Annotated in this window: 53 protein-coding genes (1 of these 53 only partly in view); 10 read left to right on the top strand and 43 right to left on the bottom strand. The window is 26.3% G+C overall.

The window, feature by feature from the left end; translation table 11 throughout:
- The 8 genes from fliS to ABVS04_RS04150 all read right to left on the bottom strand — a co-directional run.
- Positions 1-330, bottom strand: partial view of a flagellar export chaperone FliS gene (gene fliS / locus ABVS04_RS04185; RefSeq protein ID WP_368029421.1) — the 5' portion only. Its footprint begins 27 nt before the window's first position; 330 of the gene's 357 nt are visible here — the first part of the coding sequence; its start codon is at positions 328-330; its stop codon lies beyond the left edge, outside the window.
- Positions 331-437: 107 nt separating this feature from the next.
- The gene (locus ABVS04_RS04180) at positions 438-1,136 is read right to left on the bottom strand and encodes a flagellar basal body L-ring protein FlgH (RefSeq protein WP_368029420.1); all 699 of its coding nucleotides are present in this window, start codon (positions 1,134-1,136) and stop codon (positions 438-440) included.
- Positions 1,126-1,554, bottom strand: coding sequence for a hypothetical protein (locus ABVS04_RS04175; protein WP_368029419.1), 429 nt, complete (start codon positions 1,552-1,554; stop codon positions 1,126-1,128). Before ABVS04_RS04175 ends, ABVS04_RS04180 begins: the two co-directional genes overlap by 11 nt.
- Before the next feature lie 4 nt (positions 1,555-1,558).
- Positions 1,559-2,095, bottom strand: coding sequence for a flagellar basal body-associated protein FliL (gene fliL / locus ABVS04_RS04170; RefSeq protein ID WP_368029418.1), 537 nt, complete (start codon positions 2,093-2,095; stop codon positions 1,559-1,561).
- A 2-nt stretch (positions 2,096-2,097) separates the two neighbouring features.
- Positions 2,098-2,589 carry a hypothetical protein gene (locus ABVS04_RS04165; protein WP_368029417.1) on the bottom strand — a complete coding sequence of 164 codons (492 nt, stop codon included), beginning with the start codon at positions 2,587-2,589 and terminating at the stop codon, positions 2,098-2,100.
- Entirely contained in the window at positions 2,586-3,002 is a 417-nt protein-coding gene (locus ABVS04_RS04160; RefSeq protein WP_368029416.1) for a hypothetical protein, read from the bottom strand. Before ABVS04_RS04160 ends, ABVS04_RS04165 begins: the two co-directional genes overlap by 4 nt.
- 2 nt (positions 3,003-3,004) lie before the next feature.
- Positions 3,005-3,265: a flagellar biosynthetic protein FliQ gene (locus ABVS04_RS04155; protein ID WP_368029415.1), complete on the bottom strand. Its 261-nt coding sequence runs from the start codon at positions 3,263-3,265 to the stop codon at positions 3,005-3,007.
- A gap of 3 nt (positions 3,266-3,268) precedes the next feature.
- A complete protein-coding gene (locus ABVS04_RS04150) occupies positions 3,269-4,366 on the bottom strand; it encodes a hypothetical protein (RefSeq protein WP_368029414.1) in 1,098 nt (365 codons plus the stop codon).
- Positions 4,367-4,462: 96 nt separating this feature from the next.
- Between ABVS04_RS04150 and ABVS04_RS04145 the strand changes: the two genes are divergently transcribed.
- Positions 4,463-5,512 (top strand): flagellar basal body P-ring protein FlgI, encoded by a 1,050-nt coding sequence (locus ABVS04_RS04145; RefSeq protein WP_368029413.1) that lies wholly within the window; start codon positions 4,463-4,465, stop codon positions 5,510-5,512.
- Position 5,513: 1 nt separating this feature from the next.
- Entirely contained in the window at positions 5,514-6,611 is a 1,098-nt protein-coding gene (gene fliM / locus ABVS04_RS04140) for a flagellar motor switch protein FliM (protein WP_368029412.1), read from the top strand.
- Positions 6,612-6,625: 14 nt separating this feature from the next.
- On the opposite strand, the gene pyrC is transcribed toward fliM, so the two are convergent.
- The 5 genes from pyrC to ABVS04_RS04115 all read right to left on the bottom strand — a co-directional run bounded on the left by pyrC (position 6,626) and on the right by ABVS04_RS04115 (position 10,956).
- The gene (gene pyrC / locus ABVS04_RS04135) at positions 6,626-7,657 is read right to left on the bottom strand and encodes a dihydroorotase (protein ID WP_368029411.1); all 1,032 of its coding nucleotides are present in this window, start codon (positions 7,655-7,657) and stop codon (positions 6,626-6,628) included.
- Positions 7,657-7,995 carry a P-II family nitrogen regulator gene (locus tag ABVS04_RS04130; protein WP_172124447.1) on the bottom strand — a complete coding sequence of 113 codons (339 nt, stop codon included), beginning with the start codon at positions 7,993-7,995 and terminating at the stop codon, positions 7,657-7,659. Before ABVS04_RS04130 ends, pyrC begins: the two co-directional genes overlap by 1 nt.
- 87 nt (positions 7,996-8,082) lie before the next feature.
- Positions 8,083-9,270: an ammonium transporter gene (locus tag ABVS04_RS04125; RefSeq protein ID WP_368029410.1), complete on the bottom strand. Its 1,188-nt coding sequence runs from the start codon at positions 9,268-9,270 to the stop codon at positions 8,083-8,085.
- Between the two features lie 119 nt (positions 9,271-9,389).
- Positions 9,390-9,728, bottom strand: coding sequence for a P-II family nitrogen regulator (locus ABVS04_RS04120; RefSeq protein WP_368029409.1), 339 nt, complete (start codon positions 9,726-9,728; stop codon positions 9,390-9,392).
- Positions 9,729-9,741: 13 nt separating this feature from the next.
- Positions 9,742-10,956 carry an ammonium transporter gene (locus ABVS04_RS04115; protein WP_368029408.1) on the bottom strand — a complete coding sequence of 405 codons (1,215 nt, stop codon included), beginning with the start codon at positions 10,954-10,956 and terminating at the stop codon, positions 9,742-9,744.
- A 184-nt stretch (positions 10,957-11,140) separates the two neighbouring features.
- Here ABVS04_RS04115 and ABVS04_RS04110 point away from each other — a divergent pair, with 184 nt between their 5' ends.
- Together ABVS04_RS04110 and ABVS04_RS04105 are read left to right on the top strand one after the other, a co-directional pair.
- Positions 11,141-13,066, top strand: a complete 1,926-nt coding sequence (locus tag ABVS04_RS04110) for an ankyrin repeat domain-containing protein (protein ID WP_368029407.1) — start codon at positions 11,141-11,143, stop codon at positions 13,064-13,066.
- Positions 13,067-13,155: 89 nt separating this feature from the next.
- The gene (locus tag ABVS04_RS04105) at positions 13,156-14,019 is read left to right on the top strand and encodes a hypothetical protein (RefSeq protein ID WP_368029406.1); all 864 of its coding nucleotides are present in this window, start codon (positions 13,156-13,158) and stop codon (positions 14,017-14,019) included.
- An 18-nt stretch (positions 14,020-14,037) separates the two neighbouring features.
- Here ABVS04_RS04105 and ABVS04_RS04100 read toward each other — a convergent pair whose 3' ends face one another.
- Positions 14,038-15,789, bottom strand: coding sequence for an ATP-binding protein (locus ABVS04_RS04100; RefSeq protein WP_368029405.1), 1,752 nt, complete (start codon positions 15,787-15,789; stop codon positions 14,038-14,040).
- 173 nt (positions 15,790-15,962) lie between these two features.
- On the opposite strand from ABVS04_RS04100, the gene ABVS04_RS04095 reads away from it, so the two are divergent.
- Together ABVS04_RS04095 and ABVS04_RS04090 are read left to right on the top strand one after the other, a co-directional pair.
- The gene (locus tag ABVS04_RS04095) at positions 15,963-16,715 is read left to right on the top strand and encodes a sigma 54-interacting transcriptional regulator (RefSeq protein ID WP_368029404.1); all 753 of its coding nucleotides are present in this window, start codon (positions 15,963-15,965) and stop codon (positions 16,713-16,715) included.
- Positions 16,712-19,252 (top strand): HD domain-containing protein, encoded by a 2,541-nt coding sequence (locus ABVS04_RS04090; RefSeq protein WP_368029403.1) that lies wholly within the window; start codon positions 16,712-16,714, stop codon positions 19,250-19,252. The genes ABVS04_RS04095 and ABVS04_RS04090 overlap by 4 nt, the downstream gene beginning before the upstream one ends.
- Before the next feature lie 12 nt (positions 19,253-19,264).
- On the opposite strand, the gene ABVS04_RS04085 is transcribed toward ABVS04_RS04090, so the two are convergent.
- Together ABVS04_RS04085 and ABVS04_RS04080 are read right to left on the bottom strand one after the other, a co-directional pair.
- On the bottom strand, positions 19,265-20,002 hold the full coding sequence (locus ABVS04_RS04085) for a CRISPR-associated endoribonuclease Cas6 (RefSeq protein WP_368029402.1): 738 nt from the start codon (positions 20,000-20,002) through the stop codon (positions 19,265-19,267).
- Positions 20,003-20,111: 109 nt separating this feature from the next.
- A complete protein-coding gene (locus ABVS04_RS04080) occupies positions 20,112-23,585 on the bottom strand; it encodes an acyl-[ACP]--phospholipid O-acyltransferase (RefSeq protein WP_368029401.1) in 3,474 nt (1,157 codons plus the stop codon).
- Between the two features lie 146 nt (positions 23,586-23,731).
- Here ABVS04_RS04080 and ABVS04_RS04075 point away from each other — a divergent pair, with 146 nt between their 5' ends.
- Together ABVS04_RS04075 and ABVS04_RS04070 are read left to right on the top strand one after the other, a co-directional pair.
- Positions 23,732-25,222, top strand: a complete 1,491-nt coding sequence (locus ABVS04_RS04075; protein WP_368029400.1) for a SulP family inorganic anion transporter — start codon at positions 23,732-23,734, stop codon at positions 25,220-25,222.
- Position 25,223: 1 nt separating this feature from the next.
- Positions 25,224-26,063: a universal stress protein gene (locus ABVS04_RS04070; protein WP_368029399.1), complete on the top strand. Its 840-nt coding sequence runs from the start codon at positions 25,224-25,226 to the stop codon at positions 26,061-26,063.
- 17 nt (positions 26,064-26,080) lie between these two features.
- Here ABVS04_RS04070 and ABVS04_RS04065 read toward each other — a convergent pair whose 3' ends face one another.
- On the bottom strand, positions 26,081-26,701 hold the full coding sequence (locus ABVS04_RS04065) for a class I SAM-dependent methyltransferase (protein ID WP_368029398.1): 621 nt from the start codon (positions 26,699-26,701) through the stop codon (positions 26,081-26,083).
- Between the two features lie 87 nt (positions 26,702-26,788).
- Here ABVS04_RS04065 and ABVS04_RS04060 point away from each other — a divergent pair, with 87 nt between their 5' ends.
- Positions 26,789-27,193, top strand: coding sequence for a DUF350 domain-containing protein (locus tag ABVS04_RS04060; RefSeq protein WP_368029397.1), 405 nt, complete (start codon positions 26,789-26,791; stop codon positions 27,191-27,193).
- A 14-nt stretch (positions 27,194-27,207) separates the two neighbouring features.
- Here the strand turns inward: ABVS04_RS04060 and ABVS04_RS04055 are convergent, their stop codons facing one another.
- From ABVS04_RS04055 to ABVS04_RS04000, 12 genes are all read right to left on the bottom strand, one after another.
- Positions 27,208-27,438 (bottom strand): thioredoxin family protein, encoded by a 231-nt coding sequence (locus tag ABVS04_RS04055; RefSeq protein ID WP_368029396.1) that lies wholly within the window; start codon positions 27,436-27,438, stop codon positions 27,208-27,210.
- An 8-nt stretch (positions 27,439-27,446) separates the two neighbouring features.
- Positions 27,447-27,773 (bottom strand): YnfA family protein, encoded by a 327-nt coding sequence (locus ABVS04_RS04050; RefSeq protein ID WP_368029395.1) that lies wholly within the window; start codon positions 27,771-27,773, stop codon positions 27,447-27,449.
- Between the two features lie 4 nt (positions 27,774-27,777).
- Positions 27,778-28,734 (bottom strand): permease, encoded by a 957-nt coding sequence (locus ABVS04_RS04045; protein ID WP_368029394.1) that lies wholly within the window; start codon positions 28,732-28,734, stop codon positions 27,778-27,780.
- Between the two features lie 135 nt (positions 28,735-28,869).
- On the bottom strand, positions 28,870-30,600 hold the full coding sequence (gene arsA / locus ABVS04_RS04040; RefSeq protein WP_368029393.1) for an arsenical pump-driving ATPase: 1,731 nt from the start codon (positions 30,598-30,600) through the stop codon (positions 28,870-28,872).
- A 1-nt stretch (position 30,601) separates the two neighbouring features.
- Entirely contained in the window at positions 30,602-30,925 is a 324-nt protein-coding gene (arsD, locus tag ABVS04_RS04035; protein ID WP_368029392.1) for an arsenite efflux transporter metallochaperone ArsD, read from the bottom strand.
- 84 nt (positions 30,926-31,009) lie between these two features.
- Positions 31,010-31,411, bottom strand: a complete 402-nt coding sequence (locus tag ABVS04_RS04030; protein WP_368029391.1) for an arsenate reductase ArsC — start codon at positions 31,409-31,411, stop codon at positions 31,010-31,012.
- A 21-nt stretch (positions 31,412-31,432) separates the two neighbouring features.
- Entirely contained in the window at positions 31,433-31,906 is a 474-nt protein-coding gene (locus tag ABVS04_RS04025; RefSeq protein WP_368029390.1) for an arsenate reductase ArsC, read from the bottom strand.
- 24 nt (positions 31,907-31,930) lie between these two features.
- On the bottom strand, positions 31,931-33,181 hold the full coding sequence (locus ABVS04_RS04020; protein ID WP_368029389.1) for an arsenic transporter: 1,251 nt from the start codon (positions 33,179-33,181) through the stop codon (positions 31,931-31,933).
- Positions 33,178-33,537: a gamma-glutamylcyclotransferase family protein gene (locus ABVS04_RS04015; RefSeq protein ID WP_368029388.1), complete on the bottom strand. Its 360-nt coding sequence runs from the start codon at positions 33,535-33,537 to the stop codon at positions 33,178-33,180. The genes ABVS04_RS04020 and ABVS04_RS04015 overlap by 4 nt, the downstream gene beginning before the upstream one ends.
- Positions 33,534-33,854 carry an ArsR/SmtB family transcription factor gene (locus tag ABVS04_RS04010; RefSeq protein ID WP_368029387.1) on the bottom strand — a complete coding sequence of 107 codons (321 nt, stop codon included), beginning with the start codon at positions 33,852-33,854 and terminating at the stop codon, positions 33,534-33,536. Before ABVS04_RS04010 ends, ABVS04_RS04015 begins: the two co-directional genes overlap by 4 nt.
- Before the next feature lie 100 nt (positions 33,855-33,954).
- Positions 33,955-34,668, bottom strand: coding sequence for an LrgB family protein (locus tag ABVS04_RS04005; RefSeq protein ID WP_368029386.1), 714 nt, complete (start codon positions 34,666-34,668; stop codon positions 33,955-33,957).
- On the bottom strand, positions 34,658-35,011 hold the full coding sequence (locus tag ABVS04_RS04000; protein WP_368029385.1) for a CidA/LrgA family protein: 354 nt from the start codon (positions 35,009-35,011) through the stop codon (positions 34,658-34,660). Before ABVS04_RS04000 ends, ABVS04_RS04005 begins: the two co-directional genes overlap by 11 nt.
- Before the next feature lie 107 nt (positions 35,012-35,118).
- Between ABVS04_RS04000 and ABVS04_RS03995 the strand changes: the two genes are divergently transcribed.
- The gene (locus tag ABVS04_RS03995; RefSeq protein ID WP_368029384.1) at positions 35,119-37,584 is read left to right on the top strand and encodes a transporter substrate-binding domain-containing protein; all 2,466 of its coding nucleotides are present in this window, start codon (positions 35,119-35,121) and stop codon (positions 37,582-37,584) included.
- Between the two features lie 159 nt (positions 37,585-37,743).
- On the opposite strand, the gene ABVS04_RS03990 is transcribed toward ABVS04_RS03995, so the two are convergent.
- From ABVS04_RS03990 to ABVS04_RS03925, 14 genes are all read right to left on the bottom strand, one after another.
- Positions 37,744-38,136, bottom strand: a complete 393-nt coding sequence (locus ABVS04_RS03990) for a tautomerase (RefSeq protein WP_368029383.1) — start codon at positions 38,134-38,136, stop codon at positions 37,744-37,746.
- Between the two features lie 11 nt (positions 38,137-38,147).
- Positions 38,148-39,002: an NAD(P)-dependent oxidoreductase gene (locus tag ABVS04_RS03985; RefSeq protein ID WP_368029382.1), complete on the bottom strand. Its 855-nt coding sequence runs from the start codon at positions 39,000-39,002 to the stop codon at positions 38,148-38,150.
- A gap of 133 nt (positions 39,003-39,135) precedes the next feature.
- On the bottom strand, positions 39,136-41,052 hold the full coding sequence (gene tkt / locus ABVS04_RS03980; protein WP_368029381.1) for a transketolase: 1,917 nt from the start codon (positions 41,050-41,052) through the stop codon (positions 39,136-39,138).
- Positions 41,053-41,198: 146 nt separating this feature from the next.
- Positions 41,199-42,131, bottom strand: a complete 933-nt coding sequence (locus ABVS04_RS03975) for an SEL1-like repeat protein (protein ID WP_368029380.1) — start codon at positions 42,129-42,131, stop codon at positions 41,199-41,201.
- A gap of 17 nt (positions 42,132-42,148) precedes the next feature.
- The gene (locus ABVS04_RS03970; RefSeq protein WP_368029379.1) at positions 42,149-43,141 is read right to left on the bottom strand and encodes a hypothetical protein; all 993 of its coding nucleotides are present in this window, start codon (positions 43,139-43,141) and stop codon (positions 42,149-42,151) included.
- Between the two features lie 8 nt (positions 43,142-43,149).
- Positions 43,150-45,327 (bottom strand): EAL domain-containing protein, encoded by a 2,178-nt coding sequence (locus ABVS04_RS03965; RefSeq protein WP_368029378.1) that lies wholly within the window; start codon positions 45,325-45,327, stop codon positions 43,150-43,152.
- On the bottom strand, positions 45,327-47,876 hold the full coding sequence (locus ABVS04_RS03960; RefSeq protein ID WP_368029377.1) for a TolC family protein: 2,550 nt from the start codon (positions 47,874-47,876) through the stop codon (positions 45,327-45,329). The genes ABVS04_RS03965 and ABVS04_RS03960 overlap by 1 nt, the downstream gene beginning before the upstream one ends.
- A gap of 7 nt (positions 47,877-47,883) precedes the next feature.
- The gene (locus tag ABVS04_RS03955) at positions 47,884-48,642 is read right to left on the bottom strand and encodes a hypothetical protein (RefSeq protein WP_368029376.1); all 759 of its coding nucleotides are present in this window, start codon (positions 48,640-48,642) and stop codon (positions 47,884-47,886) included.
- A 3-nt stretch (positions 48,643-48,645) separates the two neighbouring features.
- Positions 48,646-49,779, bottom strand: a complete 1,134-nt coding sequence (locus ABVS04_RS03950; protein ID WP_368029375.1) for a hypothetical protein — start codon at positions 49,777-49,779, stop codon at positions 48,646-48,648.
- 12 nt (positions 49,780-49,791) lie between these two features.
- Positions 49,792-50,742, bottom strand: a complete 951-nt coding sequence (locus ABVS04_RS03945; protein ID WP_368029374.1) for a hypothetical protein — start codon at positions 50,740-50,742, stop codon at positions 49,792-49,794.
- 92 nt (positions 50,743-50,834) lie between these two features.
- Complete coding sequence (locus ABVS04_RS03940; RefSeq protein WP_368029373.1) at positions 50,835-52,109, bottom strand: HlyD family type I secretion periplasmic adaptor subunit; 1,275 nt, start codon at positions 52,107-52,109, stop codon at positions 50,835-50,837.
- A 1-nt stretch (position 52,110) separates the two neighbouring features.
- Positions 52,111-54,243 (bottom strand): type I secretion system permease/ATPase, encoded by a 2,133-nt coding sequence (locus ABVS04_RS03935; protein WP_368029372.1) that lies wholly within the window; start codon positions 54,241-54,243, stop codon positions 52,111-52,113.
- A gap of 12 nt (positions 54,244-54,255) precedes the next feature.
- Positions 54,256-56,043, bottom strand: a complete 1,788-nt coding sequence (locus ABVS04_RS03930; RefSeq protein WP_368029371.1) for a tetratricopeptide repeat protein — start codon at positions 56,041-56,043, stop codon at positions 54,256-54,258.
- A 103-nt stretch (positions 56,044-56,146) separates the two neighbouring features.
- Positions 56,147-57,671: beta strand repeat-containing protein (locus tag ABVS04_RS03925; RefSeq protein ID WP_368029370.1), on the bottom strand; the 1,525-nt coding region annotated here is incomplete at its 5' end.

Raw genomic sequence — 57,671 nt, 5'->3', positions numbered from 1 at the left:
GTCAATTAATCCTTGAGTAACTTTTATAACTTGGTTAACTGAATTAACGTTATCATCAATTCCAGCACTAAATAATGTCTCTATTTGATATAAATATAAACCATCTAAATAGTAAGCAACTTCTCCACCGTCAAAATCTAATACATTTCGAAGTTCATCAAAAATTGCAATAGTTTTATTAATATACGTAAACTTTAACTCAATATTTCCATCTTGCATTGCATTTTTTACAAAAGAAAGATATTTAATTGCACCTTCGTAAAGCTTCAATACTAAAACATAAGGATCATCTGAAATTGCATTTTGTTGATTATAAGCTTCTATTCCCATATATTAACTCCATATTAATTATTCTTATATAAAAGTATATTATAGATTCCCTTAAAACTGGAAAAAATAAAAAATTAATAATTTTTTTTACTTAATAAACATAATTATTAGAACGGCCAAATTGTTCTTATTAGTTTTAATCCCCATGGTGTTTCTAATATATCTGATTCAGTTCCATCTTTATCATATAATAGTTTTAAATCTGCAACTTGTGAAGAGTTTATTGAGTTATCAGAGGTTATATCATAAGGTCTAATTACTCCACTGATAATTATTATTTGCTTTTGTCCTTCAACAAGCATCTCTTTTCTACCTTTTATATAATAATTACCATTCTCATATGTTTCTTCAATTATAGCAGAAACAGTAGTATCAAAAGTTTCATCATAAGATGTTTTTACAGAACCTTTATCAGAACTATCACTACTTGTAGAAAATCCAACTCCTAATGTAGAATTTACTTTATTAGCAACACTACTTAAGCCGTTTGTTCCAGTAGATGCTAAAAGACCTCCGCCTAAGTTATTATCTCGTGTACTTGATAATTCTCTTTTATTAGTACTTTTAGAAGTTAGATCTTCACTTATAACTATTTGTATAATATCTCCAACTTGTAAATCTTTTTTATCAGCAAATAAAGAAGTTCCTCTTTGCGAATATAAAGAACCTTTATTTTTTATAGGTTCAGGCGGTTTTTTAGGAATTTGAACCTCTGGTTTATCAAAATTAAGCTCAGGTTCTGCTGTTACGGCACAACCTAAAAAAACAAAAGGTATAAGAATTAAAAAAATTGTATTATTTCGCATTTAATTTACTTTTTAATATAAAATCAATATCTACTGCAATGATAATTTCGTTTAATGTTTTTTTAACGAAAGCCATTACCCCATATCTAACCATTAAGGCATCTAAATTTGTATTAAGTTCACAAACTATTACAACTTTATTTTCTATAATTTTTACATGTTTAATATTTTCTTGCCCAACCAAATCAACAGCTTTTTCAATCTCAACTAAAATAGCTTTTTCAATCTCTTTTTTATTATTTTCTTGCTTATCTTCTTCTATTTTTAATGCTTGTTTTGCTTCTAGTTCTTTTTGTTGTTGTTCTGCAAAAGTTTTACTCGTATAATAATAGTAACCGCCAAACATACAAATCAAAATTAATAAAGATACAATTTTTATTATCTTTTGTTTTTTATTTCTTTTAACAGCTACTATCATAATTCTATTTTATTACAAATGTCGTAAATAAAATCGCATTTACATTATTTCTAGCAACTTCTGTATTTGAAGCTGTAACCTCATTTATTACATTATTGATATCTTGCATTAATTCATCTTTCAAAAGATTTTTCCCACCAACTGTTAATAATTCTTCTGAACCTCTTGCACTTATTTGAGAAATTACAACATCAATAATTTCTGCTTTATAGTTTTCAACAATTGCTGCAATGGTTGGTTCTGTACTTTTAATAGAAAAAGACAACTTCATTAGCTTTTCTTTTCCTCTTGAGTCAGTCAAGTTTAATACTAAATCATTTATATCAGCTTTAAAAGAAGCACCCTTATCACTTGATTCTTCTTTTACAACTTCTTGAGTAGTTGCTTGATTATTTCCAGAAAGAATACCTTGTGAATATAGGAAATATCCTCCACCTACAACAGCTACAAGTAAAATAACAACTAAGGCAATTAAAACAATTATTAATCCTTTTCCACTACCTGAACTTTTAGCTTCTGTGTTATTATTTTCATCTGCCATATTTATTCCTTCTTTTCTTTGTTTATATTAAAATTTTCTAACATTTGAGTAAGTATTGATGCATTAGGAACACTTAAAAATTTCATTATTTGTGTTACATTACTCTCTTTTAATTTTAAAATTATATCAAAAACATCATCAATTTTGCCTTCACCTATCATTTGATTAAAAATATCTGCAGCTATTTTTGGTTTCATTTGATTATAAATTTTTGACGTTTTGCTCTCTACTGCTAATTTTATATCTTGCAATATCTCTAAGTTTTTATCGTGTAAATCTTTTATTTGATTTTTTTCTTTTTCTATTTGAGAAAGTATTCCTTCTAGCTCTTTTTTTCTTTCTTGATATTCTTGCTCTTTGTCTTTATAAAAGCTGTTTAACTCTTTTTTTAATTCCATAACTTCATATTTTTGTCTTGTTAAACTACTACTTGTTTCTTCACTTGCATTTAAAAAAACTGACATTAAAATCAAAATACATAATTTACTAATCAAAATTCTGTCCTTTCATTTATATATTTACTTTGCATATATTCTGTTGAGGCTTCTTCTTCAGCTAATAATATTTTTTTTATTGCCTCTTTTTTTTCCTCTTCTAAAATATATGCAAATTGCTCTGTTTCTTTTTGCAATTCTATTATCTCTTTTACAACTTTTTCAATTTGTAATAATAAAACTTTTTTTTCATTATTTAATTTTACAATATGAGATCTCATTGTATTTTTATGTATAGTTAGAATCATAAAATCTGATATGGCTCCATGTTTTTGAACAGATGCTGTATCTATTTGATTTTTGGTAAGAGAAACTTCTATATCTATTTTTTCTATTTTAGATTCTAATTGTGATTTTTCCATCAATTTTAAATCTGTTTGATTTTTTTTTAAATTATACAATTTTTCTATCAAGGTTAATTACCAAAAACCAATATAATATTCCATAAATCTTTTGTATATGTTTCAATATGATCACCTATCCATGGTAAAGATATTAAAATAAACGCAGAAACAAAAATCATTTTAGGAACAAAAGACAAAGAAGCATCACTTACTTGTGTTACAGCTTGAAAAATAGAGATTATAAGACCAATTACCATACTAACAATCAAAGAAGGAAGACCAAGTATTAATATAATCTTAACTGTATTCTCTGCAATTGCAATTAAATCCATATATTAGTCTTTAATTTTTATAGTTATCTCTAAAGTTTTATTGCTTAATAATTTAGAAATTAATTGAGCTAGCTCATCTGTATTTGATGAATTTGTAATATTTATAGAATTAGTATTTTTTTCTGCTAAATCTTTTGTATTAATTTCTTCAACTTTTTTATTAACAGTACAATTTAAAGCATCAAGTAAATCCTCTTCATTTAGAGAATCTAATTCAAAAAACTTATCATTACTCATATTCCCTTCTCCTTGCAAAGATTCATCTAAACTCTCTTTTTCATTTACATGCTCTTTAATATCTTCTTCTTTTGTTTTTTCTTCTTGATTATTAAAAACATCTTCTAAAAAATCTAAATCATCAAACATTTTATCTTCTTCATTTTCTTCATTATCAAAATTTTCAAAGGGATCTTTTTCATCAGAAGATTTATCTTCAATATTTTTGTCATCGTAGTCTAATGATATATTATTTAATCCAAAATTATCATTAAAATTCATTATATCATCTAATTCTTCTTTTGATATTTCAGAAGAGTCATCAACATTGCTAAATACATCTTCTGGTATACCTAAATCAACATCGGAGGGCATATCAAATATATCATCCAAGCTATTTACTTCATTTTCATTTTTTTCTTCAACAATATCCTCTTTTGCCAATAATTGGGATAACTCTTCATCAAGTTCAATATTCTCTTTTTCATATGCTTCATCTACAATATTTGCAATAGAAGCTTGAATATTAGGATCTAACTGTTGTTTTTCTTCTTCATGTTTTCTTAATATATATTTTGGAATCTCTGATAATGAATTTACTGATAAATCAGCAATTCCACTATCCAATAAGAACTCTTCTTCTATGCCATCTTTTGGCGCTAAAAACTTAATTTTTGTATTTAATGAATTTTTTTTAATAATTTTTTCATCATCTATTAAGTAAATATCTTTAGGATTATCTTTTATAGTTTTTTTTAATTCAGATAATTCATCTATCTCTTTTATTACGGAATTGGCATCAAGTTTAAATTTGATATTCGAGTGTTCTAAAGTTTCATGTATTTCTTTTTTAAAACTATGATTTCCATAAATGTAAATATTCAATCTATAACCCTACAAAATAATTTTATTAACATAGATTATACCTTTTTTTATTAAATTTTCGATAAAATAAAATCAATTAATAACAAAGGATGATATATGAGATATTTATTTATGATTACATTTTTATTATCATCTTTATATTCACAAACAATTAAAGACATTTCAAATGTAATCGGAATCAGAGAAAATCAACTAATAGGTTATGGACTAATAGTAGGACTTGCGGGAACAGGTGATAAATCAAAATTCACAATACAATCTTTACAAAATCTTTTAAGAAATTCATATATAAAAATTCCAGCATCTTCTATTACTTCAAAAAATATTGCTGCTGTTATGGTAACTGCTGATTTACCACCATTTTCTAGACAAGGTGATAAAATAAAAGTAAAAGTTTCAACAATAGGTGATGCTAAATCTGTTGATAATGGCGAGCTTTTAATTACCCAGCTAAAAGGTGTTGATGGAAATGTATATGCCTTAGCACAAGGAACTATTGCTGCTAATGAAAATAACAAAACTTCAGGTTTTATTTATGAGGGTGCAACTGTTGAAAATGAAATTGATTTTAGTTTAAAAGATGAAAACTTTATTGAACTCAGTCTTTTACAAAACTCAGCTAAAAATGCAGATTTAGTTGAAACAAAAATAAATGAAAAATTTGGAAAAAAACTTGCAACTGCTATGGATACAAGAACAATTAAAGTAATGAAGCCAGCTGATATATCTATTGTCAAATTTTTATCAATGGTTCAAACAATAGAGCTTGATTCTTCTTTCAAGAAGAAAGTTATTGTTGATTTAAGTAGAGAATCTTTAATCACAGGAGGTGACATTATTATTGATCCTGTAACTATTGCACGAAATAGTTTTACAATTAGAATTGATAAGTCAGGTCTTAGTAATGAAGCATGGAATGATCCAAAACAAAATCCTGGTGTTGATATAGGAGATAATGTAAAAATTGCAGATAAACCTGTTGTTAACATTGATAATGCAATGATAAATACAAAAGCTGCTCCAACTATCTCTGATTTAGTACGAGCTATGAAAGTTATGAAATTACCTATGAGTGAAATAATTGATACACTAAAAATGATAAAAGAAATGGGCGCAATTGATGTTGATATTGAGGTAAGAGGATAATATGGCTGAATTTTTAAGTCAAGATGAGATTGATGCTCTTTTAGACATAGCAGAACAAGGTGAAGATATTGATAACTCACCAATTGAGAAGGTTATTTCTAAAGAAAAGAACTATTCTATTTATGACTTTAAAAAACCAAATAGAATAACAGCTGAACAACTAAAAGCATTTTCAACCATGCATGATAAAATGTTAAGAGATTTTATTAATGACTTATCTTCAATGCTTCGAAAAATAGTAGATGTTAAACTATATTCAATTGAGCAGATGACTTATGGAGAATTTATTTTATCAATTCCACAAATCACATCTTTAAATACTTTATCAATTAAACCTCTAGAAGGTCGTATTGTAGTTGAATGTAATCCTGCAATTTCTCACAAAATAATTGCAGAACTATTGGGTTCAGGAGCTGTTAATACAAGCGATAATATTGATAGAGAACTAACAGAAATTGAAATCGAAATACTAGAGCATTTTTATAAAATGTTTATAAAAAATCTATATAAATCATGGCATGATATTTCTAGTTTAAATTTTAAAATAGAATCAAGAGATACTAATGCAAACGCTATACAAATAGTATCTGATCATGAAATTGTATTACTTGTTGTTTTAGAGATTACTATTGATGAAGAATCAGGATTTCTATCTATATGTTATCCAATTTCATATTTCGAGCCATTGCTTAATAAAATTGTAGAAAAAATATTTTCTGAAAGTACTAATAGAAAGACAAGTAGAAAAAGGGATATTAAAACTTTAATTTCAGGTGCTAGAATGAGAGTTGAATCAATTATGGCAGAAACAGAATTAAATGCACAAGATATATTAAATCTAAAAGAAGATGATGTAATTGTATTTAATAAAAATGCAACTTCGTCAACAGCAACTATTTATATTAATAAAAAAGAAAAATTTTCTGCAATTTCTGGTATTTCAAATAATAGAAAAGCCATACAAATAAGAGCTAATTTAGATAGAGAAAAACAAGAAACACTTAATGCATTAAGGTTAATGAGAGAAGAAAGAGAAGTAAAAGCTAAAGAATCAGCTGAAAATATAAGAAGACTTCTAAATCAAAAAGATAGCAAATAAGCTATCTTTTCATTTTAATTAATTGACTCAATACTCCAAGAAATAGTTTCCCCTGCATACATAGGAACTACATTTTCATTTTTGTATTCATAAATAGCTGGAACTACAAAATCTTTTTTTATTAATTTTATTGTTTTATTTGTTAAATTTAAATCATATATTTTTTTTGCATTTGTAGAAACAAAAGCATTTAACTTATCTAAACAATTATGTTTTTCAAAAAGTTCTACTAAAACTTGAAGAGCAATTGGTGATGTAAATACACCTGCTGCACAACCACAACACTCTTTTTTATGTTTTGGATGGGGGGCTGAATCACTTCCAAACATTAATTTTGGATGAGCTTTTAAAGCAGCATTTAATAAAGCAGATCTATCTTCTGGTCTTTTTGCAATTGGCTTACAAAACAAATGAGGAGCTAACATTCCACCGGCTACATCATCAAGTGTTATTAATAAATGATGTAAAGTTACAGTTGCGTGTAAATTATCATACTTATCTAATAATTCAATAGCATCTTTAGTTGTGATATGTTCCATTATAATTTTTAAATCAGGAAAAGCAACAGCTAATGATTCATAAATTGGCATAAACTCTTTTTCTCTATCCATAACAAAACCATTAGTTTCACCATGTATACATAAAGGAATTCCCAACTTACTCATTGATTCTAATGTAGGTCTTAAATTCTCAACATTCATAGAAGAAACACCTGTTTCTGAGTTTGTTGTAATTCCCGCAGGATATAATTTAATACCTATAATATCATTTTTGATATCTTCCAAAAATTCATAAGAATAATCATTTTTAAAAAACAGTGTTACAAAAGGTTCAAAATTATCATCTTTACAAGCATCTTTGATTCTTTCTTTATAAGCTAATAAAGCCTCTTTTGTAGTAATAGGAGGTACTAAATTAGGCATTATTAAAGCACCTGAAAAAGTTTTAGAAGTTAAAGGTCCAACTAACTTTAGCATATCTGCATCTCTTAAATGCAAATGCATATCTAGTGGTTCATTTAACTCAAATACAGTTTCACTTGCCATTAAATAGCTTCCTCATCTTGTTCACCTGTTCTAATTCTTACGATTTTTTCAATTGGAGAAACAAATATTTTTCCATCTCCAATTTTTCCAGTTTTTGCAGCTTCAATTATTACAGCAATTGTCGAATCTACATCTTCATCAGCAACAATTAATTCTAATTTGATTTTTGGTAAAAAATCAACTACATATTCAGCACCTCTATAAAGTTCACTATGTCCTTGTTGTCTTCCATAACCTTTTACATCAGATACAGTCATACCTGTAACTCCAGCTTCAGCTAAAGCATCTTTTACATCTTCAAGTTTAAACGGTTTAATTACAGCTTCAATTTTTTTCACTATTAATCCTTTTTTTAGTTCTTATATTTTAACAAAATTTTTTTAAATTAATATTATCTTTAATAAAAAATTTACATAATATTAAATTTAGAATGCTCTTTTAAATTCAGGGTAAGCTTCAATTCCACATTCTTCAACATCTAACCCTTGCATTTCTTCATCATTTCCTGCTCTTAAAGGCATGATCTTATTTATTATAAATAAAATAATATATGAAGAGATAAAGGCAAAAATAGCAACTACTATTATTCCTTTTAATTGTCCTAATATAGTTATATCTTCGCCATTTGAAGCAAATAACCCTACTGCTATTGTTCCCCAAATACCATTAACTAAGTGAACAGATAAAGCTCCAACGGGATCATCTATTTTTAATTTATCAAATACAGATACACCAATTACTACTAATATTCCACCAATTGATCCTATTAAAATAGGTGTATAAATATCATATAAATCTGGTCCTGCAGTAACTGCTACTAATCCACCAAGTGCCCCATTTAAAATCATGGTAAGATCAAGTTTTTTATACATTATTTGCATAATAATTGCTACAACTATAGCGCCACATAAACCAGCAGTATTTGTATTCATAATAGTAAGGGCAACCAAATCTGCATTTTCTTTTGATGCAATTGATCCTACACTTCCACCATTAAATCCAAACCATCCAATCCATAATAAAAAAGCACCTAAAGTAACTAAAGGAATATTTGATGCAGGTATTACTCTAATACCACCTTCTTTTGGATATCTTCCTTTTCTAGCTCCTATTATTAAAATAGCTGCAAGTAAAGCCCATCCACCTGTTGAATGAATAACAGTAGAACCAGCTAAATCATACATTGATAATTCTAAGATTGTTCCTTCAAGAAAGTTTGAACCCCATGTAATATTTACAACTAATGGATATAAAATTGATGCCATAATTACTGTAAATAGCACTAATGGAATAACCTTTGCTCTTTCACTAACTCCACCACTCATAATATTTACAACTTTTCCAACAAATGCCATTTGAAATAAAAATGCAGCATATTTACTCATACTATCACTTCCTAAATCTCCAAAAGCTAATGAGTAACCAAAAAGTAAAAAAGAAAGAGATGCAACAGCGTATATAAGTGTATTGATTGTTAATACAGCTGTAACATTTTTTGTTCGTACGATACCTGCTTCTAGCATTGCAAAACCTGGGACCATAAAAATAATCAATGTCATGGCAAAGATTGCATAAAGAGTATCTATTATGTAAGATATAGATTCTACGTTCATAATATTCCTTTGTGTTTTGAATATTATAACACTAATATAAAATATACAACAATTAATTACTGTATATTTTATATACAATTCAAAGAAAAAAGTATATTTTCTTTGAATTAAAATAAGATTTAAACAGCTTCAGTTCCTCTTTCTTCTGTTCTTATTCTTACTACTTCATCTAAAGATGAAACAAATATTTTCCCATCTCCAATTTTCCCTGTTTTTGCAGAATTTACTATCGCATTTATTGTACTTTCTACCATCTCATCTTTTACTACTATATCTATCTTGATTTTTGGAAGAAAATCTACTACATATTCAGCCCCTCTATACAATTCTGAGTGACCTTGTTGTCTTCCATATCCTTTTACATCGTATACACTCATTCCTGTTATACCTATTTCAACTAGTGCATCTTTTACATCTTCTAATTTAAAAGGTTTAATTATTACTTCTATTTTTTTCATTATTTGTCCTTAATTATGCTCTTTTAAATTCTGGATATGCTTCAAGTCCAGTTTCATGAATATCAAGACCATTTACTTCAGTCTCTTCATCAACTCTTAACCCAATTATTAAATCTAATATTTTCCATACAATAAATGATGAAATAAACACAAATGCACCTATTACAACTATACCTTTAACTTGAGCCATAATAGTAACTTCTGGGTTAAATATACCAACAGCTAGTGTTCCCCAAATACCTGCAACTAAGTGAACAGATAAAGCTCCAACAGGATCATCAATTCTTAATTTATCAAAAAATGGAATTGCAAACACAACTAATGCACCACCAACTAAACCTTCAATAAATGCAATATTCATACCTAAATCAGGTCCTGCAGTACAAGAAACAAGTCCTGCTAATGCCCCATTTAAAACCATTGTTAAATCAACTTTTTTATAAATAAGTTGAGTTAAAATAGCAGCCATTACAGCACCAGCACAAGCAGCCATATTCGTACTTGCAACAACTGAAGCAATTCCATCAATATCTTCTTTTGAACCTAAAGCTAATTGAGAACCACCATTAAATCCGAACCATCCCATCCATAAAATAAATGTTCCAAGAGTTGCTAATGCTAGGTTAGATCCTGGAATTGGTTTTACTTGTCCATCCTTACCATATTTTCCTTTTCTTGCACCTAAAATTAAAACACCAGCAAGAGCAGCCCATCCACCAACAGAGTGAACAATAGTTGATCCAGCAAAATCACTAAATCCAGCAATGATTCCACCTAATTCAGATCCACCCCATGACCAGTGACCTTGAATAGGATAAATTACACCTGATAAAACAACTGTGAAAATCAAGAATGGCCATAACTTCATTCTTTCAGCAATTGTCCCTGAAATAACTGAAGCCGCAGTTGCAACAAATACTACTTGAAAAAAGAAATCAGCCATTACAGGATAACCCATTGCTTCATTAGTTTTCCCAGATAACATTGCTCCACTTCCAATAAAAGCACTTCCTTCACCATACATTAAGTTATAACCTATAAAATAAAACATAATACAAGATATAGCGAATAAAGCCATATTTTTTGTTAATACCGTTGCATTATTTTTTGTTCGTGTTAAACCAGCTTCTAACATGGCAAAACCAGCCGCCATCCACATTACTAAGATTCCTGCAAATACAAACAGAAAGCCATCTAATATATATTTTACATCTGCAAAATTTTCCATAAGACCCCTTTGTCATTTTTTATGATTAAATTATAGAAGTTTAATATTAATTTGTAAACAGATATCTGTATATATTTTATACAACATAGGTACTTTTTCAATATTTTTATACAAAAAAGATTTATATTAATATTTTTACAATATAATCGTGTTAAAATTATAAAAATGAAAAGATAGGCTGTAAATGTTTAAAAAATTTCTTAATAATACTAAGCATGATGAAGAAGAATTAATTAAAGAACTATTAAACCCTTCATTTAATTTAGATAAAATAAATAAGATAGCTAACTCAATACCTATAGATTTGAATCATCTTTATTTAGAAGAAGAATTAGTTTTTCACATTTGCTGTAAAAAAGATTTGTTTCAAGCAGTTCTTTGGTTTATTGATAAAAAAATAAACTTAGAAGCAGAAAATAGTGAAAAAGAAACAGCCATATTTTATGCTACTCAATCTAAAACCACAGCAATAATTCAAGTCTTAGTAGAAAATGGAATAAATATTGATCATTTAAATATTTATAATAGAACTGCTATTCAAGATGCTGTAATAAGTGCAAACAACAGAATTGTAAATTATTTAATTCAAGTTACTCCTAATCTTTCAAATTGTGATATTCATGGAAATAATCTAATTTTTGATGCTGTTGCAAATGGTAATATTGATATTATAAGAAAAATAGGTACTATTGATAAAATTAATATTAATCAAATAAACGTAGATGGTCAAACTATTATGCACAAAGAAGCTGTATTAAGAAATGATAATTTAGCAATATTATTAATGGATTTAGGAGCTGATCCAACAATTCCAGATAAAGAAGGAAATTGTTTTTTATTTAGTGCTATTTCTAAAGGAATTACTAGTTTAGATTTGATTGAAAAAGCAGTAAAACTAGGTCATAATATTAATGTTAAAAATAAGCATAAAAGTACTTTATTAATGGAATCAATTAAATATTACTTGAATACTCCAAAAGATAAAGAAGATTTAAAACTCAGTCATTTAGCTATGGTAAAAGAGATTGTTCGATTAGGAGTTAATCTAAATGCTCTTGATAACAAAGATGAAAATGCATTTTTCCTTGCCACTAGAAGCGAAAATAAAGAATTAATAGATATATTTTTAGAAAATCCAAACTTAAATATGAATCACAATAATATTGATGGTGAAAGTGTATTATCAATTTTAGCTTTAAATGGTGCAAGAAACAATGATTTAATTAATTTATATATATTAAAAGGTGCAAACCCTCGTCATGAAAATATATTTGGTCAATCCCTTATTGAAATATTAATTGATATAATTTTACATATAGAAAACAAAAGAAGCTTAGAAGATAAATATATAAAATTATTAAATGAAAATGCTGAATATCCTACAGTTTTAGAAAATATTTTGAAAAATACTGATGTTGATATGAATAAACTTAATTCAAAAGGTGAACCCTTATTTTTTGACTCTATATTAAATTTTAATTTTAAATTATTCAAATTACTTAGAGCTAAAAGTATTGATATAAATGCAAAAGACAAAGATGGAAATAATATAATTTTTAGACTAATGGATTTTGATAATAAAGATTTAATAAAAGATAAAAAGCTATATTTAAATACTATTAAAAGTCTAATTAACTCAGGTGTAGATATAAATGCCAAAAATAATGAAAGTTTAACAGCTCTTCAATTAGCTATTGGTGGAAAATGTGAATATATAATTAGATTATTATTAGAAATGCGTGCTGATTGTACAATCACTGATAATAAAGGTAGAACTATTATGCATACTTGCATTTGGAAAAACACTTCTAAATATTTTAAACTTATATATAATTATAATAAAGACATAATAAATGTACCAGATTTATTTGGAATTCGACCCATAAATTATGCAGCGTTTATGGGCAAAAAAGATCTAGTTATTCAAATGTTAGATTCAGGTGCAATGGTTAATAATCCTAATAAAAAAGATCCTAAAATATTAGATTATCTTAAAAAATTCCATCAAAATATTATTCATATAACAGATAATGTTGATAAAACTATTGATCAAAATAGTTTACAACAATTAGCAGATAATATGATTAAAGAGTTTAATATAGAAATATAAAACAAACATATGTTTAAATAATATACAAATCTCATATACATCTCAGTAAATTTTTTCATATAATTACAAAAAAATACACAGGATTTTTTATGAGAGAATTTTTTGAGACATATATACAACACCAAGAAGACATAGAATATTTTCTACAAGAAAGTATAAAAAATATTGGAAATTTAAATGGTCATAAAAAAAATGACTTTGCACAGCTTTATAAAATATTTCCATCTTTAGAGCTTGTATATATAGTAAATAAAGAGACTAAAATACAAACTTCATGTAATTATTATAGATATAGAAATGATGCAAATGCAAAAGATAAAGATAGATCTCATCTTATATCTAAATTACATTTTAAAGAATCAAATGTAGCATTTTCAAAACCGTATATAAGTAGTGCCACAAGAAGTAACTGCGTTACTGTTACTGTCAAAGAAGGTGATGAGATATTTTTTCTTGATTTTCAAATTGATATTTTATTACAAAAATTAAATCTAATAGAATTAAATAAACCATTTCATGGAATTACAAAAGGATTTTACATTCTTGCAGGATTTTCAATGATTGTTTTATCAATAATTACAATTTTATTTTCTTTATATGATTTTGCAGTTTATATTTTTTCAAAACATGATTTATCTTTAGAAATGATTTTTAAACCAATTATTGCTTTGACTTTAAGTATTGCTATATTTGATCTTGCAAAAACCATACTAGAACAAGAAGTATTTTTTAAATCCTATTCTAAAAATTCTAAAGTTGAAACAAAGATATTAACTAAATTTTTAACAACGATTATTATTGCATTATCAATTGAAGCATTAATTGTTGTATTTAAAATAGCTCTAAATGATTATGTACAAATGATAAATGCATTTTATTTAATTGCAGGAATTGCATTAATTTTAATTTCTCTAACTATTTTTATATATTTTTCTACAAAAAGACCAAGGTAATTCTATTTTTGGAATTACCTATAAGGGTATTGTAATCTCAAAACAAGCCCCAAAATGTTGCTTATCTAAATAGGTATATTTTTCATTTGATACTTTTATTGTTCCTTTAATATGTTTAACAATAATCTCTTCACTCATATAAAGTCCAATTCCTGTTCCTTTACTTTGATGTTTAGTAGTAAAATATGGTTCAAAAATTCTATCTATAATTTCTTCTTTAATTCCACCTGCATTATCTTTTATTGTTATAATTAAATTCCCATTTGCTTTATATAAATCAATAAAAACATATCCAATTAATAAAGTATTATCTTTAATCAACTCATCTTTTGCATTATTTACGATATTAATTAACACCTGTAATATTTCATTCTCATAATTCAGAATTTCTACATTTTCTATTTTTTTAATTACATTTATATTGTTTTTTTTAAATTCAACGCTTATAAGTTTTAATAATTTATTAATCAAATCTTCTGAATAAAAAATATTTTTAGATTTATTTGGAGAAAAATAGTATTGAAAATCATCAATTGTATTTGATAGATAATTTGATGCATTAATAATATAATCTAATGATTTATAATATTCATCTTCGTCTAAAATGTTTAATTCTTTTTTTAATTTTATTGATGAAGCAGCAGTTGTAATAATTGATAAAGGTTGTCTCCATTGATGAGCAATATTTCCAATCATCTCACCCATTGCTGCCATTTTATTTTGTTGAAAAATTATTTTATTTTTTTCATCATTTCTAACAACTGCATCACTTACTGTTTCTTCTAAAATTGTATTAATTTCTTTTAATCTTTTAGTATAAATATAATAATTCCAAATTGAGATTATAAAACATAAAAAAAGAACAAATAAAATTAAATATAAAAATGCACGATTTTTAAATTCATTTATTTCTGAGATATTTATTTTATTAATATCTTGAAAAACTAGCATATTTGCTAGCTTTATACCTTCTTCAATAATAGGAATGTTTACTATTAAATTTCTATCTTTAATCAAATAATCTTTTATTTTTAAGAACTCTTCTAAATCTTGTGATTCTAAATATTTCAATAGTTCAGAAGAAACTGATAAATTAGCAATGTAGTAATCTTTTAAAAAGATTTTTGTAAAACTTTGTTCTTTTAATTGACTTGTGAATAATTTATCAACTAAAATTATTGGTTCAACTGCATCACTATTTTTTATCTCTTTTGTAATTGAATTAAAATGAGTAATACACTCTAAAATTCCAATAAACTTTTCATTTTTATAAATAGGGACCATAGATTTAAAAGTTATATCATAAATTCCAACACTAATACTATTTTTCACTTCTGGCTTTTTTAAAATATCTTGCAAGTCTAATCTAAAATTTTTTACTTTATCATTTTTATTATCTGTCCAACTTCGATAAACAGATACACCTCTTTCATCAATAATATGGAACCATACATTTTTAAAATCTGTATATTTCCTTAGTTTTTCTGATAGTTCAGTTAAATCATAATTTGAGTCTTTTTCAAGTAAAAGAGTTTCTTTTACTTTATCATTTTCTGAAAGAGTTAAAGCAATTGCCAATGTAGCATTTTTTTTTGTTTCTATTAAAGAGTTAATTTTATCTTGAAAACTAGCCCCTATATTACTGTATTTTTGGAATAATAATTCTTTTTCTTTTATTAAAATCCAATTACTTCCTACTAAAATAACAATAACACAAATTGTAACAAGAATAATAAGATTTTTAATAATATATTTATTTTTATTTTCCAAGTTATACTCTTTTTATTTTTTATATTATTACATATACTAAGTTAAAATATTATTTTATTTTTTAATAGAATATTTGTCTATTTTATATACAATTTTTTATAAAGTTTTCATTTTTATACAGTATAATATTTTCTAACTATAACTTTTTAAGATTTAAAAAAAGGTAAGATAAAATGCAAGAATATATAGCAAAAGATGGTATTTCTAAAGAGATATTAAATTCAGCCAAACTTTTACAAGCCGTTGAAGTAAATGCTTTGATATTAGGAGAAAGTGGTGTAGGAAAGAAATCTTTAGCAAAATATATACTGCCTAGTTCTGATGTTTATGAAGCAAAAGATTTACAAAAAGATATAATTGATGACGTTGTTGTATTGCAAAATCGTGCAATTATAATAGATAAAATAAATGAAATAACAAATATAGACGTATTCCTCAAATGGATTGAAGACAATTCAATACGAATTATTGCAATATCAAATACTGAAAATTTAAATCAAAAACTAAAAGATGTTTTTTCAATTAATTTAGAAATTCCTCCCTTATCTAAAAGGGAAGATGATACAAAAGCTTTAGTAAGCAAATTTTCACACGAAGCTAGTTCTATTTTAGATATGCCTTTAATTTCCCAATCAAAATTAATTGTAAATATATCAAATAATACACATAGCTTAAGAAAATCTATCTATTTTTCTTATCTTTTTGAAACAATTGGAGAACATGAAATTTTAATGTTCTTAGAAAAATATATAAGTGAAAACTTACATGGTGAAAACTCATACAAAGAACTATCTTATATTTTTGAAGTACCTTTACTAAAAGCATCAACAAAAAAATATAAATCTCAAGTTCAAGTAGCAAAACATCTTGGATTAAATAGAATTACATTAAGAAAGAAATTAGAGATATATAAAGAATTATTATGATTGAATTAAACTTACAAGTTGAAGAGTTAATCTCTAAAAATGCTACCGATTTCCAGATTTCTAAAGTATTTAAAAACTATTACAAAAACTACTTAGAATCTATTGATACTACTGTTGAAACAACAGGTGGTAAAGATTTTTTTATCAAACACACAAAACATACTGATAAATTTCTAATTTTACTTTATAAATATATTTTACGAAAGAATTTTTCTTCTCATCAACCTATGAGTACATCAATTCCTATTTCTTTAGTAGCCCTTGGTTCATATGGAAGGGAACAACTTTGTATCTATTCTGATATTGATATTATGATTTTATATGAAAATATTAAAGGTTATAATCTAAAAGATATTATGGAAGAATTTATAACTCTAGCATGGGATTGTGGTTTAAAATTAGGTTCAAGAGTACATGAGCTAAAAGAAATAAGTGAAGCTGTAAAAGAAGATATAACAATTAAAAGTTCTATTTTAGAATCAAGAATGATTTATGGCTCAAAAATTTTATGGTTTGGATATGAGAATGTACTAAATAGAATTAGAAAAACCAATCAAAAAGAGTTTATATTAGAAAAACTAGAAGAGCATAAACAAAGATTATTAAAATACCCTCTAAGAATGGAGCCGAATATTAAAGATGGTTATGGAGGAATTAGAGAATCTAATATGATGTATTGGATGGCAAATATTTTATATGGTGTTACAAATACAAAAGATTTAATTGGTAAACAATTTACAGAAGAAGAATATAAAAAATATAGACAAGCATTAGAGTTTATTTTTCAAGTAAGAAATGCTCTACATAATATTGCAAGAAAAAAACAAGATCAGGTTACTTTTGATATTTTACCTGATTTAAGTTCTAAATTAGGATTTATAAATAAACCAAGACATACTAAAGATAGGCAATGTATGTCAAAAATATTATCTAATCTTCATATTATCCATAATTTTACTGCAACTATGGTAAAGAAGTTTACTAGACAAACATTATTTGAAGCTAGCAATATTCCTAAGTTAAGAAAACTAAGGTACAAAAAAAATCTATATATAATAGAAAATAAACTATTCTGCTCATTTAGTGCAAAACCTTTACTTTTAAACAATCTAATAAAAGAATTAATAGATATCCCTTCTAGTGTTAATGAATTTGATAGATCATATATTTACTACATTAGTAAAGTAAAACTTCCAAAAACTCAGAGGAAAGACTTAAAGAAAAATGTAAAAGTATTATTATCAAAACCAAATATACATCCTATTATGAAACTAATTTATAATGCAGGATTATTTCAAACAATTCTTCCAAGTACAAAAAAAATCATCGATCAACCACAGTTTGATGGATATCATAAACATCCAGTTGATATACATTCAATTAATGCTTTAAAGTTTTCAGAAATTATTAAAAATGAAGAAATCAAATCTATTTACGAAGATTTAACAAATGATCAAAAAATAATTGTAAGATTAGTTTCATTCTTTCATGATATTGGAAAAGGAAGAACAGAAGATCATCATATTGTAGGAGAGAAGCTTTTTAAAAGTATGTTAAAGTCTTTTTTCTTTGATGAAGAAATGATAAAAATAGGAGCAAGACTTGTAAGATATCATAATATGATGTCATATATTGCAACACGGGAAGATATATATTCAGAAAAAACAATATTAAATTTTACAGGACTTATTAAAACAAAAGAATCCCTAAAAATGCTTTATGTAATTACATATGCAGATATCTCAGCAGTAGGAGAAAATATTTTTAATAGTTCTATTTCTTCATTATTAAAGCAACTTTACACGCAAACTTTACCTGCTTTTGAGAATGAAGATTTATTGAAAGAAAGTACTAGAAGAATTGCAAAACAAAATACAATAAAAAATTTAGAAAGATACAAAAAGCTTCCTATTATGTTACAAAAAAAGATTATGTATATTGCTTCTAATCAAATTTTTTTACGTTTAAAAGCAGAAGATATTTTAGATATAGCAATTAAAGCAAAAGATATTGACACATATATTTATAAAATAACTAATGATCCTCAATTAACAATTAGAATTATTAGACAATCACCATTAAATCTAGGTTATTTACTTGGAAAACTAGAATTTTTAAATATTGCATCTATGAATATTTTTAAACTATATGACAATAAAAAAGCCTTTGAAATATCCTTTTCTGAAAAAGTTGATAAAGAAGATATTTACTTTATTGAAGAGATAATAAAAGACTCTTTTGATATGAATAAGACAACAAATCTACTTACTCCTATTATTAAAAAAGAGAATATAAAAATTGATACAAATCACACCACCTACTTAGCTTCTATGCATATAGTTGCAAAAGATCAAAAAGGTTTATTTGCCTATATTGCTAAAATCTTTGATGATTTTAATGTAGAGATTGAAAGTGCAAAACTTCATACATCAAAAGGTTATGCTAAAGATTTAATCTTAATAGAAAAAAATGGATGTTTTTGCTCAATGCAAGATGATATAGTTAATCTTATGTGTATAGGTAATAAAACAGAATAAATCTCTGTTTTATTACGCACCTCTTCCTAAACAAAAACCTCCACCAAAACTACTTTTTTCACCAAGACCAACCCCCAATGATAAAAATGCTAATTTTTGAGATAAATCATCTTTTTTTGGAACAATTTTAAATTTATTTCCTATTAACCTAACTAATTTTTCTTTTTGATTTTTAATAGTTTTAAAATATATTGATTGTGGTTTTAAGTTTTTAATTTCAATTTCATCTATAAAATTATCTATAATAGCTTTATTTTCAGGAAAAAATAACTTTAATTTTTTTTCTAGATTCTTTTGAAGTTGATTTTGCAATATTTCTATATCACCATTATAATCTAATGACCAATAAATTTGCCTTCCTGTATCATCTTTCTTTTCAGAAACAATTACAGGTGTTGCAGTATAAAGTTCTCTAATAAAAAATTGATCTATTTCTTTTTTTATTGCTGATAAAACTAATAAAAAACCATTATTCATATTTTCAATAATAGCAATTTCTAGTTCATCTATAAACTCTTCATCTATACTTCTAATAACAAATTCATAAACGTTATTTTTTTTATAAATCTTGTCACTTTCTGTTGGATAAAAATTCCCAAAACAGTAATTTTTTATTGATGTATCTTTATTTTTATAAATTTCATTTTGATATATAGAGTAATTTAAATATTTTGATAATACATCAAAACTATTTTTTAACTCTATATTTGTTTTTAAATATGCTTTGCATTTAAGTTCAAATATTTTCATTTGTTATTCCTAATCTAATAATCTTTTCTGCTTTTCCTAGATTATAAAAATTGTATCCAACAAATGACTCTCAAATGACTCTTTTTTTAATTTTTAAATATTAATATGCTTAAGTTAGAAGTTTTGCTTTTGCAAAATTTTTTTTACCGCTACCTAATCTTGGTATCTCTTCAACAATCTTAATATTACTTGGAATCATTAATTTATTTTCAAAAGAATTTAGAATTTTGTCTTTTAATTGCAAAATATACTCCTCATTTACATGGGAAATCAATAAAATTATCTTCTCACCTTTTTTCTCATCTTCACTTGTGGTAATAATAAAATCCATTAAATTATTATCTTCCAAGTCAATTAATTTTGAAATTTTATCTTCAATAATTCCAAGACTAATCATCTCTCCACCAATTTTTGCAAATCTTGAATATCTATCTACAATTGTTAAAAATCCATCTTCGTCAATTTTTCCCTTGTCTCCTGTAATATAATAGGTTTTTGAATTAATTATTTTTAAAATTTTTGATGTTTTTTCTTCATCATTTAAATAACCTTTCATAACTTGAATTCCTGATATTAGTATCATTCCCTCTTCATTTATTTTTAATTCTTTAAATGTTTCAGGATCTACAATTTTAATTATAGTTCCTGGAATTGCCATACCAACCGATCCTTTTTTCTGACCAACTTGAACAGTATAATCAGGAGCAATAACATCAGGAAGATTACAAGTTGCAACAGGTGAAGTTTCAGTTGTTCCAAACCCTTCTAAAATATCTTTTCCAAATCTTTTCTTAAACTCTAATCTCACATCTTCTCTTAGTTTTTCAGCACCTGAAATAGTTAATCTTAAACTCTCCAACATTAAAGGATGAATTTTTTGATTTTTAGCATAAAGCCTATAAAAAGTAGATGTTCCAAACATAATTGTTGCTTTATATTTTGAAACCAATTTTGCAATTGCTAATCCATCTGTAGGATCAGGATGTGCTACACATTTAATTCCTTCAATTAAAGGAAGATATGTAGTCACAACTATTCCAAATGCATGAAATAATGGTAAAGTTCCAAGTATTATATCTTCATCATTAACATTTATGATATTTGCTATTTGTTGTGCATTCCCTAAAATATTATCTCCTGTTAATTCTATTCCTTTTGGTTTTCCTTCACTTCCTGAAGAGAATAAAATTAATACAGTGTCATTTTTATTTGTTTTTGTTAAATGAATAAGCTTTAATAAAAAAGTAGGTAAAAATTTAACGCTTAAGAATGTAATTAAACTTTTTCTTTTTGATATCTTTTCTTTTAAATCTTCAAGATAAACAATCTCAACAATATCAAAAATCTCTTTTATATTTATTCCCTTTAATTCAAGTTTTTCTACAAATTTTTTTGAAGTAATTACAGATTTTATTTGAGCTGCGTAAATTGATTGTTTTATTGACTCTATTTCACTTGTATAATTTAAATTAACAGCAATTTTTCCCATAAGTAAAATAGAATAATTAATAAAAGCACCTGCTGCTGTTGAAGGTAACAATAAACCTATATTTTGAGTATTTAACTCTTTTTTTAACAAATCTTCAAATAAGATTGAAGCGGTTAAAAATTTATCTGCACTTAATTCTAAACCTGTTGAATCTGCAAAAATTAAGTCACTTGAAACTTCTTGTAATCTATCAAAAATTGTTTCATTTAAAGGTTTTAGATTTCTGATATGTTCTTGCCAAGAAATTGTTGATAATTTTATAATTTCTTGTTTTATACTAACTGTATTTGCTTTTTCTTTTTTCATTAATTTTGAAAAAGATATTGTAACACTAGAAGTTTTTTTAGATTTTTTGAACTTTTTATTGGCTCGGCTAAACATAGATTCCCAAAGTCCTCTAATATAAAAAGGAATTACTTTTATATCACTTGATGTTAGTTCTAATACCTTTTCAAACCCCCTTTTAAATTCACCCAAATGTCCATTTCTTGTTATATTTCCTTCTGGAAAAAGAACAACTATATGACCAGCATCTAACTCTTTTGCTATTGTTTGAATTGTAGTTTTACTTGAAGCATTTGATATTGGAATTGCATTATACATTTTGAAAAGCCATTTTATATACCATTTACTATAAATAGTTTTATCCATAACAAATTTTACTTCTCGTGGAATTGCCATTAAAACAATAGCCCAATCTATCCATGACACATGATTACCTAATAGTAATACACCTCCTGATGCAGGAATATTTTTCACTCCATTTACTTCAAGTTTATATTTTAATCCAACAATTATTTTTAAAAATAATAAAAGTAGAGATTGTGGAAGTTTAAATACCGTATAAATTGTACCAAGAACTGTAATCATTAAAATCAAATAAACAGTATTTAACGGATCAAAATCATAATAAGAAACAATAGTAGTCATACTTAACATTAAAAACATCAATAAAGAGTTGTACCAATTATTTCCTGCAAGAATAGTTCCTAAAACTTTCTTTTTCGCATTAAACTGAATTAAGGCATTTAAAGGAACAACAAACATTCCTCCAAAAACTCCAAATAATAAAAATGTAATTCCTAATAACAAAGGAGTTTGAACAATCGTTGAAATATAAAGCATTAAAGACATACCAAAAGCAGCAAGGGGAATTGTTCCCACTTCAATATAGTGTTTAGATAATCTTGAATATATTACAGAACCAATGGCAATTCCAAATCCTGATGCTCCGATAACTCCATTTATTATAAATACATCTGTAATATTTAAATACATTTTTGCAAAAGATGGGAACACAGCCATAGTAGCTTGTGAAATTCCCCAAAATATAGATAATCCAATAACAGATAAAAAGATAATATCATTAGATGAAATAATTTTTAGATTTTTTGATAATAGTTTTCCTTTAAATAAATCTTGTTTATTTAAAGATAAAGTATCATTTTTCACATAGGAAATATTTATTTTTCTTAAAAATAAAATTGAAATCACCATTTCTAAAAAAGCAACTGGTAAAATATAATAGGTCAATGGTAAAATAGCATTTAATAATTCTTCTTTACTTGTTAATAATTGAAGATTATTAGCATTATAAAAATTCTCAAATATAAAAGAAGCAATTGCAATAGAGAATAAAATTGCAATAATAGAAATAGATTGTAAAGCTGCATTTCCACGAGAAAGGTTCTTCTTCCCATAAATATCAAGTATTAATCCAAATTTTGCAGGTGAATAAATAGCACTTTGAATTGCCAATAAAAATAAAGAAAACATTGCAAAATAAAAGTTTTCACTCATATATGAAATTATCATCAATATAGATAATATAAATGAAGAAACTGCACCATAAACTATAATATTTTTTTTATTATATTTATCAGATAAATATCCACTAATCGTAAACAAAAGAAGGAAGGGAAGAATTATTAATCCATTAATTATAGAAATCCAAATAACTTGCTCACTTCCATCAAATACTTTAAAAGCTACATTTTGAAGTAAAACTTTATGTGAAACATCAACAACTGCATTACAAAAAACAACAAATAAAAATGCTAGTTTTATCACTACTAAACTATTTATTTTCCCCATTTAGTTCCTTTTTTAAACTATTTAATCTATACGTATTATAACCATAATTTAAACTATATTAAAATCAAAGTAAATAGCTTATAAGGGTTTTTTGATATAATAAAAACCTAACTAAAATAAAAACAATCAAATTTATAAGGAATTTTATGTATCAAACCATAAAAAAAGAGTGGTTTTCAAATATCCGCGGGGATATTTTATCGGGACTTGTAGTGGCACTTGCTTTAATCCCAGAAGCAATTGCATTTTCAATTATTGCAGGGGTTGATCCAAAAGTTGGTCTTTATGCATCATTTTGTATAGCCGTAGTTATAGCATTTGTAGGAGGTCGTCCAGGAATGATAAGTGCAGCAACTGGAGCAATGGCTTTAGTTATGGTTACACTTGTAAAAGATTATGGACTTCAATATTTACTTGCAGCTACTTTACTAACTGGTGTATTGCAAATAATTATGGCATATATTGGTGTTGCTAAACTTATGAGTTTTGTAGCAAGGGCCGTTGTTGTGGGATTTGTAAATGCTTTGGCAATTTTAATTTTTATGGCACAATTACCTGAACTTACAAATGTAACATGGCATGTGTATGCTCTTACAATTGTGGGGCTTGGAATTATCTATTTATTTCCTTATGTTCCAAAAATTGGAAAAATTCTTCCATCACCACTTGTTACAATTGTTGTTTTAACTATTTTTGTTTATTTTGCAGGAATTGATGTAAGAAATGTTGGAGACATGGGACAACTTCCTGATACATTACCAATTTTTTTACTTCCTGATATTCCTTTTAATCTTGAAACATTACAAATTATTTTTCCATATTCAATAGCCTTAGCTGTTGTTGGTCTATTAGAATCTTTTATGACAACAACTATAGTTGATGAATTAACAGATACAAAAGGTGATAAAACAAAGGAAGCAAGAGGTCAAGGAATTGCAAATATTGCTTCAGGATTTTTAGGTGGAATGGCTGGTTGTGCTATGATTGGACAATCTATTATTAATGTAAAATCTGGTGGACGTGGGCGTCTTTCTACTTTTATTGCTGGTTTCTTTTTACTTATTATGGTTGTATTTTTAAGTGATATTATCTCAATTATTCCTATGGCTGCTTTGGTTGCTGTTATGATTATGGTTTCTATTGGAACATTTGATTGGGGTTCAATAAAAAGATTAAAAACTCTTCCACTTTCTACTAATATTGTAATGCTTTCAACTGTTGCAGTTACAGTTTATACACACAATTTAGCTCTTGGAGTAATAACCGGTGTGTTATTTGCTTCACTATTTTTTGCAAATAAAATCTCTCATTTTATGTACTGCAATATGTCATATAATGAAGATAAAAGTACAAAAACTTATCAATTTGTTGGACAAGTATTTTTTAATAGTGCAGATAAATTTTATGAAACAATTAATTTTAAAGAAGTTTTAGATAAAGTTATTATTGATATTAGTCGTGCTCATTTTTGGGATATCTCAGCTGTTTATGCACTTGATAAAGCAGTTATTAAATTAAGACGAGAGGGAGCTGATGTTGAAGTTATAGGTCAAAGTGAAGCTAGCAAAACTATTATCGATAGATTTGGTATTCATGATAAACCAGAAGAAATAGAAAAAGTAATGGGAGGACACTAAAATGAGTTGTATATTATGCTGTGTAGATGGGAAAAGTTATTCACAAAGTGCTTGTGATTATGCGGTTATGATTTCAAATAATATGAAACTTCCATTAAAAATTTTAAATGTTATTGAACACTCTTCTAAATCTAATTTATTAGATTTATCAGGAAATATTAAACTTGGTGAAAAAGATGATATTTTAGAAAAAATGACAAATGAAGAAGCTACTAGAAGTAAAAATATCATAAAAGAAGGTAAAGATCTTTTGCTTTCATTAAAAGAAAAAGCTTTAATAACTTGTGAACAAGAAATTATTCTTATGCAAGCCCATGGAGAAATACTTGATAATATATTAGAATTACAAGATGAAATAACAGTTTTAGTAATAGGAATTAAAAGTCAAGATAACCATAAAATAGGTGAAAATGTAAAAGATATAATTAGAGAATTAAAAAAACCTACACTTTTAGTAAATAATGAATTTAAAATTCCTAAAAAAATTTTAATTGCATATAATGGTTCTGAAGAATCAAAAAAAGTTTTAATCTCAAGATCTATAAATCCTATTTTTAAAAATGTGTTAAGAGATATAGTAAATATAAATGATGATAAAATATTATCTGAAAAGCTTCTAAAAGAAGCAAAAGATATATATGCAAAGCAAAATATAGATGTAACAACTTCTGTTTTAAGTGGTGATGCAAAAACTGAAATATTAACATATATGGATGAAAAGGACTGTGATATTTTGGCAATGGGAGCTTTTGGGCATTCAAGAATAAAAGAGTTTATTTTTGGAAGTTTCACAAGTGAAATAATTGCACAATCGAAAAAACCTGTTTTATTTTATAGATAGAAAAGAATAACTCTTTTCTATTTAGAAAGTCTAATAAAATTCTTTTCAATCTTCATATCTTTAAATCCAAACTCTTTTTTTATCCAATTAAATGTTTTTTCTTGAAATATAAAAACATGGGTTAAATCATTTTTATACCACCATTTTGAGAAATCTATATTTTCATTATAAATACCAGTCATTAAATATAAAACTCCATCATTTTTTAGAAGTTTATATAAAAGTTCAAACTCTTTTTTAGGATTATAAAAATGTTCAATTACTTCACAACAAGCAATATAATCGTATTTCTTTTCTAAAGCACTTTTATCATCAAAAAAATAGGGGTCATACTCAAATATTTTATATTCATTTTGTCTTAAAATTTTTACAATTGGAGAATCTTTTCCACAACCAAAATCAAGTCCTAAATCATCTTTTTTATACTCTTTTAAAACACTTGATGTAATAGGCAATACAAAGTTTTGATAACCTAAATCATCTGAATCATTTGTATGACTTTCATATCGTTCTTTCTCTTTTTCCTTATCAAGAAGTTTATTAAAAGGTCTAAATATTCCTTTACAGTTTGAACATTCATAAAATTCATCTTTGTAAAAAGCTTTTGAAGTTCCATTACAAAGTGGGCAAATTAGCATTATATACTCCTATATTTTATAAAATATTTTATCATAATAATTCATATAGCAACTTTTAGATAAAATTCAAGAAAAAAAAGGATTGAAATGGAAATTGAATTATTTATTGGCTTTATTAGTTTCTTCTTAACAGCTCTTGCACTTGTAATTGTATTTCTTTATTTATACGCAATTGTAACACCTTATGATGATTATAAATTGATTTTTGAGGAAAACAACACAGCAGCTGCATTAGGTTTTGGTGGGGCTATTATTGGTGTTGCTATTCCTATGTATAGTGCATTAACAAACTCTATATCTTATATTGATTTTGCTATTTGGGGAATAGTTGCAATTATTATTCAATTAATTTTTGCATTTATAGTAACTAGACTTAATGGTAAATACTCTTTTAAAACAAAAATTTCTGAGGGTGTAATTCCTGTTGGAATTTTAATGGCATTTTTATCTATTTGTATTGGACTTTTAAATGCAGGATCAATGAGTTATTAAAACTCATTGATTTACTATTTTAATAACTCTATAATTTCATTAGGAGTTAATGTTTTCCCACTACTTTTAACCTTTCCATCAACAACAAGTGCAGGCGTACTCATAACACCATAATTCATAATTTCAACTATATCTTCCACTTTTTTAACTTCGTGAAAACCACCAATTTGTGCAATTGCTAATTTAGCACTCTCTTCTAAAGCTTTACACTTTGAACATCCTGTTCCTAAAATTTCTATTTTCATTTTTTCTCCTATTTTTGATTTCCAATTAATATAATGCTTGCACCTAAAATACAAACTGCTGAACCTATTAAATCCCATTTATTAAAGCTTTGTTTTTCTACAAAATATAACCAAAACAGTGATGAAACTATATAAATTCCACCATAAATTGCATATGCACGACCTGCAAATTCTAAATTAACTTTTGTTAATAAATATGCAAAAATCACTAATGATATTACACCAACAAATAGCCATAAACTACTATGTTGAAATTTAAAAAACATCCAAAAACTATAGCAGCCTAATATTTCAAAAAAAGCAGCTGCTACATATATGAAAAGTTCTAATATCAATTTACTATCCTAAAATTATATTAAATAAATATCCAGTAAGAAGTATAGCAAAACCTACAATTCCAAAAAATATTCCTATTAGTTTTACACTTAAAACTCTTTTTAAAATCATAGCTTCTGGTAAACTCAAAGCTACCACAGCCATCATAAAAGAAAGTGCAGTTCCAAGCAGCATTCCTTTTTGTGTTAAAACTTCAACTAAAGGTAAAATACCTGCAGCATTTGAATACATAGGAATTCCCATAATAACAGCTACTATTGGAGCATACCAAACATCTCCACCTGCATATTTACTAATAAAATCAGCAGGAATATATCCATGAATAAAAGCACCAATTCCAACTCCTATAATAACATATAAATAAATTTTATAAAATATATCTTTTGTATATTCCCATGACTCTTTTACTCTATGTGAAAACAATGTTTCATCTTCTTGATATTGCATACTTACAGGTTTTATTTCTATTAAAACTTCTTTTTCTAAATTCATAGAACCAATTACAAGTCCAGCAACAATAGCTATTAATAATCCTAAGCCCACATAAAGTAATGCAATTTTCCATCCAAATAAAGAAAATAAAAGAGCAATAACAACAGCATCACTTAATGGTGCTGAAATTAAATATGAAAAAGTAACTCCTAAAGGAATTCTAGCTTGTAAAAAACCTAAAAAAAGTGGAATTGCACTACAGCTACAAAAAGGAGTTATAACTCCAAATATTGCAGCTAAGACATGACCCACAAGTTTATTTTTTCCACTTATATAGTCTCTAGCTTTTTCTATTGGAAAATAACTTCGTAAAAGAGTAACTATATAAATAATAGTAATTAATAAAATAAATATTTTTATAGTGTCATAAATAAAAAAATGCAAAGCCTCACCTAAGTGACTTCCTTTTTCTAATCCTAAAGTATTAAATACAAATATTGCACTTAAGTTTACTAGCCAATCAAACATATCAAGCTCCTAAAATCTAATTATATGAAAGTATATCATAATAAAAACAATATATCAATATATATTGATATATTGTTTTTAATTATACAAAGATTCCATATTTGGAACTTTTGTATAGATATTCAAAACTAGTTTTTAGTCTTTTACCCAAGGATTAATTAAAGTTTTTGAGCTCAAGCTTTGTTTTACTTCATTTATATATTTTAATTCATTTAAAGCTTTTTGACAAAGAAGATTATTTGAACTATTAGTTAGGGCAAAACTTCTATTAATCATCCATGCATATGGCTTGATTCCTGCTCGTTTTAAATCTTCTTGTAAATCTTTTGCTTCATGGGTTGGTGTTGCTTCTGCTAGAGTCACAAGTATTATTTTTGTATGTTTTTCATCTTTTATTAAAGGAAGTAGCTCTACTAACTCTTCTTCTAAAGCGTCACTTTTATTTTTTTGTAACTCTTTATGATAAGCTTGTGAAGCATCAAGTAAAAGTAAAGTATGCCCAGTTGGTGCAGTGTCAAGAATCACAAAGCTATTTTTTGCTTTTGATACTGTCTTTGCAAAAGCTTTAAATACTGCGATTTCTTCAATACAAGGAGTACTTAACTCTTCTTTTAAAAGTGCCATATCTTCATTTGAGATTTTGCCTTCATTTTGTGCAATAACTTCATCTATGTGTTTCTGAGTTTCAATTGAGGGATCAATTTTTTCAATTGTTAAATTATCATTTGTTTTTGAAACATACTCTAAATGAGAAGCGGGATCTGTTGTTGAAAGAGTAACTTTGTGCCCTCTTTTTGCCAAAGATAAAGCAATATTTGAAGCTATTGTTGTTTTTCCGACACCACCTTTTCCCATAAGCATAATAAGTCCATTTTTATCACTTTCAAAATCACTTATTAAATCATCCCATGAATAAATATCACTTAAAATATCTTTTAATGATTCTTCTAGTTTTTCTTTTGCATCATCAAACTCTTTTGGAGTGGTATTATTTATGATATTTTCTAAAGATTCAAGCCCAACTACACCATTTGGATAAAAACCAATAGTTGTTTTACTCAAAGCTTTTATTGTTTCATCAATATTTTCTAAAGCTATTTTTGATTTCTCTTCAAAACTTTTTGCAATAATATCTTCATCATTTGCTTTAAATAAACCATTTATTATCAAATGTTGATTTTGTATTCCTTGATTTGCTAACTCTTTTGAAGCTTTTGAAGCTTCAATCAAAGATAATTCTTCTGCTCGTGATACTAAAATCAAAAGTGTTTTATCTTTGTTTTTTAGATTCTCAACAACATCTTCATAAAGTTTTTTATTTTCACTAAGTCCTGAAACTGCCCCCAAACATGAACTTCCTGTACTATTTTCTTCTATAAAACTATTCCAAGCGCTTGGAAGTTTTAAAAGTCTTAAGGTATGCCCCGTTGGGGCAGTATCTAGTATAATATGGTCATACTCTTTTGAAATATTAATATCACCTACATATTTTGAAAACTCATTAAAACCAGCGATTTCGACAGTACAAGCACCACTTAATTGCTCTTCCATTTGATCAATTGCTTCTTTTGGCAAGATATTTCTATATGGAGCTACCATTTTTTCTTTATATTCAAAAGCTGCAATTACTGGATTTATATTCATAGCTTCAAAATTTTCTACACTATTTATTTTTGTAGGTGTTGATTTTAATTTTGTTTGTAATACTTCATCTAAATTTGAAGCAGGATCAGTAGAGATTAAAAGAACTTTTTTACCACTATTTACTAAAGCTAATGAAATAGCACAAGACATAGAAGTTTTTCCAACTCCTCCTTTTCCTGTAAAAAATAAAAATTGTGGTATTTTTTTTATTAAATCTTTCATATTAAAACTTTGCTACAAAAGAACCTAAGCCCATTTTTGAACTTAACTGCGGAACACTTGGATAATCTTTTTTAAACAATAATTGTTCATCTAAAAAAATCAATGGTAGAGAATCAACTCCTTCTTCATTTAAAAGTCTTGATACTTCTTTATTTAATACATACTCTTGAGGATTTGTACTTAAACCAAATCTTTTTACTTCAAACATATTTTTATCTAATGAGTTTAAAAAGCTAGCTAATTGAACTAGTTTTGTATCAACACTTGTTCCACAAACCCCTGTTGGACAGCACATTGCTGGATCATATATTTTTAATGTTTTCATTATTTTCCTTTTCATTTTTATTAGAAATATTTTCAAAAAAATATTTCTAATAAAAATCTATAAGAGGAATTCCCTCTTATAAATTTATTTTAAAGCCTCTACAACTTTTGGAAGTAAAATCTCTTCTATTTCTTTGTATGTAGCTTCAAAAGCTTCAAAACCTTTTCCATCTGGATCTTCAAAGCCAACATGAATTTTAGCAATTGGTTTTGGGAACATTGGACAAGTTTCATTTGCATGATCACAAACTGTTACTATTAAATCATAATCATTTTCAATAACAGTATCAAGTGTTTTTGAATGATATTCTTCTTTCCAAATTCCTTTTTCTTCCAGTAACTTTTTAGCATTTGGATTAACTCTACCACTTGCTTTTACACCACTTGAATCAGCTGAGATTCCTTCTAACTTTGCATTTATTAAAGCTTCTGCAATAATACTTCTACACGAATTTCCTGTACATAAAATTAAAACTTTTTTACTCATTTTTTCATCCTTTTTATTTAATTATCTATTTGTATGCCAAGATTCTGGGAATCCTGTTTTTATATGTTTGTTTTTTACTAACTCTATAAATTCCAAAATATTTCTTTTTATCTCTTCTTTTGAAACTCTAATTTTTGCTTTTTTTTCTTCATCATTTCCATCGCAAGCAGGACTTGTTATATTCCAATGTAAAACTCCATCAAGACTTGGAAAAACTGGACAAGGCTCTTTTGAAGCTTCATCACAAACTGTTATCACATAATGATAATGTCGTCCTTCTTTATAATAATCTAAAATTTTGTTTGTTGTATAAAATGAAATATCCATACCTTCATCTTCACGTATTACTTCAACAGCTAATGGATTTAAAACTCCTGGATTTATTCCTGCACTATCTACATCAAAATCTTCTTTTCCATATTTTAATAATAGTGCTTGAGCCATTTGGCTTCTTGTTGTATTAGCACTACAAACAAATAAAACTCTTGTATTCAAATTTTTCTCCTAAGTAAAATTAAACTAAATTGCTAAAAGTACTAATAATAGTACGGGTGGTGTGATAATCAAACCAAATTTACTGTATTGAGCAAAAGATATTTTCACACCTTTTTTTGCTAAAACATGTAGCCATAATAGCGTAGCAAGGCTACCAAATGGTGTCATTTTTGGTCCAAGATTACATCCAACTATATTTGCATAAATCATTGCTTGATTTCCTATATCATGCATTGCAATATCCATAATCATAATTGTTGGCATATTATTCATAATAGCACTTAAAAATGCTGCTATAAATCCAGTTCCTACAACGGCTAAGGTATCACCTCTTAAACTTAAATCTTTTAAAACAATTGTTAAATAATCTGTAAGTCCTGCATTTTTTAGCCCATAAACAACAATATAAAGTCCAATACTAAACCAAACAACTTGCCATGGAGCATCTTTTATTACACGAATTGGCTCAACTGTTTTAGAAATAGATGCGATAATCAAAAAGATAATTCCTCCACCTAAGGCAAAAATAGAAATTGGTAAATCATAAGCATCGCCAATAAAGTAACCAGCTAATAAAAGAGCTAAAAATACCCAGGAGAAATAGAATAATTTCATATTTTTTATTACACTTTTTGGTTCTTTTAATAAAGAAATATCAACAGTTGTTGGAATATCTTTTCGTAAAAGTAACCATAAGAAAAATATAGAAGCAATAACACTTACAATAAATGGAATAATCATATTTAAAAAATATTCCACAAATCCAATACTAAAATAATTAGCAGTAACTATATTTGTTAGGTTTGAAAATACAAAAGGCAGTGAAGCACTATCACTTATAAATCCACCTGCTAGTAAAAATGCAACTATTGTTTTTATATTCAGTTTTAGTACTCTCATTTTTGCTAGTAAAATTGGAGTTAAAATAAGCGCCGCTCCATCATTTGCAAAAAGTGCCGAAACAAAGGCTCCCAATAAAATAGAATAAATAAACATTTTAAGTCCATTTCCATTTGAGAATTTTGCCATTTTTAAAGCTGCCCATTCAAAGAAACCAATCTCATCTAAAACCATAGATAAAATTATAATTCCAATAAATGCTAAAGTTGCATCCCAAACAATATTTGTTACAGTTAAAACATCTGTAAAACTTACAACTCCTAAAACTAAAGCTACGATTGCTCCAATAACAGCTGTTGTTCCTATTTGTAAATCACGTGGTTGCCATATTACAAATATTAAAGTTATTAAAAATATACTACTTGCAAGTATCATAAATCACTTTCCTTTATTTGATCTTCTGTAGCTTTTAATACATAAATAAATGTATCAACATCAAGTTCATCATATCTTTCAACAGTAACCTCTTGTCGTTCAAATTCTGCACCTTCAAATTCATCTAAGCTATCCCAATGATTAATTAAATTATCTGAGTAAAATAAATATCCATGAACAGTATCTCCATTTGGATCTAGTTTAATTCCAGGATAACCCATACTTGCACTCCATCCTGCATCCTTTAGATAACCTCTTACAGTTGCTGGAACAAATTTACCAACAACATTTTCTAAAACATATCCATTTGGGCAGTTTGGCATCAAAGTACCATATACAAAAAGTGTTTCTTTCAATTATTTTCCTTTATGTCGCAAGCTTTTATTAAAACTGGCAATTCTATATCTAAAGTCATTATTTCTTTGATACAAGCATTTCTAAAATCATCAAGGGGAAAACGAACGCTATAATAAGCCCATCTTCCCTCTCTCTCAACTTTTAGAAAGCCTGATTCTTTTAAAATTTTCAGATGTCTTGATAGTCTTGATTGAATCATATCAAATGAATTTTCTAAATCACAAACACAACATTTTCCATTTACATTTATAAATTTAATTAGTTTTACTCTTGTTTCATCGTTTAGGGCACTTGTAGATTTTAAAAATATATCCATATTAGGTCCTCTTTTTTTCTTTTTTGAAGTATAACATATTTACATTAATATATCAAGATATCTTGATGTATTAATGTAAAAAAATCTATATTTTTGATAATCACTTTAATAAAGTGATTATCATAGGAAGAAAAACAGCTGTGAATATTCCACTTAATCCCATAGCAAGAGCAGAAAAAGCAGCCGCTTTTTCACTTATTTCAATAGCCCTTGCTGTTCCAATTCCATGGGATACTAAACCAAGAGCAAAGCCCTTTGAAGTATCATGTTTTATTTTTACAAATTTAAAAACAATTGTTCCAAATAATGCTCCAATAATTCCAGTAATTAAAACAAATCCAACCGCAAGGGAAGGAATAGCACCTATTTGCTCTGAAGTAATAATAGCAATTGGTGCAGTTATTGATTTTGTGGTCATTGATAAGATTGTTGGAAGTTCTGCCCCAAAAATCCAAAGTAATATTACTGCAATTGCGATTGAAAAAACACCTGCAATAAAAAGCGTAAGAACTATTGGTAAAAAAAGTGATTTTATATATTTCAAATTTTTATATAATGGTAATGCTAAAGCAACAGTAGCAGGGCCTAAAAAGAAATGAATAATTTCAACACTTTTAAAATACTCTTCAAAAGAGGTATTTGTATATATTATTAGACTCAAAAGTATCACATAGGCTATAATTATTGGCTGTAAAAGTGTGTGTTTATTAAACTTTTCATAGATTATGATTCCTAATTTAAAAGCAGCTAATGTTAAAATCAACCAAGTAAGTGGAGTTGAATGTATATAATTTATTAATGCATCATAATTCATTTTTCTCACCTTTAATAGTAAGATAATCCATAAATTTTGCACTAAAAGCCAAAGCAACAATAGTTCCCACAAATAAAGCAATTGCTATTGCCCAAAACTCTTTTGTAATAATATCAATTTGAGTAATTATTCCCATGGCTGCTGGAATAAATAAAAGTGGTAAATATCTTAAATGCAGGGCAACCGCATTATCAAGACTTTGAAAACTTCCTTTTTTTATTAATAAAAATAACAATAATAAAACCATTCCAATAACAGGACCAGGCACTAAAAGCTCCAATAACTTAGCAATACACTCTCCTATAAATTGAAAAAACAATAAAACAATAATACCTTTTAACATTTAAAATCCTTTTAATAATCGGTACTATACTAAAATTTATCTTTGGATATGAAATCAACTCTTTAAAATAATTGTTATATAATAAGGTATATAACACAAGGTTTTTTATGTATAAATTATTTATTAGTTTAATATTTTGTTTATCATTTGTTCAAAATGTATTATCTTCTGATATAGAAGTAATTAGTAATAATACAAAACAAAATATTGATAACTTATCTTCACAATTGAAATACTTAATACAAAACAATAAAGAAAATAAAAAAGAGATCAATGCTATTTTAAATCTTTATTATCAACATCACGAAAGAATAATAGCTTTTGAAATAATTTATGAAAATAAATTTATATATAGTTCATATAAAGACGATTCAACTGTTATTATAAATGATAATCAAGAACTTCCATTTAATATAAAAGATAATTCAAATTATTATAATAAAGAAATTTTAGACAAAAATAATAATTATATTGGAAAGTTAATAGTCTATTTCAAAAAAGAAATAAATTTCACCCAAGAAGAATTAGCCTATTTAGAAAATAAACAGATATTTAAAATACAAAATGATTCAGATCTAGCCCCTTATAATTTCAATGAAAATGGTATAGCAAAAGGTTACTCAATTGATTATATAAATTTAATTGCAAATAAATTAGCTGTTCAAGTAGAGTATGTAAATAATAATTGGGATGATGCTATGAATATGCTTGAAAACAAGCAAATAGATTTTTTAGTTAATGTTTTAAAATCAAAAGAAAGACAAGAAAGATTTTTATTCTCAGATATTCCATATAGAGTTTCAACTCCTGCAATGGTTACAAGAATTGGTGAAAAAGAATATAACTCATTCAAAGAGTTAAATGGTAAAACAATAGCTTTAGTTCAAGGTTTTCATAGTTATGAACGAGTAAAAAAAGATTTTCCAAAGATTAATATCTATCCTACAACTAACTCTTTAGAAATATTAACTGCTGTTTCAACTAAAAAAGCAGATGTAACTTATGGAATAAAAGATATTTTAGAATATGGAATAAATAAGAATCTAATCACTAATTTGAAAATTACTCCAAATATAGACGATGAAAGTTTTGGTTTCTACTTTGCTTATAATAAAAAAAATACAATTTTAAAATCTATAATTCAAAAAGCAGAGAAATTAATTTCAAAAAATGAGATAGATGAACTTAATGATAAATGGTTTAAAAAAATCACTGAAATTGAGAATAATAGTAAAAATTATCTTTTTACGCCTGAAGAAATAGTATATTTAGAAAATAAAAGAACTATCACCATGTGTGTTGACCCAGATTTCTTACCCTATGAACAAATAACAAAAGAAGGAAAATATATAGGTATAATTGCAGATATTATGGATCAAATAAGTACTAATTCTAATATAAAATTCCAACTAAACATTACAAAATCTTTTAGTGAATCATTTCAATTGGTTAAAGATAAAAGATGTGACATCATACCATTTGCAGTTCAAACAATAAGTAGAAATGAATTTTTTAACTTTACTCAATCTTATTTAAAATTTTCTACTGTAATTACTACAAAAAATAATGTGCTTTATATCAATTCAATTAAGGAAATTGAAAACAAAAAAATTGCTTTAGTAAAAAACTATGCACTTGTGGAAATGATAAAACATATTTCACCAAATATTTCTATTATTGAAGCAGCAGATACAAAAGAAGGGCTTGAAAAGGTAACAAAAGGTGAAGCATATGCATTTATTGGCTCAATGCCTACAATTGCATATACCAAACAAAAATATAATTTCCATGATATTATTATTAATGGAAAAATTGATAATGAATTATTAGCAAGAATTGCAATAAGAAATGATGAAAAAATTTTACAAACAATCTTAAATAAAGCAATAAATTCTTTAAAAATAGAAGATACAGAAAGAATTACAAATAAATGGATAACCATTATAAAAGATAAACAGTTTGATACAAAATTTCTTATTCAAGTAGTTATTGTAATCATTATAATTTTTGTTTTAATACTTACAGCTTTAATATATCGTTCAAATATAAAATTATCAGCATTAAACAAAGAACTAGAAAAATTATCTCAAACGGATAAATTAACTTCACTTTATAATAGAGTAAAATTAGATTCTATTTTAGAAAAGGAGATTAAATATAAAAAAAGATATGAAACCTCATTATCATTGATTATTACTGATATTGATTTTTTTAAAAATATAAACGATACATATGGACATATTGTTGGAGATATTGTATTAAAAGAATTTGCAGATATTTTATCTAAAAATATCAGGGAAACTGATTATGTTGGAAGATGGGGAGGAGAAGAATTTTTACTAATATTTCCTCAAACAAAAGATTCAGATGCACATATAATCACTGAAAATTTAAGAAAAATAATTGAAGAGCATAATTTTTATAAAGATATTAAACTAACAGCTAGTTTTGGTATATATGAATGTAAAAATCAAAATCCAACTAAATGTTTATCGAAAGCAGATAAAGCATTATATGAAGCTAAAAAATCAAATAGAAATTGTATAAAAATTTTTACTGAAAATAATGATTAAAAATTTGTTGATTTCGTAACATTTACAAAAAATTTAATTATTTCATTTAGAATGATTACTTTGCTTAACATTTATTATAAATTGATGTTCATAGCAAATATCTAAAATATTTTATAAAAAAATAGCCTAATCAAAATTTATGATTAAGCTATTTTAATTTTATGCAAGTGGATCTTCAGCTTTTTCCCAAGTGGCTAAATATTTTTCTACTAAATGAAAATCTTCACCTTTGTGTTCAGTAAAAGTAATATATTGATTTTTTTGATTTATTCCAAAGTTCTCTTTTACAATTTCCATATATTTAAGAGCTAACTCTCTTCTTTTTTCAATTGTTCTGCCCTCTCTAATATCAAGGTTCATTAAACAAATATCATCCGTAGGAGTTGCTCTTCCAATTGTTAAAGAGTATTTATCATACTCTCTTATTGATATTGCAATATGATCAACTCCTGTATCCATAATTTGAGAAAATGCATCTCTTATTTCATTCACAAACTCTTCTTTTGAATCATCTGATACTTTTTTATTTATTTCAAACTGTAGATGTGGCATTTTTTATCCTTTTAGATATTTTTGAATAACTGATATATCGAAGAAAAATCCTCTTCCCCTTTACCCATCATTTTCATTTTAGAAAACAGCTCTTTTGGAACTGCTGCTGTATAAAGTGGTAATTTCAAATTATATGCTAAATCTTGTAATAAATGCAAGTCTTTATTTATTGCATTATTTGAAAAATGTGCCGAAAAGTCTTCATCAATTAATTTTTGTGTTTTAGCTTTTAACACAAGTGACTGTCCACCACCAACTCCTAAAATCTCCAAGGCTTTTGCTTTTGGAATCTCACAACTCTCAGCAAGTGCCGTACATTCAGCAAGTGTTGCCATAAATGAACCTAAACATAGATTATTTATAAGTTTCATTTTTGTAGCACTTGATGGCACTTCTAAATGAAAAATCTCAATTGCAATTTTTTCTAATATAGGTTTTACACTTTCAAATACTTCTTTTTTACCAGAACTAACAACTGTTAGTGCTCCATTTAATGCAGGTGCAACACTTCCAAATACTGGGTTTTCAAGATAATTTCCACCAATATCATTTACCATTTTATGAAATCTTAAAACATCAGTATAGTGATTAGTTGTTAAATCAATAATAGTTTTAGCTTTTAACTCATCACATAATAATCCATTTTCTTGTGTTAAAATATTTTCAACAGCAGGTGAATCAAATAAACATAGAAAAACAACTTCACACTCTTTTAGAATATCTTTAGGTGTTGTTGCAATTTCATATGGTAAATCTTTAATTTTATCTTTGTTTCTATTGTAAACTATTAATTGCATATCTAAAGAAGATAATCTTTTGCATATTGCTTGGCCTAAATTTCCAAGACCTATAAATCCTATTTTCATTAGCACTCCTAAAATTTTTTTATAGAAGTATTATAAAGGGTTTATATTAAAAAAAGATGAGATTTTGTGATTTATTTAAAAGAAGTTTTAAAAAGAAAAATAGATAGAAAAAAATTTCTATCTATTTATATAATTATTTTTTAAAGTCAGCTATGATATTTGCTTTTAATTTAGGAATTGTAAATCCAAACTCTTCAAATAAATCATTTGCAGGTCCAGATGCTCCAAATGTATCCATACCAAATACTTTATGTGCAAATCTATAATACTCTAAACCTCGAGCAGCTTCAACAGCATAAACTCTTGTATTTTTATCAATAATTTGAGCGATATAAGACTCATCTTGCTCTAATAATAGATCAAAACAAGGAACAGAAACTACGTTTGCAATAATCCCTTCTTTTTCTAATTCACAAGAAGTTTGAAGTGCTAACATTAACTCAGATCCAGATGCCATAATTGTAATATTTGCATTGTCTCTTTTTTTAAGTAAGTATCCACCATTTGCAACGCTTCCAAATGCTTTTTCATCTTTTAATACTCTTAAACCTTGTCTTGAGCAAACAAAAGCCGTTGGAGCATTCATTTTAAGTGCTACTTTCCATGATTCAACATTTTCACTAGCATCTGCTGGTCTGAATGTATAGAAGTTTGGTAATGCTCTAAATTGTGATAAATGCTCAATTGGTTGGTGAGTTGGTCCATCTTCTCCAACACCAATTGAATCATGTGTCCAAATAAAATGTTGAGGAATTGAAGCAAGTGCAGCTATTCTAGCTGCTGGTTTTAAGTAATCAGAAAATACAAAGAAAGTAGCTGAGTAAACTCTAAATAATCCATAAAGATTCATAGCATTAGTCATAGCTGCCATTGCATGTTCTTTAATACCAAAGTGAATATTTCTTCCATTTGGAAAATCACCCTCACCTTTTAATTCAGTCTTATTAGAAGGTCCAAGGTCAGCAGATCCACCTAAGAATCCTGGAACTGCTGCTGCGATTGCATTTAAAATTTTATGATTTGAATCTCTTGTTGCAACTGAAGAATCAGCTTCAAAAGTTGGATACTCAATGGCATCAAAATTTGGATTTTGAAGCTCTGCAATTTTTGCTTTTGTTTCTTTACTTAAAGAATCATTCCAATTATTTTGAGCAACTGAACCAACAATTAATTTGTCAAATGCACCTTTAACATCAGCAGGAACAAAGAATTTTTCTTCTGGATTAAAACCAGCTTTTGCTTTTGAAGCTGCAATTTCATCATTTCCAAGAGGAGCTCCATGGGTATGGTGGCTTCCTTCCATAGTAACAGCACCTTTTGCAATTGCTGTTTTTGCAATAATTAATACAGGCATTGTTGCATTTTTTGCAGCTACCAATGCTTTATCAATTTGTTCAAAATTATGTCCATCTATTTCAATTACTTCAAAATCAATAGCTTGGAATCTTTTTTTAACATTTTCACTCCACGCTAATGAAGTATCTCCTTCAATCGTAATATTATTTGAATCATAAATAATCACAAGATTATCAAGTTTTAAATGTCCAGCACTTGCAGTTGCTTCATAAGAAATACCCTCTTGTAAATCTCCATCACCACATAAACAATAAACTTTATGATTAATAACTTCACGCCCAAGAATATTCTGTGCATATTTACCAGCTGCTGCAAAACCAACTGCATTTGCAATACCTTGTCCTAATGGTCCTGTTGTAATTTCAATACCATGAGTATGTCCATATTCAGGATGTCCTGGAGTTTTAGAGTGAGTTTGTCTAAAATTTTTCATATCATTTACAGATACATCAAATCCCCAAAGGTGTAATAAAGAGTAAACTAAACCAGTTGCGTGACCACCTGAGAAAACTAATCTATCTCTATTTAACCATTTTTCATCTGCTGGATTTATATTTAAATGTTTGCTTAATACAGTTGCAATATCAGCTAATCCCATAGGAGCACCTGGATGTCCAGAGTTTGCTTGTTGAACCATATCTGCTGCTAAAAATCTAATTGTATCTGCTTGTTTTTGTAGTAATTGTTTTGACATAATTATCCTATTTGAAAATGAAGTTTTATAATTTTTACATGATTGTATCTAAAATTGATTAAATACAATATGAAGTAATGATATTTAAATTCCTACTTTTATAAGATTTTTTACGAAGAATGTATATAAAATAATTTTTACTTTTACTATCGAAGATTATTTAATTTAAAAAAGTTTTCTGCTCTTTTATAGCCTTTATCTTTTGCTTCTCTGATATATTTAATTCCTTTATCTACATCTTTTTGAGTTCCATATCCATGATAATAATATAATCCTAAATGATAAATAGCAGAAGTACTATTTAATGCAGCAGCTTTTTCATACCAATAAAAAGATTTTTCATAATTTAAAGAAGTTTCATTTCCCTTACCATATAAATCTGCTAATCTAATCATTGAAGCTAAATTATTTTGTTCTGCTGCTTTTGTAAATAATACTATTGCTTTTTCAACATCTTTAGCTACGCCATCAGCACTTAAATACATCATTGCTAGATTTGCTTGCGCAACTGGATTTGAAGCATCTGCTGCTTTAGTAAACCAATAAAGTGCTTTTTCTTTATTAGTTGAAGTTCCTCTTCCCATATAATACATTTTTGCTAAATTATTTTGTGCAATAATCACACCTTGCATTGAAGCTTTTGTATACCAATTAAAAGCTTCTTTAACTTTTTCATCATTTGTACTTACATCATATAACATAGCAATATTAAGTTGAGCAAGTGGATAATTAGCTTCAGCAGATAATTTATACCATTTTTCAGCTAATACTAAATCTTTTTTTACTTCTTCACCTAAATAGTACATATGTGCTAAATTATTTTGTGCTGCTGCATTTCCATTTAATGCAGATTTTTCATACCAAAAGAAAGCTAGTTTATTATTTTTACTAACGCCTATTCCTTTATAATTCATCAAAGCAATATTATATTGAGCATTAGCATCATCATCTAAAGCTAATTGACTATATTGCTCATAAGCTTCAATATAATTTCCCTTATTAAAATTACTTGTAGCTTCATCAAAAGTTACTCCATATAATGTTGTAATAAATAATAATATATATGCTGTTAATTTCATAAAGAACTCCTTTTGATTTATTGATTTTTTTCTTTTGATTTAAAATCAAATTCACTATTTTCTTTTAATTCATCACTTTCTGAAATAATTTTTTCTAAATTTGTATTTTCATTTTGTGGTTTTACATTAATAATATTTTCTAAATCTCTTTTAAATTTATTCATTTGCTTATCAACATCAAGTAATTCACCATCTTTTAAAGTTTTAAATCCTAATTTATCAGGAATAGCAGCATCTTGTGTTTTTATTACTTTAGCTTTTTTTTGTGCTTCTATTTCAAAAATCTCATCTGTCATAATAGGCTTTAATAAATATGTATCTTCGATATTTTCACTTTGATTAAAAATATCATCATCACTTTTTTCTAAACTTAAACCTGTTGTTTTATATATATCTGCTTTTACTGTATCAATTGTATTTTTATTAGTTTTTTGTTCAGATATCAAGATATTTTTTTGAATGTATTTATCATCAGGAATTACTGTTATAAAATAATCACTACAAAAATCATATAGAATAATATTATGAAATGTTTCTGATGGTTCCCCGTCAAAATATTTATTACACTCTTTCCAATCTTTTTTTAAGCCCAATAAATAATCTAATCTATCCCAAAAAAGATTAACTACATTTTTATCAATATTTTTGATTTCCTCTTCATTTAAACTATCTCTTCTACTCACAATTAAATTAGCTCTAGTCTCTTTTTCTGCTTGATATAATTCTAATTGCCATTTATCTAAAGTAATATCACCTCTAATTACATTATATTCAAAGATTATTTTACTTACTTCTAATTTATCTCTATAAACATCAATTATAAAATTTTTATTCCCATTATTTTCATTTGAAAGAGTAAAAAGTACTTTTGCAGCATCAAAAATAGCATTCTTTGAAATATTCGGATAATTCCTTTTTGCTACAATAATATCTTTAGGTTTATTTATATCTTGTTTTTGTGAACAACCTGCAAACACTAGTATTATTAATATAATTATAATTTTATTCATAAACTGCCTTATCTATTAACTGCATATAAATCTAATTTACTTAAAAATCTATAGTCTTGATCCGATTCAACATTTTCAACTATTAATTTTATATCATTTACTTCTGCATATACTACTATATTTTTCATTCTATGTTTTTTTACTAAATCATTACTAATATTTTGTGTTAAATCTTTATCTATTTTTATATAATCAACTTTAGCCTCAGTTAAATCATCTAAAGAATACTCTTTAGTTTTAAATCTTTTAAGCAATATCTCAAATTTTAATTCATGTAATTGTCCAACAAATTTAATAAATTCAAGTTTATTGGCAGATGCACTATAAGATGTGATACTAAATAAAATACTTTTTACAATATTTTTATCTTCCTCAATTAAATCGTGTAAGAATTTTATAAACTCTTTATCAACAATAGTTTTTATTGATAAATTAATAGCTATTTTATAATTTATATGATTTTTTCTAAGATATTCTAAGGCTTTTATTATCACTTGTTTATCAAAAGTAGTATTTAACTGTAATTTCTCACTAATTGCCATAAATGAACCAATAGCAATTTCATTACCATTTTGATCTCTTAATATTGGTTTTAATTCTCTTATTAATAATTCATCTTCAAAAGAATAAGAATCATATGCAAAAGAGATATTGAAGAAATTATTTTCAATAATATGTTTTACTTTTTCTTCTGCTTTTTCTATTTCATCGTGAATATGATTTTCTTCAATAATTTTATAAGTATTAATACCTTCTGAAACTGCATCTGTATAAGCTTTATTTACTAAATTGAAAATTGAATCTATTGTTCCATATTTATCTATTTGCGTTCCACCAATATGAAATATATTATCAGGTAGCTTATAATTTTTATATATTTCTGTATTTAATCCTTTTATAATACTATCAGAAAAAGCTAAGGCTTCTGAATATTTCAAATCTTTAACTAAAATAATAAATTCTGAACCATGAATTCTATAAAAAGCTATTTTATTATTTTTATATAAATAAATTATATTATTAATTACATTTACATATGACAAAATAAAATCATCTGTTTTTACTGTTCCATTTGTATTTTCAATTTGATTCAACTTAGCAATCTTTAATAAAAAAATATAACCTTCAGTCGAAGATACAAACATACTTTTCATATCAATATCAAACATCTTTTTATCATATAATCCTGTTAAATTATCTGTTAATAAACTTCTTTCCATAGATTCTTTATTGATATTTAATTCATTTACCAAAGAAGCAATTTTATTTGATAGTTTAGATATATTAGTTACTAAGTTTTTATATTCACTATTTTTATTTACTATCTTATTATTTATATTTAAAAATTTATGGTCAATTATGTCTAATACAATATTATCTAGATATTTTATTGGTTCAACAACATATTTATTTTCTATATATCTAGCATAATAAATTACAAATATTGAAATAGGAATAAAAAGAATCATTACTAGAAATAAGAGTTTATTAAAATATTCAAAAATTTCTTTTTTTAAATTATAATCATTAATAGTATATTCAATACTTACATAATTTATATCAGCTACTTTTAACTCTTTTATAATAGTTTCATCTAATTTTATATTGTAAAAATATTTATAAAAACTAAAAATATCTTCATTTTCAGTTACTATATCTTCATTATTTAATACATTTAAATCAAGTGAAACTAAAAAGTTCTTTATTTCATTATTTCTAAATAATTGATATTTGATTATTAATTTTTCATTTGGATTAAAAGAATCAGAGGGAATAAACTCAAAAAATGCAGTTCCTTCTATTTTTTGTATTTCTCCAAATTTTGCATCTGTTGTTACATCTGCTAAATTCCATGAAGAATTTGAAAAGTTATTAGATTGAAAAATTAAACTTTCTTTACTAAGTAATATTTTATTATATTTGATTTTTATATTACTTATAAAATCCGTACTTAAAGCATCTTTTTTATACTCATTTATTAATAATTTATCGAATAAAAGAGTTGGCTCTTTGAATTTATTTGTATACTTATCTATATTTAATTCATAATTTGTTTTGGCATTAATAAAAGCACTTTCTTTAAAATCAAGAAATATGAAGCAAAATAATAAAAATAGAACAGCAACAAACATTGATAAAATAATACTTATATTTTTTACAGTCCTATTTATTTTACTTTTTTGCATTATTCAGCCTTTGGAGAAGGAACTATTCTTACTTCATCATCAATTAGACTGTTTGGCTTTTCTTCTCCACCTATAGGGTTTCTTGTTTTTATTACCGTTTTATCTTCTTTCAATTTATTCATTAAATCTTGTATTGTTTTTTCAGTTGGTTTTTCTTTTTCTTGAGCATAATCTTTTAAAGGGACTGCTTCTTTATATTCTGTTTTAGAACTAACATCTATATATTCAAATTCAGGTTCTTTAGCAGGCTCTTTTAAAGGAGGTAAAATATTTGAATTATATAATTCTTGTTCTTTGGAAACTTTTTGCACAGTTGGATAATATAAAACGCCATTATCACCTAATGATTGAATAGCTCTTTGTGCTTCATCATATGTTTTAAAAATTCCATAATTCCATCTAATTAATTGTGTTCCATTAAAATAGTCAAATTCATAAGTTTTTTCAAATAAACTAGGTTTTTCTATTAATGTTTTCTCTAGTTCTTTTTTATCATTAAATGATGTTATATTAATAGTATAAGATTCAGGATTAGCATTTAAAAACTCTAATCTCATATTTTCATTAAATTGGAATTCTTCTATTTTTTTCTCTTGTTTAATTTTTTCTATTGTATTTATTTTTTCTACAATTTTAATTTCTGCAGGTGGAGCTTTTACTTCTAATCCAGCAAGATAATCATTGTATGCTTGTTTTACATCTTTTACTTTTTTAAGTTCTAGAGATTTTTTATTATTTGCTTTTGATAATTTATTCATTTCAATTTTTGCAATATCTGCATTTTCATAAATACCATGAACAATTTTTGAATTAAGGATAAATTTGTCTACTGTACTATATGCAAAAGAGCTTGTATCTAAATCATTTGCTTTTATAAATGCTATTGCTTCTTCTTGATTATTAAATCTAGCCATTTCAATTGTATAGAACTCATCATTTGCTGCTAAAAAAGATTTTATAAACTTATTAATATTTTCATCTTTTATTGCTTTTCCAGCCAATGAATTTCTTAATTCCTCTTCTATTCTTTGTTCTTCTTTTCTTTCTAATCTTTCCTTTTCAGTTAAGAATTTATCATCAATATAAATATTTTGGGTGTAATTACTTTTTGAAAAATCAATAAATTTAGGATGTTCAGGATCTAAATCAAAAAATACTAATAAATCTCCTGTATATCCAAGTAATGTAAAGAAATCTGTAATATTTCCACTTTCATATTTTATTAACTCAACTTCTGCTGCATTTAACTGCTTATGCCCTTGAAGTAATGATTGTAAATCTTGTTGACCTAAATTAAATTCATCCCAATAAGCTTCAACCATCTTTCTTAATGATATAACCTCAGAGATATTACTTTTTAATGATTCATTTGTTGATTTAATAGAAGTAAATAGTTTTGAAATATTCCATTTTAATTTTTTTTTCTCTTCATCCAATTGAAAATTCAATTCTCTAATAGCACTAAAAGAAGTTAATATTTTATTTTTATCTCTTCCACCATTATATAAATTAAATGTAAGTTTAAGAAGACCATTAAAATTTTGTTCTCTACTTTCAGCATCTTCTGCATCCATAATATTATCTAAGGAAACTTCAAAATCTAACTTAGGAGAAAATGTTGATTCCTTAGACTTTAAATTAAATTTTTCTGCCTCTATTGATTCATAATAATTCAAAATTGTTCTATTTCTTTTTAATCCTCTTTCATATAATAAATCAAATGTTGAAACATTAATATTAAAGTTTTTTTCATAAGGAAGAGTTTCTACATAGTTATTCCCTACTATATATTCATAGTATCTAACTGATTCTACAAGTTTAGATCTTACTTTAGTAAGTGCTGTTTGTGCATTTGAGACATTTGCCTTTATTGCTGTTAAATCCCCAATAGTAGCAGCTCCATTATCATATTTAATAGTAACAATTTCTAAAATTTTATTTAAATTTTTCATATTGTTTTCACTTGCTTGTACAGTTCTGTATGCAAAAACTACATCAAAATATGCTTTTATTGCTTTTGTTATCTGTTCTTGCAAAACAAGATGATATTTATTTTTAGCTACATTTAATTCTTTTTCTAAACTTTTAACATTGTTAGAAGTTTCGCCACCTGAATAAATATTTTGACTTAAAATAAATTTGTAATTTCTATCATTGTAGTATTTAAAAAATTTATCATTCGCATTGCTTCCTGATTGTGTTCTTCCTGTTTCTGATTCAAAGGCAAAAGTAGGATAATATCCAGCTATTGCATCTTTTAATTTAATTTCACTTTGGATTACTTGTTCTCGTGAAGCTTTTAATAAAGCACTATTAGATACAGTTTCAAGAACAACATCCATCAATGATACTTTTTTGTATTTGGAGATATCTGCATTATAATCTTTTTCGTATCTATCACTACTATTTATACTTGATGTTTGAGGACTATTTAATTGCTCATCCAGATAAATTGATATATTTGAATTCATATTTTTATTGTCTAATATTTCTTCATTAGCATTTAGAATAACAGTTAAAAATATCCAAAAGATGAATTGTTTTTTCATTTACATACTACTTTGTTGTTTTAATTACTATATAACCATTTTTAGCATCTATAGGTTCTTTTACTTCTGGTAAAACAGATAAATCTATATTTATATCTTTTTTCTCATAACCAAATTTTTTTATCAAATTTCTTACACTCATTGTTCTTGCTAATGATATCTGTTTTGCAATTGTTGCACTTAATTGATTTTTAGTATCTGATGAGTAAATAAAAATTTGATGGCTTGCATTTTTACTTTTTGCTTTGCTTAAAAAATCTTTTAATTGTTTTGAAATAGCATCATCAACAAATAATTCATCAGCTTTATATGTAATTACTAAATAATCATCTGATGTTATCGTTTTTTGTAATTCTGTTGTATCTTCTTTTTTGTCTGCTATATTAATACCAGCAGAGATTGCTTCGTCAGTACCTTTTGCAGATTTTAAGGCAGTTTCATCAACTGCAATTTGATTTTGAAGAGCTAATACCATTTGTTTTTGTTCTTGTATTATTTGAATATTAAGATCAGAATTGGGATTACTTCCATTTGCTGCACTACTTGAAGTTTGAGTTGTTTCACTCGTAGTTGTAGAACTTGGACTTCCAATTAATTCACTATTTGAAATTGATCCTGTATATGATACTTTATACTTAAATTGCATGTAGTATCCTAAGTTTGCAAGTACAACTAGTAAAAATAATAGTAATACTAGAATTACTGAAGAAAAGATATCAACAAATGATGGCCATGGATTAAATTCTTCTTCAATTTTACATGCCATTGATTATCTCTTACTCTCTGAATTTTCTTTTTTCTCTAAATTATTAATTAATTGAACTAATAATCTATTATTTTCTTCTTGTAAAAGTAGGCTTTTCTTTATAGTTTTATGCTCTGATAAAATTACTGTAGAAATTTCTTGTAATGATTCTTCAATTAATTTAGAACTAGAATATTGATTAATATTCGATTCTTTCATTACTTCAATTAAGTTTTTCAAAAGAATAGATTCATTATCTGCATTACTTACTGTTTGATCTAGTTTATCCGCAATTTTTTTAAACATTTCCTGAGATAAATTATTAGAATGTTCCATTTTTTCAGTAAAATCACCTATTGTATCTACAAAAATGTCAAGAAATCCTGCTGATGCCATACTATTATCCGTATTTGAAGCTGATATTGCTTTAGTAGGCCCCATCTCTTCAATTGTATCTATTGCTTGAGACTCAACAATTCTACCTTTCATCCACTCTTGTACATCTTCTAAAAATGCCGCTTGACTTTTTGTTAGAATATATTGCAAAAGATTTAAAATAATAGCAGAAGCAACACCAAATAATGAAGAGGCAAATCCAATAGCCATACCACCTAGAGGTCCTGAAAAAGCTGTCATTACTTCACCCATATCAATATTATCTCCACCAAAAGATAAAATGATTTTTCCCATTTGATCAATTGCTACAAGTAATCCAGCAAAGGTTCCTAGTAATCCAAGTGTTAATGAAGTTCCTACGAAGAATGCTGTATAACCTTTTTCTTTAAAGAATTGATTTTCCAACCATTCTGTTACATCTTTTGCTTCTTGTTCAGAAAAAAATATAACACCTTTTTTTGCTCTTCTTGTAAACATATGAGCAATGGTTGCAGGCATAATATTTGTAACTCCTGCTAAATAAAACTCTAAACTTGGTCCTTTTTTATATGCTATAATTCCAAAAGTACCAGCAAGCATTGTTAATCTTATTGCAGATTGATATATTACTAGTACAGCTAATAAGAAAACAGTTACAATCGGAATATTAAATGTTAATGTAGCGATAAAAAATGTTTTGATTAAAGTAAAATTTGCATATAAAATAAATGCAATAAATAATAATACAATAAAAAAAACTTTTAATATTTTAACTCTTCTCATTCCTAGCCTTTTTTAAAACATAAATAGTAATATTGATATTACTAAACCTAATGCTATCATAGTAACAGATTTTGTCATTTTATCAACGATATTCACAAATCCTCCATTACCTTGTACTTGCTCTCCAATTAATACATATCCAACAGTAACACCATTTACATCTAATATTTCTTTATATGTTTTGAAGTATTCTTTGTTAACAAGATAACCTTTATCTTTTAATTCTTTAAATCCATCTAAACCCTCTTCAATAACATTTGCGAAAAAACCACCATCATATTTTTGTTCTTCTACTCTTAAATCATCAACAACTGGTCTATATCTTCCATTTTTGGCATCAATTGATAGGTTTGCCATCATTTTTTCTTGCATTAAAAATACAAAAATACTTTGTTTATTTCTTTCAAAATCTTTTTTAATGGAAATTAAACTTTCTTTTATCTCAACTACACCAACAACATTTTCTCCTGATATTATAGGCTCAATATAAACTACATTTGGGCCATCTGAAAGAATTTCAATTCCAAATGTTGATATTTTTCTATTTATTACACTATTTATAATATTTCTATATTGATTTGTTTGGTTAATTGTTGAATAGTAAGTCAAAGTTATTGTATCTAAGCCCAACTCTACTAATGCTTTATTATATGTTTCAATAACAGGATCTATTAATTGTTTATTTTCCAGATTATTTCTAAATGTATCATTTATTTTTAACCCTAAAATAATTTTTCTAAGTTCTTTTTGCTTATCTTCAAATTTATACTCTAAATTATTTTTATAAGTAACTGACATGTTTGCATAAACTTCCTCTGATATTTTACTAGTCATTGAAGTAAGTAAATACATTGAAAGAGATATTCCCAGTATAGACATAAGAGTTAATATGGTAAACCATAAACCTTTTTTCTTTTTTAACTCACTGAGTAAATTTTGGATAGCTTTTATAAAACTAAACACGTCGATCCTTTTGTTATAATTGGGTAGATTATATTTGAATATCTCTTGTTTTACACTTAAGCAAGACTTAATTTAATAAGAAAATAATTAAATTATTGCTCACTTAATGCATTTTTGCTAATATCTTTAAGTGGTTTAAGAATATATTGTAAAACTGTCTTCTTTCCTGTTAATATATTTACATTAGCAACCATTCCAGGTAAGATAGGTAAATCTGGAGCAAATTGGTTTACATCTGCTTTTATTTTCGCTATATAAAAAATAGAACCATTTCTATCTTCAAAACTATCTGGTGAAATAGAAATTAATTTACCTTTTAATAATCCATATTTAGAAAAATCATATGCTGTAATTTCAACAGAAACATCTTGTCCTTCCCAAATAAATGCTCTATCAGAACTTTTTATTTTTGCTTCTATTGTCAAAGCATCTTCAATTGGAGTAATTTCAGCCATTTTGTCTCCGGGCTTTACAATTCCACCTTCTGTATAAAAATAAAGTTTGTTAATTATTCCATGAACTGGTGAAATTACAGATTTTCTTTCTTCTCTATCTATATTTGCTTTATTTTTTTCTATAGCTTTTGTTATTTCAGCTTTTATTTCTGTATATTTTCCTAGTAAATTACTTCTATTTTCAGACTCTACTGATGCTATTTTTTTTCTAGCTTCTTCAATCTCTTCTTGTAAAATAGGAATGCTATTTCTTGTTTCATCAATTTGCGTTACGATATTTTGTTTTTTTGATAATTCTAATATATACTCTTTTTTTGATGCAACTTTTTTGTTTAATAACTCATCTAAAATTTTCATATTTTCTATAGCTAAATTTAACTCTATACTAAGATTATTAAATCTAATTTTTGTTTCTCTTAGTTTATAATCTTTTTGATTGTATTGAGTTTTTGCTATATCTATTTTTCTTTGATTATTTTCTAAATCTTCATAAAATATTCTAGTTTCATTTTCTACAATATCAGGTATTCTTTTTTTTAATTCTTCTGGAAAATCAACTGTAGTTTTACCATCAATTAAAGCATCTAATCTAATTAAAACAGCACGAAGAGTTAATAAATCTATCTCTTTTGTAACTAATTCTGAACTAAAAAAAGCATTTGAAAGAGTATAAATTGTTTCTCCTTTTTTTACAGTATCACCTTCATTTACTAAAATTGAAGAGATAATTCCACCTTCAAGATTTTGAATAATTTTTGTTTGTCCAGAAGGTACAACTTTTCCTGTTCCTTTTACTGCTTCATCTACTTCACTAAAAGCAGCCCAAGACATAAAAATTACAAAAAATAGCATTATTGGAATTACACTTACGTAATAGTTCCATTTTTTTTCTTCATATAATGTATTATTCATTTTATTTCTTTTCTTGTAGTGCAGCTAAAACTGCATTCTTTGGACCATCAGCAACAACTTTACCTTGATTTAAAACGATAACTCTATCTACTAAATCTAATGCTGCAAATCTATGTGTAATTACTATTAAAGTTTTATTACTTAGAATTTGTTTCATATGCGCAATTAAAGATTTTTCAAGTCCAACATCAAGACCTGTTGTTGGCTCATCTAAAAGTAAAATTGGAGGATTATTTAATATAGCTCTAGCAAGAGCAACTAAATGTCTTTGTCCAACAGATAAGTTACAACCTCTCTCACCTACTTGTAAGCCATCACCTTGACCTGATTTTTTCACTAAATCTTCAAGTCCAGTAATTTTTATTAATTGCATCATTTTTTCTTTACTAATAGGAGTTGATAATTCAATATTTTCTTTTAGTGTACCTGAAAACAAAAATGGCTCTTGAGGCATTACACCTATATTTTGTCTTATTTCTACAGGATGAATTGTTGATATTTCGTGCCCATCTAGATAAACAGATCCTTTTGTTGGTGAATCTAATCCTGTTAATATTCTCAAAAAAGTACTTTTCCCTGCGCCTGTTTGTCCAATAATTCCTACTTTTTCACCCTCTTTTATTGTAATATTACAATTTTCTAAAGATGGATATTTACTATTTTTATAATAAAATTCAACATTTTTAAATTCAATATTTCCTTTAATTTCTCCTAATCCAATCTCTATATTTTTATCATTTTCTAATGGTAAATGCCAAAATTCGTTTATATTATCAAGTGATTCTTTTATCTCTTTTAATCTGATTGCCATCATTGAAGCTTGAATTACAGGAACCATCGCACGACTAGAAAGAATTGTAACTGCGATTAATCCACCAACTGATAGATTATTATTTGCTATTTCAAATACTCCCACTACAATTACTAAAAGAGTAACAAGTTGAATTACTGTTTGAGAAAGGTTCATTGAGAATACATTTAATGATTGAATTTTATGTGAAACAGACTCAGTTACAGCAATTAAATTTCTCCAATTAAATAGTTTTGTTGCACGTGCATTTGAAAGTTTTATTATTTCACTTCCTTGTATTGTTTCAACTAAATATGAGTGTTTTGCTTGTACATTTGCTATATTTCTTTTACTTAAGTTTGAAATTGGTATTTGCATTGCAAAATTAAAAATTATAACAATAATTGCAATTGAAAGAGGAACTAAAGCAACCATTGGAGAAATCACAAAAATAACAGCAATAGCAATAAAGAAAAAAGGAAGATCTATAACTTGTACTACAGATTTTGTAGCAAAGAAATCTTTTATTAAAGCTAATTCTCTAAATAGATTTGCCTTACTTCCCACAAGCATACTGTCATATTGAGATTGAACACTTAAAACTCTTTTTAAAAGTTCCTCTTCTAAAGTTAAACCTAATTCTTTTCCAACTTTTTCAATAATATGATTTCGAACACTTTTGAAAAACACATCAAATAAAAGAATAATCACAACACCAATAGCTAGTACAAATAGAGTTTCAGTTGCATTATTTGGAACAACTCTATCATAAACACTCATTGAAAATAAAGGAACTGCAAGAGCAAAAATATTTATAAAAAGAGTTAAAAAACCTATTTCAATATATGATCTCCAAAATGCCTTTACTGGATTCCAAAACCAATCTTTTCCTTTTATTTGCTCAAGTATTTTCTCTTTTTTAGGATCTCTAAATACTAAAATTGCTTTTTTGAAGTGCTTTAAATAACTACCATCTTTTTTTATTTCACTATTACTAACAGGATCGTGCAAAAAGCACTCTTTTCCTTTTCTTTTTAAGATAAAAGCTTTATCATTTTCATCAAATACCATACATGGTAAGAAATGATTTGGAATATCAGAAGCTTTTATATCTCTATAAACAGCCGTAAGTCCAACTTCTTTTACAACATCAATTGCTAATTCTTTAGTAAAACCATCACTTGATTTTGCACTAAAACTTAATATTGTATTTAAAGAGATTTCTCCATAATAAAAATCTAAAATGTATTTTAATGTAAATAATAAAGGATATGCTTCTCTATTTGAAGTATTATCTTCTAATGTTTGTTCTTCTTGTGATGTTTTATTATCTTGAAATTCCAAAAAATTTACCTATTAACCTATTTTTATTTTGAATTGTTTAGAAAGTTTTGCATTTAAAGATTGGAATACTCCCTCCCAAACTCTTGCTGTTTTTTGTCTAAATAACTTAGCACTTGGATACCATTTTGTAGTTTCTCCTTTGTTCGTCCATCTCCAATCAGGAATTTTTTGTAAAGGAATCCAAACCGGTTTATTTAAAGCACCTGTCAAATGAGCCACTGCTGTATCAGATGAAATAACTAAATCTAATTCATTTATGAGTGAAGCTGTTTTGGCAAAATCTGTCAATTTATCTGTTAAATCTATAATTTTATTTTCATATCCATATTTTTTTATATCTTCACTTCCATCTCCAACTTGTAATGAATAAAGATTTATTTTTGGATTATTCATAAGCGGCTCAAAGAATTTTAAATCAAATACTTTTCCCTCATAACTTTCGCCTGTTAAAGATGCACTCCAACAAATACCAATATTTATTTTACCTTTTACTTTTTTTATGTTAAAAGAATCATCTTTTTTTGCACTTAAATAAGGCATTTTATTTGGTAAGTCATTTATACTTTTCATATCTAAAATATAAGCCATACTCATAATAGATAATTGATAATCAAAGGCAGGTGTTTCTTCACTTCTATCAACTATTACATCTATTTCTTCCATAGATTTAAATAATTCTTTTAAACCTTCTCTACATTTTACAGCTATTTTACAGCCATATTTTTCTTTTAATATTGGTAAAAATCTTATAAACTGAATACTATCTCCATAACCTTGCTCTGAATGAAGTAATAGTGTTTTACCTTTGATATCTTCTTTTCCTGTAAATAAAGGTTTAGAAAAAATATCTTTATGTTTAATAATATGAGGAATCATTTCTTCTTTTCTAAATCTCCACTCATACTCTTTCCAACCATTTTTAAAATCTTCATTTGAAAGATACATTGTTGCTAAATCAAAATGTGCATTTACGAAGTTTGGGTCTAATTCTATTGCTTTTTTATATGAAAGAATAGCTTTGCTTGAAAATCCTAAATACTTGTATGAAGTTCCTAAATTACCATAAGCATTTGAACCTTTTGGATCTAGTTCTATTGATTTTTCATGCATTTTCGCAGCTGTTTTATAATCAAATAATTTGTTATAAACATTTCCTAAATTTGTATAAGCTCCTGCGTGATTTGGCATTTTTTCAATTGCAATTTCAAGTGATTCAATTGCTTTATCATAATTTTTTGCCTTGTTATATGCAGCACCTTTATTACTATAAACTTCAGTATAATTAGGATCTGTTTGTAGTGCTATTTCAAAAATTTGTGCTGATTGCTCATATTTTTTTTGTTTGTATAAAACAACACCTATATTATTTATAGATTTTGCATGTTTTGGATTTACTTTTACAGCTTGTTTATATGCAGCTATTGCTTTGTTATTATCTCCGATTAACTCATAAACAATTCCAAGATTATTATAAGCATTAAAATCATTTGGATTTAATTTTATTGAATCACTATAGGCTTTTATAGCCATTTTATAGTCTTTAACTTCTTTAAAGGCATTTCCTATGTTATTATAAACAAATTTATTTTTAGGGTCTAATTTTATTCCTTGAAGATAACACTTAATTGCAGTATTTAGATCACCTTTAGTTTTAAATATCACTCCAAGATTAACATATGCTTCCGCGTTGTTTGGATTAATTTTTAAAATTTCTTCATACTTTAATTGTGCATTTGATAAATCTCTTTTCTTATGAAATTCAATAGCTTGCTCAAAAAGTAATTTTTGTTTTTCTATCATCTAGTCTCTACCTTTTCGTTATATAATTCGTGATTATATCTAATTTTTTTTTATTCTGAATAAATAATTATTTACAAGCACTTTGAAAATAAGTGCTTGTTTTTTATAATCCATTTACAATTAATTCTGCTCCACTATCCAATGTATAAGTACCATTTGTTATTGATGTTGTATCTGAATCATCTCCACCATATTTTGTACCAGCTGAATTCGTAAACTCTAATTTAGATGCTGAGTCTGCGTCTAATGTTAATTTCAATGAATTAGAGCTTGTCCAACTATTAATTAATGAACCTGTTAATGTATATTCAGCATTTGTTCCACCATCAGATGTATCTGAACCTACTGTTAAATTAACAGCTGTTAAATCTAATGTTTCAATATTATCAAATGCTCCTGCTCCAAAAATATTTGTATCTGAAGAAATAGATGAACTAGTACCTGTAATATTTACAGTATCATCATTAGCTCCACCATCAATTGTAAAATTACTCACATTTGAAAAATCTAATGAGAAGGTATCATTCCCAGCTCCACCATTAATAGTACTTGGTTCATCTCCACTAATTGTTAAAGTATCTGCACTTCCTGATAAATTTAGTGTTTCAAAACTAGATAATTTACTAAAGTCTAAATCACCATTTACTGCTGAACTAAAATCAATTGAATCAGTACCAGAGCCACCATTTATAGTTGAGAATTTACCTATCGTTGAATCAAAATTTGTTTTATCTGTAAATGAGAAAGTATCATCTCCAGAAGAGAAATTAAGAGTTTCAACTCCACTTACATTTGTTACATCTGTACTTGTTAGTGTTCCTGAACTTGTTAAATTAAGAGTATCAGTTCCACTTTCACCATTTATTCTATCTGCATTATCTAAATTATCAATAGCTATATTTATAGTATCAGCACCATTTCCAGCATTTACAGTATCAGAACCTGAACTTATATTAATAGTATCATTTCCTGATGTTCCTGTTATATTTTCATTTCCTGTAGAATCATTTATTGTTAATGTTTCAGATAAAGAGTTTGTTACTCCACTTAAATCAACAGTTTGTCCAGCTGTTGAACTTAATGTCAAGGAACCTGCTCCACTTAATGTTACAGTACCTGTTGTATATGCATCTATACTTGTTACAATTGAAGAAGCCAATGTTCCAGTATCTGTAATACTTACATTTTCATTACCTAATCCTGATATTTCACTTGATGCACCATATATCCCAACTAAATCTGATCCTGATCCTGAAATTGATGTTACACTTGAAGCATCGATACTTCCTGTTGTTGCAGAATTTAATGTATTTAAATCTGTTGCTGTAACTGATGAATCACTTATTTTAACTGCTCTATCAGTAAGACCTGTTATTGTTCCTGCTGTATTTGCAGTATATGCTGCTTGAACTTGAGCTATTGTTCCTGTTAATAAACTAATACTAGCTGCGTTTACTGCTACAGAAGTTTTCCCATCAAGAGCTGTTAAATCTGTTGCTGCTGCTGTTCCTGTTACTGTTAATGTTAATGCATCTGACGATGTTGCGTTTATTAATGCTGTATTTAAATTTGATGCTGTATCAGAGCTTACTGTTGCTGTTACTACTCCACTTGTTTTACTTAAAATT

This window comes from Arcobacter sp. s6, assembly GCF_040884245.1.
In the GTDB taxonomy this organism is placed as follows: domain Bacteria; phylum Campylobacterota; class Campylobacteria; order Campylobacterales; family Arcobacteraceae; genus Aliarcobacter.
This window is presented reverse-complemented; position numbering and strand designations above follow the sequence as displayed.

Excerpts from the sequence above, each read along its gene's own strand:
- ABVS04_RS04180 (WP_368029420.1), bottom strand. The coding sequence starts at position 1,136 with ATGCGAAATAATACAATTTTTTTAATTCTTATACCTTTTGTTTTTTTA.
- ABVS04_RS04175 (WP_368029419.1), bottom strand. The coding sequence starts at position 1,554 with ATGATAGTAGCTGTTAAAAGAAATAAAAAACAAAAGATAATAAAAATT.
- fliL (WP_368029418.1), bottom strand. The coding sequence starts at position 2,095 with ATGGCAGATGAAAATAATAACACAGAAGCTAAAAGTTCAGGTAGTGGA.
- ABVS04_RS04155 (WP_368029415.1), bottom strand. The coding sequence starts at position 3,265 with ATGGATTTAATTGCAATTGCAGAGAATACAGTTAAGATTATATTAATA.
- ABVS04_RS04145 (WP_368029413.1), top strand. The coding sequence starts at position 4,463 with ATGAGATATTTATTTATGATTACATTTTTATTATCATCTTTATATTCA.
- fliM (WP_368029412.1), top strand. The coding sequence starts at position 5,514 with ATGGCTGAATTTTTAAGTCAAGATGAGATTGATGCTCTTTTAGACATA.
- pyrC (WP_368029411.1), bottom strand. The coding sequence starts at position 7,657 with ATGGCAAGTGAAACTGTATTTGAGTTAAATGAACCACTAGATATGCAT.
- ABVS04_RS04125 (WP_368029410.1), bottom strand. The coding sequence starts at position 9,270 with ATGAACGTAGAATCTATATCTTACATAATAGATACTCTTTATGCAATC.
- ABVS04_RS04120 (WP_368029409.1), bottom strand. The coding sequence starts at position 9,728 with ATGAAAAAAATAGAAGTAATAATTAAACCTTTTAAATTAGAAGATGTA.
- ABVS04_RS04115 (WP_368029408.1), bottom strand. The coding sequence starts at position 10,956 with ATGGAAAATTTTGCAGATGTAAAATATATATTAGATGGCTTTCTGTTT.
- ABVS04_RS04110 (WP_368029407.1), top strand. The coding sequence starts at position 11,141 with ATGTTTAAAAAATTTCTTAATAATACTAAGCATGATGAAGAAGAATTA.
- ABVS04_RS04105 (WP_368029406.1), top strand. The coding sequence starts at position 13,156 with ATGAGAGAATTTTTTGAGACATATATACAACACCAAGAAGACATAGAA.
- ABVS04_RS04095 (WP_368029404.1), top strand. The coding sequence starts at position 15,963 with ATGCAAGAATATATAGCAAAAGATGGTATTTCTAAAGAGATATTAAAT.
- ABVS04_RS04090 (WP_368029403.1), top strand. The coding sequence starts at position 16,712 with ATGATTGAATTAAACTTACAAGTTGAAGAGTTAATCTCTAAAAATGCT.
- ABVS04_RS04085 (WP_368029402.1), bottom strand. The coding sequence starts at position 20,002 with ATGAAAATATTTGAACTTAAATGCAAAGCATATTTAAAAACAAATATA.
- ABVS04_RS04080 (WP_368029401.1), bottom strand. The coding sequence starts at position 23,585 with ATGGGGAAAATAAATAGTTTAGTAGTGATAAAACTAGCATTTTTATTT.
- ABVS04_RS04075 (WP_368029400.1), top strand. The coding sequence starts at position 23,732 with ATGTATCAAACCATAAAAAAAGAGTGGTTTTCAAATATCCGCGGGGAT.
- ABVS04_RS04070 (WP_368029399.1), top strand. The coding sequence starts at position 25,224 with ATGAGTTGTATATTATGCTGTGTAGATGGGAAAAGTTATTCACAAAGT.
- ABVS04_RS04065 (WP_368029398.1), bottom strand. The coding sequence starts at position 26,701 with ATGCTAATTTGCCCACTTTGTAATGGAACTTCAAAAGCTTTTTACAAA.
- ABVS04_RS04060 (WP_368029397.1), top strand. The coding sequence starts at position 26,789 with ATGGAAATTGAATTATTTATTGGCTTTATTAGTTTCTTCTTAACAGCT.
- ABVS04_RS04055 (WP_368029396.1), bottom strand. The coding sequence starts at position 27,438 with ATGAAAATAGAAATTTTAGGAACAGGATGTTCAAAGTGTAAAGCTTTA.
- ABVS04_RS04045 (WP_368029394.1), bottom strand. The coding sequence starts at position 28,734 with ATGTTTGATTGGCTAGTAAACTTAAGTGCAATATTTGTATTTAATACT.
- arsA (WP_368029393.1), bottom strand. The coding sequence starts at position 30,600 with ATGAAAGATTTAATAAAAAAAATACCACAATTTTTATTTTTTACAGGA.
- arsD (WP_368029392.1), bottom strand. The coding sequence starts at position 30,925 with ATGAAAACATTAAAAATATATGATCCAGCAATGTGCTGTCCAACAGGG.
- ABVS04_RS04030 (WP_368029391.1), bottom strand. The coding sequence starts at position 31,411 with ATGAGTAAAAAAGTTTTAATTTTATGTACAGGAAATTCGTGTAGAAGT.
- ABVS04_RS04020 (WP_368029389.1), bottom strand. The coding sequence starts at position 33,181 with ATGATACTTGCAAGTAGTATATTTTTAATAACTTTAATATTTGTAATA.
- ABVS04_RS04010 (WP_368029387.1), bottom strand. The coding sequence starts at position 33,854 with ATGGATATATTTTTAAAATCTACAAGTGCCCTAAACGATGAAACAAGA.
- ABVS04_RS04005 (WP_368029386.1), bottom strand. The coding sequence starts at position 34,668 with ATGAATTATGATGCATTAATAAATTATATACATTCAACTCCACTTACT.
- ABVS04_RS04000 (WP_368029385.1), bottom strand. The coding sequence starts at position 35,011 with ATGTTAAAAGGTATTATTGTTTTATTGTTTTTTCAATTTATAGGAGAG.
- ABVS04_RS03995 (WP_368029384.1), top strand. The coding sequence starts at position 35,119 with ATGTATAAATTATTTATTAGTTTAATATTTTGTTTATCATTTGTTCAA.
- ABVS04_RS03990 (WP_368029383.1), bottom strand. The coding sequence starts at position 38,136 with ATGCCACATCTACAGTTTGAAATAAATAAAAAAGTATCAGATGATTCA.
- ABVS04_RS03985 (WP_368029382.1), bottom strand. The coding sequence starts at position 39,002 with ATGAAAATAGGATTTATAGGTCTTGGAAATTTAGGCCAAGCAATATGC.
- tkt (WP_368029381.1), bottom strand. The coding sequence starts at position 41,052 with ATGTCAAAACAATTACTACAAAAACAAGCAGATACAATTAGATTTTTA.
- ABVS04_RS03975 (WP_368029380.1), bottom strand. The coding sequence starts at position 42,131 with ATGAAATTAACAGCATATATATTATTATTTATTACAACATTATATGGA.
- ABVS04_RS03970 (WP_368029379.1), bottom strand. The coding sequence starts at position 43,141 with ATGAATAAAATTATAATTATATTAATAATACTAGTGTTTGCAGGTTGT.
- ABVS04_RS03965 (WP_368029378.1), bottom strand. The coding sequence starts at position 45,327 with ATGCAAAAAAGTAAAATAAATAGGACTGTAAAAAATATAAGTATTATT.
- ABVS04_RS03960 (WP_368029377.1), bottom strand. The coding sequence starts at position 47,876 with ATGAAAAAACAATTCATCTTTTGGATATTTTTAACTGTTATTCTAAAT.
- ABVS04_RS03955 (WP_368029376.1), bottom strand. The coding sequence starts at position 48,642 with ATGGCATGTAAAATTGAAGAAGAATTTAATCCATGGCCATCATTTGTT.
- ABVS04_RS03950 (WP_368029375.1), bottom strand. The coding sequence starts at position 49,779 with ATGAGAAGAGTTAAAATATTAAAAGTTTTTTTTATTGTATTATTATTT.
- ABVS04_RS03940 (WP_368029373.1), bottom strand. The coding sequence starts at position 52,109 with ATGAATAATACATTATATGAAGAAAAAAAATGGAACTATTACGTAAGT.
- ABVS04_RS03930 (WP_368029371.1), bottom strand. The coding sequence starts at position 56,043 with ATGATAGAAAAACAAAAATTACTTTTTGAGCAAGCTATTGAATTTCAT.